We start from the raw sequence: 49711 nt of genomic DNA on the forward strand, positions 1-49711 counted from the left end.
GCGGGCAGACGCGCCGGACGCGCCGGACGCGGCCGGCACGGGCAGACGCGGCCGGCACGGGCAGACACGGCCGGCACGGGCAGACACGGCCGGCACGGGCGGACGCGGCCGGCACGGGCAGACGCGACCGGCACGGGCAGACGCGGCGGGCCAGGCGGGTGCGGCGGGCTAGGCGGGTGCCTGTTACCTGTGGGGGTAGCGCAAAAAGCGGGGCCCCGGTGGCTCACGCCACCGGGGCCCCGCTCCCTTGCTGCTGGTTATGCCACCTCGTCCGTGGCCGCTGCCGTGGTGCCGGCGGCGGTGCCACCGAGGTCGGCCGGAACGGCGTCCGGAACCTCGACCGGCTTCTCCGCTCCCCGGAAGACGAGCTTCGACTTGTCGATGTCGTTCGGGTCGCCCTCGCAGTCCACCACGACGATCTGACCCGGGGTCAGCTCGTTGAACAGGATCCGCTCGGAGAGGTTGTCCTCGATGTCGCGCTGGATCGTGCGACGAAGCGGACGTGCACCGAGCACCGGGTCGAAGCCCTTCGCCGCCAGGTACTTCTTGGCGTTGTCGGTCAGCTCCAGACCCATGTCCTTGTTGCGCAGCTGGCCCTCGATCCGCTGGATCATGATGTCCACGATCGAGAGGATCTCGGTCTGACGCAGCTGGTGGAAGACGATGGTGTCGTCGATCCGGTTGAGGAACTCAGGCCGGAAGTGCTGCTTGAGCTCGTCGTTGACCTTCTGCTTCATCCGGTCGTAGTTGGACTCGGAGTCCTCCGACGCCTGGAAGCCCAGCGACACCGCCTTGGCGACGTCACGGGTGCCCAGGTTGGTGGTCAGGATGATGACCGTGTTCTTGAAGTCCACGATCCGACCCTGACCGTCGGTGAGCCGACCGTCCTCCAGGATCTGGAGCAGCGTGTTGAACACGTCCGGGTGGGCCTTCTCGATCTCGTCGAAGAGGACCACCGAGAACGGCCGACGCCGCACCTTCTCGGTCAGCTGCCCGCCCTCGTCGTAGCCGACGTAGCCGGGAGGGGCACCCACGAGCCGGGAGACCGTGTAGCGGTCGTGGAACTCGGACATGTCCAGCTGGATGAGGGCATCCTCGCTGCCGAAGAGGAACTCGGCGAGCGCCTTGGACAGCTCGGTCTTACCGACACCGGACGGACCGGCGAAGATGAACGAGCCCGACGGGCGCTTCGGGTCCTTCAGGCCGGCCCGGGTACGCCGGATCGCCTTCGAGACCGCCTTGACCGCGTCCTCCTGGCCGATGACGCGCTTGTGCAGCTCGTCCTCCATGCGCAGCAGGCGTGAGGTCTCCTCCTCGGTCAGCTTGTAGACCGGGATGCCGGTCCAGTTGCCGAGCACCTCGGCGATCTGCTCGTCGTCAACCTCGCTGACGACGTCCAGGTCACCGGCCTTCCACTCCTTCTCCCGCTGAGCCTTCTGACCGAGGAGCTGCTTCTCCTTGTCACGCAGCTGAGCGGCGCGCTCGAAGTCCTGAGCGTCGATCGCGGACTCCTTGTCGCGACGCACCTGGGCGATGCGCTCGTCGAAGTCACGCAGGTCTGGCGGCGCGGTCATCCGACGGATCCGCATCCGGGCACCGGCCTCGTCGATCAGGTCGATCGCCTTGTCCGGCAGGAAGCGGTCGGAAATGTACCGGTCGGCCAGCGTCGCGGCAGCCACGAGAGCGGCGTCGGTGATGCTCACCCGGTGGTGCGCCTCGTAGCGGTCACGCAGGCCCTTGAGGATCTCGATGGTGTGCGCCAGCGACGGCTCACCCACCTGGATCGGCTGGAAGCGGCGCTCGAGAGCGGCGTCCTTCTCCAGGTGCTTGCGGTATTCGTCGAGGGTGGTGGCGCCGATGGTCTGCAGCTCGCCACGGGCCAGCATCGGCTTGAGGATGCTCGCGGCGTCGATCGCGCCCTCGGCGGCACCCGCACCCACCAGGGTGTGGATCTCGTCGATGAACAGGATGATGTCGCCGCGGGTGCGGATCTCCTTGAGCACCTTCTTGAGGCGCTCCTCGAAGTCACCGCGGTAGCGGGAACCGGCGACGAGCGCGCCCAGGTCGAGCGTGTAGAGCTGCTTGTCCTTGAGAGTCTCGGGCACCTCGCCCTTGATGATCTTCTGGGAAAGCCCCTCCACCACGGCGGTCTTACCGACGCCGGGCTCACCGATCAGGACCGGGTTGTTCTTGGTACGGCGGGAGAGCACCTGCATGACCCGCTCGATTTCCTTCTCGCGCCCGATGACCGGGTCGAGCTTGCCCTCGCGGGCGGCCTGAGTCAGGTTGCGGCCGAACTGGTCCAGCACGAGGCTGGTCGACGGCGCGGCCTCACCCGGCGTGGCGCCCGCCGCGGCAGGCTCCTTGCCCTGGTAGCCGGAAAGCAGCTGGATCACCTGCTGGCGGACCCGGTTGAGGTCGGCGCCGAGCTTGACCAGCACCTGGGCGGCAACGCCCTCGCCCTCACGGATCAGCCCGAGCAGGATGTGCTCCGTGCCGATGTAGTTGTGGCCGAGCTGCAGCGCCTCGCGCAGCGACAGCTCCAGCACCTTCTTGGCCCGCGGCGTGAACGGGATGTGCCCGCTCGGCGCCTGCTGGCCCTGGCCGATGATCTCCTCGACCTGCTGGCGGACGCCCTCCAGGGAGATGCCGAGGCTCTCCAGGGCCTTTGCCGCGACGCCTTCGCCTTCGTGGATCAGGCCCAGCAGGATGTGTTCCGTACCGATGTAGTTGTGGTTGAGCATCCGGGCCTCTTCTTGGGCCAGGACGACAACCCGTCGCGCTCGGTCGGTGAACCGCTCGAACATGCCCTCGTGCTCCTCACGTGCCGTGCGCCTTGATGGTCAAGATCTTGGCGGGGCCGGTGCACGAACGTCCGGGACGGGCGTCCGTGCCTCCTTACTCTATCGTCGTTGACCGACTCAGCTGAGGTCGTGTGTCTCTGCTCTGGGTCGGTTCCACGTCGTTTTGGACAACCGTCCGCGCTCAGGAGGTGTTCCGGTAGTCCTGTCGCTACGCGCAGAGCGAAATCCGACTGGCGTGACAGGAGCCCGATCCGGGCTCCGGAAGCGCCGTGGAGGCGCTCCGAGTGGCTCGGAGGGGGTCGACCGGAGGCCGCGACGAACGCCGCGCCCGGCCCTGGGGGAGGTTGTCCACAGGTTGTGGATAGCTGTTCCACTGGTTGTGGACAACGCCGCCCGGCGCCGAATGCTTCCCGGGCCCCAGCCGGACCTCAGCGGATACGGCGACGCCGGCCCGGAGAGGTGCTCCGGCCCGGCGTCGGTGTCGCCTGCGGTGGCACAAGAGCCACCCGGTCGCTGAGGCGATCAGCGCTTCGCGTGGTACTCGTCGACGATCTCCTGCGGGATACGACCCCGGTCCGAGATGTCCTTGCCGGACTTCTTGGCCCACTCGCGGATCGCCTTGTTCTGCTCACGATCGGCGGTCGCGCCACCGCGACCGCGGGCGGCACGCCCACCGATCACGACGCCGCCGCGACCGACCTTGGTGCCAGCGCCCACGTACGAGGCAAAAGCGTCGCGCAATTTAGCGGCGTTGGCCTTCGACAGGTCGATCTCGTACTGAACGCCGTCGAGCGCGAACTTGACGGTCTCGTCAGCGTCCCCGCCGTCCAGGTCATCGACCAGCTTGTGAATGATCTGCTTGGCCACGTCCCACATTCCTTTCGAGCAGGGCACTCCTGCTTAACGAGAGCACAATAACCCGCGCGCCGCTCGCCGCGTCAATAGGATGCCGTTACGGCCCGGCGTGAGCCGGGCCCGACTACTCGGGTCGGACCAACGGGAAGAGGATCGTTTCCCGAATTCCGAGCCCGGTCAGGGCCATCAACAGCCGGTCGATTCCCATTCCCATACCGCCGGCCGGCGGCATTCCATACTCCATCGCCCGGAGAAAGTCCTCGTCGAGACGCATCGCCTCGTCGTCGCCGCGGGCCGCCAGCTGCGCCTGGGCCACCAGCCGCTCGCGCTGCACCACCGGGTCGACCAGCTCCGAGTACCCGGTGCCCAGCTCGAAACCGAGCACGTAGAGGTCCCACTTCTCGGCCAGGCCCGGCTCGCTGCGGTGGGCCCGGGTGAGCGGGCTGGTCTCCTCCGGGTAGTCGCGCACGAAGGTGGGCGCCACAAGGCCGGGAACGACCAGCTCCTCGAACAGTTCCTCGGCCAGCTTGCCCGGCCCCCACTTGGGGTCGACGGCCAATCCCACCTTGTCGGCGTACTCGACCAGGCGGGAACGTTCGGTGCGGACCGTGACCTCCTCGCCCAGCGCTTCGGAAAGCACGCCGAAGAGCGTCACCGACTGCCACTCGCCGCCCAGGTCGAACTCCCGACCGTCGGCGTGGGTCACCACCGTCGAACCGCTGACCGCGATCGCGGCCTGTTGCACGAGATTGCGGGTCAGCTCGCCGATCGTGTCGTAGTCGCCGTAGGCCTGGTACGTCTCCAGCATCGCGAACTCGGGCGAGTGCGAAGAGTCGACACCCTCATTACGGAAGTTGCGGTTGATCTCGAAGACGCGGTCGACGCCACCGACCACAGCGCGCTTGAGAAACAGTTCCGGCGCGATTCGCAGATACAGATCGGTGTTCAACGCATTGCTGTGGGTCACGAACGGTCGGGCCGCCGCGCCACCATGCAGCAGTTGCAACATCGGCGTTTCCACCTCGATGAAGCCCTGCCCGTGCAGTGAATCGCGCAGACTGCGTACGGCGGCGGCCCGGGTGCGGACCATCTCCCGTGCCTGCGGCCGGACGATCAGGTCGACGTAGCGCTGCCGGACGCGCGCCTCCTCGGAGAGCGGCTTGTGCGCCACCGGCAGTGGACGCAGCGCCTTGGCGGTCATCTCCCATTCCTGGGCCAGCACCGACAGCTCACCCCGGCGGCTGGTGATCACCTCACCGGTGACGCCGACGTGGTCGCCGAGGTCGACCAGGCGCTTCCAGGCCTCCAGTCGCTCCGGGCCGACCCGGTCCAGCGAGAGCATCGCCTGCAACTCGGTGCCGTCGCCGTCCCGGAGGGTCGCGAAGCAGAGCTTCCCCGTGTTGCGTACGAAGATCACCCGACCGGTGACCGCGACCTGGTCACCGGTTGCGGTGTCGGTCGGCAGGTCGGCGTAGCGCTCCCGGACCTGGGCCAGGGTGGTCGTGCGGGAGAAACCGACCGGGTAGGGCTCGACGCCCTCGGCGAGCATCCGGTCCCGCTTCTCCCGGCGGACCTTCATCTGCTCGGGAAGGTCGTCGGCGGGGTCCACTGGCACGGGGTTCTGCTCGCTCACGGCACGCTTCCTCGTCACGGAGATACAGGGGGTCAGGCCCGAGCGTACTCAAGCGCTCAGGGGGCCGTTACCGGATAACCTGCCCGGCATGGCGGATCACACCCAGGCTCTCTCATTCGGTGCGGCGGCAGCAGACTACGACCGGTTTCGACCCCGTTATCCGGACGTGGCCGTGCGGTGGGCGCTGGACGGGCTGACGAGTCCCGCCCGCATCGTCGACCTGGGCGCGGGCACGGGCATCCTGACCCGCGGCGTGCTCGCCCTGGGCCACGAGGTGACCCCCGTGGAGCCCGACCCCGACATGCGCGCCCAACTGGCAGCCGCGACCCCGGGGCTCACGGCGCTGGCCGGCAACGCGGAGTCCGTGCCCCTGCCCGACGAGGTCGCGGACGCAGTGGTGGTGGGACAGGCGTACCACTGGTTCGACCGGGAGCCGGCGCACGTCGAGATCGCGCGCGTGCTGCGGCCCGGTGGGACGTTCGCCCCGATCTGGAACATGCGGGACGATCGGGTGGACTGGGTCGCCGAGCTGGGCCGGATCGCGCACCTGGGGGACAACGCCGGCAACGTGTTCGAGAGGTACACCGACTTCGGCCCCGCGTTCGAGCCGATCGAGCTGGGCGAGTTCAGCCACCACACCACGCTCACGCCGGAGGAGGTCGTCGCGATGCTGCACACCCGCTCGTACTGGCTCACCGCCCCGGCCGAACGGCGGGCAACGGTCGACCAGGAGCTGCGAAAGCTCCTGGCCACCCACCCCGACCTGGCCGGCCGCGAGACCGTCGAGCTGCCGTACCGCACGATCGTCCTGCGGGCCCGGCGGCGCTGACACCCCGCGCGGCCACCGCCGCCGGCGTGGCCGGTCAGAGGTTGCGCTCGTAGACCATCCGCAGGCCGATCAGCGTGATCATCGGCTCGTGGTGGGTGATGCTGCGGCACTCGTTGATCACCAGGGAGGCGAGGCCGCCGGTGGCGATCACCGCCCGCACCTCGCCCAGCTCCTCGGTCATCCGCTCGACGATCCGGTCCACCTGACCGGCGAAGCCGAAGTACAGGCCGGCCTGGAGGCATTCCACGGTGTTCTTGCCGATCACCGAGCGAGGCTTCGTGGCCTCGACCTTGCGCAGCTGGGCGGCCCGGGCGGCCAGCGCGTCGAACGAGATCTCGATGCCCGGGGCGAACGCGCCGCCGAGGAACTCGCCCCGACCGCTGATCACGTCGAAGTTGGTGGTGGTGCCGAAGTCCACCACGATCGACGGCCCGCCGTAGAGGGTGTACGCCGCCAGGGTATTCACCACCCGGTCGGCGCCCACCTCCTTCGGGTTGTCGATCGCCAACTGCACCCCGGTCCGCACCCCGGGCTCGACGACGACACTCGGCAGGTCGGCGTAGTAACGGCCGAGCATGGTGCGCAGCGACCGCAGCGCCGCCGGCACCGTGGAGCAGGCGGCCACGCCGGTGATCTCGACGTTGTCCCCGGCGAGCAGGCCCCGGAACATCAGGCCCAACTCGTCCGCCGTCGAGCGGGCATCGGTCTTGATCCGCCAGGAGTGCACCAGCTTGTCGCCGTCGAAGGTCGCCAGCACGGTGTTGGTGTTTCCGATGTCGATGCAGAGCAGCACGCACGCAGCCTAGACAACTACTGCGTGCGCAGGTCCAGCGCGATGTCCAGGATCGGCGAGGAGTGGGTCAACGCGCCCACCGAGAGGAAGTCGACGCCGGTCGCCGCGTAGCGGGCCGCGACCTCCAGGGTCAGGCCGCCGGTCGCCTCCAGCTCGGCCCGGTCACCCACCGCGGCCACCGCCTGGGCCAACAGCTCGGGGGACATGTTGTCGCAGAGCAGGAAGTCCGCCCCGGCCTCCACCGCCTCCACGGCCTCTTCGACTCCTGTCACCTCGACCTGCACCGGAACCTCCGGGAATGCCTCCCGAACCCGCCGGTACGCCGCCGTGATGCTTCCGGCCGCCAGCTTGTGGTTGTCCTTGATCATGGCCACGTCGTAGAGGCCCATCCGCTTGTTGGTGCCCCCGCCGGCGCGCACCGCGTACTTCTCCAGCGCCCGCAGGCCCGGCGTCGTCTTGCGGGTGTCCAGCACCATCGCCTTCGTGCCGGCCAGGGCGTCGGCCCAGGCACGGGTGTGGGTGGCCACCCCGGACATCCGGCAGAGCAGGTTGAGCGCCGTCCGCTCGGCCGTGAGCAGCAGCCGGGTCGGGCCGGTCACCGTGGCCAGCACGTCGCCGCGGGCCACCCGCTCGCCGTCGCGGGCCAGCACCGACACCTCGACGGTACGACCGAAGCCCGTCACCTCGCCCACCAGCTCGAACACGGCGGCGGCCACGGCCGTCCCGGCCAACACCCCGTCCGCGCGGGCCACCAGGTCGGCAGTGTTGGTCTGCTCCGCCGGAATGGTGGCCACGCTGGTGACGTCGAGGAAATCAGGGCCCAGGTCCTCGACCAGCGCGGTCTCGATCACCCGACGTACCTGCGCCGGATCCAGACCGGCCGCCCGCAGCGCCGCCTCCGTCGACTCCATCAGTGCCGTCTCCGTTCGCGACTGCGGGGCTCGCAACACCGGCTCACTCCTCGCGCTCACTGGGCCGTCTCCGTTCGCGACTGCGGGGCTCGCAACACCGGCTCACTCCTCGCGCTCACTGTGAATTCCCCTCCCACTGGTGCGTCACCCGGCCCTGCGCCCCGACCGACCCGACCAGGTGGCCGAGCCACCGCTCGTCGGCCGTCGGGAAGTCCTCCCGCCAGTGGCAACCCCGGGTCTCACCACGGGCGTACGCGGCAGCGACCAGCGTCGACGCCACGGTGAGCAGGTTCGTGGCCTCCCAGTCGGCGGTCCGCGGCCGGCCCCGGGCCGCGCCCAGCTCGGTCAGCGTCCCGGCCGTCTCCGCCAGCGTCGCCGCGGACCGGAGCACCCCGGCTCCCCGGGTCATCGCCCGTTGCAGGGTCGGCGTCACCTCTGCGGGCAGCACCCAGCCCGCACCACCACGCCAGGCGCCGGTGTCGGCCGGCTGAATTTGCTCGGGCAGGCCGGCCGCGATGTCCTCGGCGATCCGCCGGGAGAAGACCAGACCCTCCAGCAGCGAGTTGCTGGCCAGCCGGTTCGCGCCGTGCACGCCCGTGCAGGCCACCTCGCCGCACGCGTACAGGCCCGGGATGGAGGTCCGGCCACGCAGGTCGGTGCGGACACCGCCGGAGGCGTAGTGGGCGGCCGGCGCCACCGGGATCAGGTCGGTCGCCGGGTCCACGCCGATCGCCAGGCAGGACGCCACGATGGTGGGGAACCGGCCGGCGAGGAAGTCCCCGCCCAGGTGCCGAGCGTCGAGGAAGACGTGGTCCGCGCCGGAGGCCAGCAACACCCGGTGGATGCCCTTGGCCACCACGTCCCGGGGGGCCAGCTCGGCCAGCTCGTGTTGACCGACCATGAACCGCTTGCCGTCCGCGTCCACGAGGTACGCGCCCTCGCCGCGCAGCGCCTCGGAGACCAGCGGTTGCTGTGCGTGCCCGGCACCGGGCACCCCCGCGCCGGGCGGGGTGATCAGGGCGGTCGGGTGGAACTGGACGAACTCGACGTCGGTCACCGCCGCGCCGGCACGCATCGCCAGCGCCACCCCGTCCCCGGTGGAGACCGCCGGGTTGGTGGTGGCCGAGAAGATCTGGCCCATCCCGCCGGTGGCGAGCACCACCGCCCGGGCCAGCAGCGCGCCGACGCCGTCCTCGCTGCCCTCGCCGAGCACGTGCAGGGTGATCCCGCAGGCCGGGCCGAGCCCGTCCGGGCCGTCGCCCGGGGCGCGCAGCAGGTCCAGCACCAGGGCGTGCTCGACCATCCGGATCCACGGGTCGCGCTGCACGGCTGCGTGCAGGGCACGCTGAACCTCGGCGCCGGTCGCGTCCCCACCCGCGTGCACGATCCGGTCTGCCCGGTGCCCGCCCTCACGGGTCAGCATCAACGAACCGTCGGGGTGGCGGTCGAACTCGGCGCCGATCCGCATCAGTTCCCGCAGCCGGGTCGGGCCCTCGTCGACCAGCACCCGGACCGCCGCCGGGTCGCAGAGCCCGACTCCCGCGATCTCGGTGTCCCGGGCGTGCGCCGCCGGGGTGTCGGTCGGGTCGAGCACGGCGGCGATGCCACCCTGCGCCCATCGGGTCGAGCCGTCGTCGATGTTGACCTTGGTGACGACCGTGACGTGCAGGCCCGCCTCACGCAGGTGCAGCGCCGCGGTCAACCCGGCCACCCCGGAGCCCACCACGATCACGTCGGTGGTCTCGACCCAGCCGGGCGCGGGCGCGGCCAACAACGCGGGCAGGGCCGGCAGGTCGACGGTCGGAACGTCCATCCTCCCAGTCAACCCGAACCGTCCTCGCTCGGGGCGGCGGGGGCGGGACGAGTGTTTTCGGCTACCCCGTCCGGCGCCGCGCCGGCCGTCAGCCTGTGGTCACTTCGTCCGGACCGGAAGGCCGGCCGGACCCGCGCCCTTCAGCGAGGCGGTCACCGTACGGTCGCTGAGCCACAGGTAGCAGCGGACGCCCCGGTCACCGACCCGCCACCGCCCCGCGCCCGGTGGACGGACCACCACACCGCTGCGGAAGCTCAGATCGGCGTCGTCCGGCACGCCCACGTACCGGCCGAGGACGCTGCGACAGCCGTCGTACAGCGGGGACCAGTCGCTGTCCCGCGTCGGGTACGCCGTGTCCGGCGCGCGCCACACCCCGACGAACTCGGCGTCGTGCTGCTTGCCGCACTCCACCGGCGCCAGCGTCTGCACCCGGCTGGCGGTGCGGCCGGTCTGCTGGCAGCCCAACCGCAGCCCCGAGGGCCCCTTCAACGTGTCCCGCAGGCTGCCGGACCGGACGACCACGGTGGCCGCCGCCTCGACGGTGGTCAGCTCGGTCAGATCGCACCGGAACCAGCGGGAGCCAGCCGCCCAGCCCGGCCCGGAGGGCAACGCCACGGACAGCCGCAGCCGACCGACCTGCCATTCGTCGCCCACGTAGCCGGTCGCGCGGGTGTCGCACTCGGCGAAAGCGCCCCGCAGCTCCGCCGAGCCACCCGCCGGGGCGCTCGCCCGCTCGACGGGGAACGCCCCCACGTGCACGGTCTCCACCCGGTGCGGGCCCGCGCAGTCAACCGGCTCGTAGGTGGCCAGGGTGACCACCTCGGTGAAGTCGGCGGCCTGACACACGCCGGCTGCCGGGGTGAACGCCGACGGTGGCCGCAGGGCAGCCCAGTCGTCGGTCAGGTCACCATCCAGGCCACCCGAGCCGGCACAGCCGACCAGCAACGATGCCGTCACGGCAGCGGCGAACAGGGTCGTCATGGCACTGCGCATATAGCGGCCTCCCCCAGCCACCCGCCGGCTTACGCCAGCGCGCCAAGGGTAACCGGAAATGACCTTCCGGTGACAGACCGGAATCGGGTCGCTCGGGGTCAGACGGCGGACACGGCCAACGGACTGGGCACCGGGTCACCGGCCATGCCGGGTGCCACGCCGGCCGGGTCGGCGCCCAACTCGATCACCCGGTTGTCGGCGTCCACGTGCACCACCCGCGGCCGGTACGACCGGGCCTCGGCGTCGTCCATCTGCCCGTACGAGATCAGGATGACCAGGTCACCGGGGTGCACCAGGTGCGCGGCGGCACCGTTGATGCCGATCACGCCGCTGCCTCGCTCACCCGGGATCACGTACGTCTCCAGTCGGGCGCCGTTGGTGATGTCCACGATCGCCACCTGCTCGCCGGGGAGCAGGTCGGCGGCGTCGAGCAGATCCTCGTCCACTGTCACGGAACCGACGTAGTGCAGGTCGGCCTGGGTCACGGTGGCTCGGTGGATCTTCGACTTGAGCATGGTCCGGAACATCGGGGTGGCCTTTCGCGGATGGTGGAGGGTGGCGGCCGGGTCAGGGACGCGGGGCGAGATGGATGGCCGCGTTGTCGATCAACCGGGTGGCACCCACCCAGGCGGCGATCACCAGCCGGGCCGGCCCGGACACCGGCCCCGGCTCCAGCTCGGGGTCGGTGAGCACCAGGTAGTCGAGGCGGGCACCGGGCTCACCGGCACCGAAGGCGGCGTGCGCGGCGGTCAGCACCGCCCCCGCGTCGCGGCCGTCGTCGGCGGCCCGCGCACCGGCCCGCAGCGCGGCGGACAGGCTCAGCGCGGCGGCCCGCTCCGACTCGCTCAGGTAGCGGTTGCGGCTCGACAGCGCCAACCCGTCCGACTCCCGGACGGTCGGCACGCCGACCACCTCGACCGGCACGTCCAGGTCCCGCGTCATCCGCCGGACCAGGGTCAGTTGCTGGTAGTCCTTCTCACCGAAGAACGTCAGGTCCGGCCGGGTGAGCTGGAGCAGCTTCAACACCACGGTGAGCACGCCGTGGAAGAAGCCGGGACGGCTGGCACCCTCCAGCTCCGCGCCGAGCGGGCCCGGGTCGAGGCGTACGCGGGGCTGGCCGTCCGGGTACATGTCGGCGACCGACGGGGCGAAGACCAGGTCGGCGCCCGCCCGGCGGCACACCTCCAGGTCCGAGTCGAGGGTGCGCGGGTAGCGGTCGAAGTCCTCGTTCGGCCCGAACTGCAACGGGTTCACGAAGATCGTCACCAGCACGTGGTCGGCCTGTTCCCGGGCCGCGCGCAGCAACGTCTCGTGCCCGGAGTGCAGCGCGCCCATGGTCATCACCACCCCGACCGTGCCCTTCAGGGCGGCCCGGGCCTCGGCCAGCTCCGCGCGCGTGTGCACGAGCTGCGTCATGGCTGCACCTCGACTCGCGGCTGCGGGGCTCGCAGGATCGGCTCACTGCTCGCGCTCACGCGGCCACCTCCCGACCGTTGTCGGCGAGTACGCCCAGCAGCGACTGCGCGTCCACCGGCCGGAGCCGGCCGGCGGCAATCGCCCGGTCGGCGGTACGCCGGGCCAACGCCAGGTACGTGGGGACTGACTCCGGCGCGGTGGCGGCCAACCGGGCCAGGTGCCGCGCGACGGTGCCCGCGTCACCCCGGGAGACCGGGCCGGTCAGGGCGTCGTCGCCGAGCCGCAGCGCGTTCTCCAGGGCGGCGCGCAGCAGCGGGGCGAGCACCTTCTCCGGCCGGTCCACCCCGGCGTCGCGCAGCCGGTCGGCCGCCTCGTTGACCAGGGTCACCAGGTGGTTCGCGCCGTGGGCCAGCGCGGCGTGGTAGAGCGGGCGGTCCGACTCGGCCACCCACTCGGGCACACCGCCCAGGTCGGCGACCAGCCGGGCGGCCAGTGGACGCAGCCCGGCCGGGGCGGTCACCCCGTACGAGATGCCGGCCAGCCGGGTCAGGTCGTCCGGCGTACCGGTGAAGGTCATCGCGGGGTGCAGGGCGAGCGGCCGGGCACCGACCTCGGCCGCCGGCGCCAGGACGGAGAGGCCGTGCGCGCCGGAGGTGTGCGCGACCACCTGGCCGGGGCGCAGCGCACCCCGGTCGGCGAGGTCGGCCACCACACCGGCCAGGGCGTCGTCGGGCACCGCGATCAGCAGCAGGTCGGTGGCGGCGTGGGCCACGGCGGCGACCGGGCGGCGCGGCACCTCGGGCAGCAGCAGCGCCAACCGGGCGCGGCTGGCCCCGGAGCCACCGGCGACGGCGACCGCCCGATGCCCGGCGGCGGTGAGTGCGGCGCCCAGCACGGCTCCGACGCGGCCGGCACCGATGACACCGACGGTCAGCAGACGGGGGGCGGCGGAGGCGCCGAGTACGGCGCGGTCCCGCGATGCGGCGGGCCCGTGTGGGGCGGCCGGACGCGGGCGCAACGGTGCGCTCATGACGACGATCCAGTCCTCGAGGAGGGGTACCGGTCGATCGCAAGTATGCGCCCGCCCCGCCGAACCAGGACAAGCATGTGTGAAAACCTTCACCACCGAAACAAGGGTCCCCTGCCGGCGCGTCCGATTGCACGACAGACCCCTATCAAGGGGAGGAATATCCCCATTTGCGTCCTCCGGGGCGTTCCGGCTGCCCTCGTAACCGCTGACCGTAGGGTCGGCACCGTGATGCACGCTGAACCAGAGGTGATCTGATGCCGATCCGGTGGCGGGACGCGATGAGTCGAGCCCTCTACGGTCCGAACGGCTTCTTCGTCGCCGGCACCGGACCGGCCGACCACTTCCGGACCAGCGTGCACGCCTCCCCCGCCTTCGCCATGGCGCTGCTGCGGCTGATCTACGACGTCGACGCTGCTCTCGGCCACCCGTCCCGGCTCGACGTGGTCGACGTGGGGGCTGGGCGCGGGGAGCTGCTCCGCACTCTGCTGCTGACTGTGGGAGACGCCGCCGGGCTTGCGGTGGGGGTTTCCGGGGAGCCCACCCGCTCCGGGCGGTCAGGCTTGATCCCTGCGCGGGCGGGCTCCCCGGAAACCCTGACTCCCACGGCCTCCGCCCGTCCGCTGGGCGACGAGCCGTCGTCCGGCCCGGTCCGCCCGTCGCTCGCGCAACGCGTCCGCTTAACAGCAGTCGAGTACGCGAGCCGCCCCGAGAACCTGCCCGAAGAGATCACCTGGACGTCTGAGATCCCTGCTGAGATCAACGGGGTGTTGCTGGCAACCGAGTGGTTGGACAACGTCCCACTCGACGTGGCGGTGCACACCGCCGACGGCTGGCGATACGTGCTGGTCGACCCCGAAAGCGGCGCGGAGACGCTCGGGGAGCCGGTCAGCCCGGCCGATCTCGACTGGCTCACCACCTGGTGGCCGGGCTGCCCGGAAACCCCCCACAGCGACCACCTGCGAGCCGAGATCGGCCGAAGCAGGGACAAAGCCTGGGCGAGCGCCGTGCTGAAGGTCGAGCGGGGCTTGGCATTGGCCGTGGACTACGGGCATCTACGGGAGCGACGGCCCGTGGACGGGACGATGACCGGGTATCGGGGTGGGCGACAGGTGCCCCCGGTGCCGGACGGGTCGAGTGACGTGACGGCGCACGTCGCCATGGACTCGGTCGCCTCCGCCGGTGCGGCGGTCGCCCGGTGTGCGTACTCCCTGGTCTCTCAGCGGGAGGCGCTGCGGGCGCTCGGGGCCGACGGCGGCCGACCGCCGCTCAGCCTGGCCGGCACCGACCCGGCGGGGTACGTGCGGGCGTTGGCCGCGGCGTCGGCGGTGGCCGAGCTGACCGACCCGGCCGGGCTCGGCGGGCACTGGTGGCTGCGCCAACCGGTCGGCATCCCGCACGAGCCGGCCGTGGCACGATGACGGGCATGACCACCGACGCCGGGGACCTCCGTGAACTGACCGTCGGCACCGGGGCCGGGCTGGTCGCCGGCACCGGCGACCAGCAGCTCGGCACCGACATGGTGTTGAACATCGGCCCGCAGCACCCCTCCACGCACGGTGTGCTGCGGCTGAAGCTGGTGCTCGACGGCGAGCGGGTGGTCGCCTGCGAACCGATCATCGGTTACATGCACCGGGGCGCGGAGAAGCTGTTCGAGGTGCGTGACTACCGGCAGATCATCGTGCTGGCGAACCGGCACGACTGGCTGTCGGCGTTCTCCAACGAGCTGGGTGTGGTGCTCGCGGTGGAACGCCTGATGGGCATGGAGGTGCCGGAGCGGGCCACCTGGCTGCGGATGGCGCTCGCGGAGCTGAACCGGGTGCTCAACCACCTGATGTTCCTCGGCTCGTACCCGCTGGAGATCGGGGCGATCACGCCGATCTTCTACGCCTTCCGGGAGCGGGAGACGATCCAGGCCGTGATGGAGGAGGTCTCCGGCGGCCGGATCCACTACATGTTCAACCGGGTGGGCGGCCTCAAGGAAGAGGTGCCGTACGGCTGGACCGGTCGGGCCCGCGCGGCGATCGGTGAGGTACGCCGGCGGTTGCCCGACCTGGACCACCTGATCCGGCGCAACGAGATCTTCCTGGCCCGGACGGTGGGCGTGGGCGTGCTGTCCGCCGCGGACGCCGCCGCGTTCGGGGCGTCCGGGCCGGTCGCCCGCGCCTCCGGGCTCGACCTGGACCTGCGCCGCGACGACCCCTACCTGGCGTACGACGAGCTGGACGTGCCGGTGGTCACCCGCACCGCCGGCGACTGCCACGCGCGCTTCGAGGTGCTGCTGGACCAGGTGTACGCGTCGCTCGACCTCGCCGAGCAGTGCCTCAACCGGGTGGACCAGCTGACCGGGCCGATCAACACCCGGCTACCGAAGGTACTCAAGGCGCCGGAGGGGCACACGTACGCCTGGACGGAGAACCCGCTCGGCATCAACGGCTACTACCTGGTGTCCCGGGGTGAGAAGACGCCGTGGCGGTTGAAGTTGCGCACCGCCTCGTACGCGAACGTGCAGGCGCTGGCCACCCTGCTCCCCGGCTGCCTGGTGCCGGACCTGATCGCGATCCTCGGCTCGATGTTCTTCGTGGTCGGCGACATCGACAAGTGAGCCGGGCCGCCTGAGGTGTCAGCGCCAGCGGTCACCGGGTGGGGTGCCGCCGGCACGCGGTACGTCGTCCTGGGGCGGGTAGCCGTAGCGCTCGTCGACCCGGCGCCGACCGGCCCGTTCCGGGGCGGGTTCGGCCTGGTGGCCGCGCTGGCGTGGTGGACGCCACTCGTCCGGCACCGGGACGCCACCCACCGGCAGTGCCGGCCGGTCCGCCGGCTCGGCCCGGTGGTACGACTCGCGCTCCTCGTGCCGACGCGGCCCGTCATAGCCTCGTGGCTCCTCATGGCGGCGCGGCTCGTCGTGCGGACGCGGCCCGTCATAGCCTCGTGGCTCCTCATGGCGGCGCGGCTCGTCGTGCGGACGCGGCCCGTCATAGCCTCGTGGCTCCTCATAGCCTCGTGGCTCCTCATGGCGGCGCGGCTCCTCATGGCGCACCTCGGCCCAGCGGTCGGCCACCCGGTATTCGGTGCCGGTGGCGTCGGCGTGCACCTCGGCCCGGCGCTCGCCGACCCGCAGCTCACGGCCGTTCTCGTCGTCACGGACGGCGGCCCACCGGTCACCGGCCCGCAACTGCGACCAGTACTCGCCGGTGTCGTCGGCCCGCAGAGGCGGCCCGGGCTGCGGCGCGGCACCAGCCCGATCGCGCTGCTCGGACCAGCCACGATCGTCCGGGCGGTCCCAGGAGGGCGGGTCGGGCCTCTCCGGGGTGCGGTGCGACCGGGCCGGGCCGGGCTCGTCGGGCTGGGCGTACGCGTCGCGCGGATCGGTCCACTCCGACTCGTCGCGGGCCGCGGGCTGGGCACCCCAGGAGCGGTTGTCGGGACGGGGCCGGTCGTCGCCGGGGCGAAGCCGGTCGTCGCCGTAGCCGGTTCCGGGGCGCTCCTCCGGCTCGCCCCTCGACCGACCGGCCGCGCGGGGATGCTCGTCCGCGCCGGCACCTCGACTCCACTCCTGCGCCGGCGGGGTCCACTGGCCCGCGTACCCGCCGCCGTAGCGCCCAGCCGGCTCGCCCGGCCCGCCGTCCACCACCGTGTGCCTGGTGGTGACGTGCACGGTCTCGGTGTGGCGGACCACGCCGCCCGGCCGGTGCGCCGGTTCGGGGCGGTCGTGCTCCCGGGGGCGGGCTGAGCCGTACGCGGCGGCGGCCGGCCGTTCCCCGCCGTACGTCCCGGGGGCGGCTGGCGGCGCCACGGCCTCCCGTGGGTACGCCGGCTCGTCGTCGTCCCGGTGCTCGGAGCGACCCCGACGGGGTGCGTCGTCCGGGCCCGCGACCCGGGCGCGGCCCGCGGGCGCGTCGCCCGGCGCCTGGACCCGGCTACGGGCCACCGGCACGTCGTCGACAGGTGGCTCGACGGCTGGCACCCGCGCCCGCCCGGTACCTGCGGGCTCGGCAGCGGGGCCGGCACCGGCGAGGGCTGCACCGCTGGCGTCGAGACGTCGGCGGACCGCGACGATCCCCTCCTGAGCCCGCTGCGCCTGGTCGAGCGCCTGGTTGCCGCGCTGCGCGGCGGCCACGATCTCGGCGCGCAACTCCCGGCGGAGTTCCTCGATCTCATCCAGCAGCTCGTCGGCTCGTGCCGAGGCGCCCTCCGCGTCGGGACGCAACGCGATGGAGAGACCGATCAGCACCACCGCGAGGATCGCGAGCACCGCGGCGAAGCGCAGCGGGCCGTTGCCGTCGGCGACGAGCAGGATCAGCGCCGCCACCGGCGCCAGAGCGACGCCCGCCCAGAAGAGCATGGTCAACAGCGGTGGTTGACGTCGGGCGTCAGGGGTGGCCGGGGCTGGCATGGATGTGCAGCCTACCGAGGAGATTCGCCGGAGGGAACGGGGTCCCCGGACGCACGGACGCCCCCGCCCGGTCGGGGCGGGGGCGTCCTCAGCGCCTCGATTGAGGTCAGCTCGTGGCGAAGGCGCCGTCCGAGGAGAAGATCAGGCCCACGCTGATCGAACCGTCGCGCAGACCGCTCTTGGTCAGCGGGCCGCCCTGGTCCAGCGAGGAGAACTTGCCCACCGACAGCCCGTACGTCTTCTCCAGGCCCGGCTTGCAGAACGGGCGCTGCTCGCACTCCGGCGGGCCGCCCAGCACGGTCGCGCTGCCGGAGCACTTCGCGGCCAACTCGGACAGGGTCCGCACGCCGTACTTGTCGGCGAAGGCCTGGGTCACCGCGAAGGCGTTCTGGTCCTGCGCGGCGGCCGGGGTGCCGAAGGTGAGGCCGGCCTTGTCGCCCTCGGCCTTGAGCGCGGTCACCGTCGTGTTGATGTCGGGCGAGGAGATCGGCTGCGCGTTGGCGCCATTGGCCTTGGTGTTGAGGAACTCGGCCATGGTCGCCGCGTACTCCGGGACGACCTGGATCTCGCCCTTCTCCAGGGCCGGGGCGTACAGCTCGCGGTTGCCGATCTGCTGCACCTTGACCTGGTAGCCGGCGGCGCTGAGCGCGATTCGGTACAGCTCGCCCAGGATCTGACTCTCGGCGAAGTTGCCGGCGCCCACCGTGATGTCGCCGCCCGGGCCCTTGGCGATGCCCGCGGTGAGGTTGTTCGCGCCGGCGAACTCCTCCGCCGCCACCTTGGGGGTCTTGCGGTCCTCGTTGACGGCCTTGTTGAGCTGGATCAGCTTCGGGGTGTCGAGGGCGGCGGAGACCTTGTCCAGTGCGGCGATCAGCTGCGGGTTGGCCGCCTTGCTGTTGACCGCGGGAATGACGTTGTCGGAGTTCTGGAGCTTCTTGTCGTCCTGCAGAGCGATGAGCTGCTGACCGGCGACCGGGGCGCACCCGGCGCCGGAGGCGCTCGTCTGGGGTGCGTCGGTGCCGGACGAGCCGGCCCCACCGCATCCGGTGAGGAGTGCTGCCCCGGCGACGACGCCGACAGCGCCGATCGCCAGACGTGAACCTGCGCGCATGTGCCCGCCTTCCGTGTCCCGGCGCGGCCCGTCCCGGGCCGGCCGCGTGTCCGACGGGCGATCCTGACTGTCGGCCGCCCGCGAATGTCCACCCAACATGCTCCGGAACCGACCGACAACTTGGGATGGACTTCGTCACCCCATCGTCACCGATTTGACGGGCGTGGGTCGCCAGCTCGACGCGGGCTCACCCGGAAGGGTCAGGCCCTCCCGGTGGCGTCGGCGGCCCGGGGCCGACCGAGGCGCTGCCGCCCGCGCCGCAACGGCTTGGGGGTGACCAGCCGTTCGACGCCACCGAGGACCACCTCGGCCAGCAGCGCGAGCCCGGCCACCAGCACACCGCCGGCGACGATCTGCCCGCCGCCGGCCGCGATACCGATACCGAAGCCGGTCCGGATGATCTGGCCCAGGCCGCCGCCGTTGACGAAGGAGGCCAGCGCCGCGGTCGCGATCACCTGGACCGCCGCGGTGCGAAAGCCGGCCGCCAGGTAGGGCACCGCGAGAGGCAGCTCCACCCGGCGCAGCAGCTGCCCGCCGGACAGGCCCATCCCCCGGGCGGCGTCGCGGGCCTCCGGGTCCACCTGCCGCACCCCGGTGTACGCGTTGGCCAGCAGCGGCGGTACGGCGAAGACCGCCAGTGCCACCACGACCGGCGTACGCCCGAAGCCGCTGGCGAAGACCACCGGCAGGATGGTCAGCAGCGCCAGGGTGGGGATGGCCAGGGTGGCGTTGGAGATCAGCACCACGAGGCCGCCACCTCGACCGAGGTGCCCCAACCAGAGCCCGAGCGGCCAGGCCACCAGGCAGCCGAGCGCCACCGCCATCGCCGAGATCGTCAGGTGCTCACCGAGGCGGTCCAGCATGCCGCCGGGGTTGGTCCAGTTGAGTGGGTCGTTGATCCAGGTGATCGCCTGGCCGATCGGGTTCTCCGCGACGGTCACCGTGCCCTCCGTGCGGACCAGGGAGTCACCAGTCGGGCGACCAGGATGAGCAGCAGGTCGAGCACGACCGCGAGCGCCACGCAGAGCAGCGCGGCGGTCATGATCTCAGCCTTGTAGAGGTTGTTCTGAAAACCGGCGAAGATCAACTGCCCGAGACCGCCGTGCCCGACCAGCACCCCGACTGTGACCAACGCCACGGTCGAGACGGTCGCCAACCGTACGCCGGTGACGATGCCTGGCAGGGCCAGCGGCAGATCGATCCGGAACAGCCGCCCCCAGCGGCCGTATCCCATGCCCTCGGCGGCCTCGCCGACCTCCGGAGGCACCTGGTTGAGCCCGGCCACCACGTTGCGCACGATCAGCAGCAACGCGTAGAGGACCAGCCCGACCAGCACGGTGGTCGTCCCGGTGCCCAGGTAGGGCGCGATGAACGCGAAGAGCGCCAGTGACGGGATGGTGTAGACCACCCCGCTGACGGCGAGGATCGGGCCGGCGAGCGGACGGAACCAGTACGCCAGTACGGACAACGGCAGGGCGATCAGCACCGCGAACAGCACCGCTCGCCCGGTGAGGGAGGCGTGTTCACGCACCGCGGCGAGGATCGTGTCAGAGTTGTCCCGCACGTACTGCCAGGAGAACCAGGGGTTACCCGGGTCGGCCCGGTAGCTCAGGCGGAAGGACATACGTGGACGTTACCCCGGAGGTCGCCGACGTGGCCGAATCCCCTCGCGCGGCGCCGATCCGCCTACAGGGCATCCAGAAGCGCTACCCGAACGGCACCGAGGCCGTCCGGGACCTCAGCCTGGACGTCCGTGCCGGCGAGCTGGTGGTGCTGATCGGCCCGTCCGGCTGCGGCAAGTCGACAGTGCTGCGCATGATCAATCGCCTGATCGAGCCGACCACCGGCCGGATCCTGCTCGGCGACGAGGACGTCACCGACGTCGACCCGGTCCGACTGCGCCGCCGGATCGGCTACGTGATCCAGAACGTCGGCCTCTTTCCACACCAGACGGTGCGGGCCAACGTGGCCACCGTGCCGGGTCTGCTGCGATGGCCCAAGGGCCAGACCCGGGCACGGGTCGACGAGCTGCTCGACCTCGTCGGACTGGACCCGGCCGAGTTCGGCGGTCGCTACCCACACGAGCTGTCCGGCGGCCAGCGGCAGCGCGTCGGGGTGGCGCGCGCCCTCGCCGCCGACCCGGTGGTGCTGCTGATGGACGAGCCGTTCTCGGCCGTCGACCCGATCGTGCGGGCACGCCTCCAGGAGGAGTTCCTCCGCCTTCAGGCCGAGGTCCGCAAGACGATCGTGCTGGTCACCCACGACCTCGACGAGGCCGTCCGGCTCGGCGACCGGATCGCGGTCCTCTCCGCGGGCGGGCACCTGGAGCAGTACGACACGCCGGCCGCGTTGCTCGGCGCACCCGCCACCCCGTTCGTACGCGAGTTCGTCGGCGCCGACCGGGGCATCCGCCGGCTGGCGGTCACCCCACTCGACCGGGAGTCGCTGGAACCCGTACCGGGGGACGTCGCGGCGGACCTGCCGAGCGTCACGCTGGACGGCTCCGCGTACGACGCGCTGGCGGTGCTGCTCACCTCGGGACAGGACCAGCTCGTGGTGACCGACGGCGGCCGACCGGTGGGCACGCTCAGCCGGCAGCGACTGCTCGACCTCGGCCGCCCGGCCAACTGACCCGATGGCGACCGGGCTGCCGCAGCCGGCGGCCCGGTCCCGCTGCCGGTTCGCGGGGAGTCGGCTCAGGTCCAGGTGACCGCCGGTCCTCCGGACGACCGCGCCGACCAGCTCAGGCGCGACCGCCGAGGCTGGCGGTGCCGATGATCCACCCGGTGAGGAAGCCGTAGCCGGCACCGGTGCTGGCATCCTGCAGGGCGCCCAGCATCGACGGGGTCGGCCCGAGCAGCGCCGCGAGCACGGCGGCGAGCCCGCCGGCCAGCACGTACGCGGCCCAGCCGGAGAAGAACTGGCTGACCGAGCCGGGCACCCGGGCCACCTGGGCGGCGGGCAGCAGGTAGAGCAGGCCCACCGCGAGGACCACCAGGAGCACAGCCCGCACGTCGGCGGCGAACAACCCACCGGCCTGCCCGTCCGCGTCCAGCCGCCAGGCCGGCCACGCGAGCAGGCGCACGTAGAAGGCGGCGGCCGAGTCCGGGTCGGTCTGCGTACCGGCCCAGCCGGTGAACGCCGGGCTGCCACAGATGCCGACCAGCAGCAGCACGGCGAGCGCACCGGTGCCGGCCGCCGTGCCGTAACGGCCGACCGGGCCGGAGCGGTGCATGAGCGACGTGATCCGCCCAGGCCCCGAGCCGGTCGCCCGCGCCGGCCTGGGCTGCCCCGAGCGGCTCAGTGCTTCATCAGGTAGTCGATGAAGGCGGCCCGCAGCAGAGGCGCGGACTCCTCGTAACCGTGACCGGTCAGCTCCCGCCACAGGGCGTTGGCCTCGTCGATCGTCGGGCCGATCGAGTTCGGTGCGCCGTCCAGCACCGTGGCCTCGTCCGCGTTCGGCAGACGCCGCAGCACCGACCAGTAGAACTTGACGTCGCGACGCTCCCGGGCCAGGGCGAACGCCCGCTCCCGCAGCTCCTCGGTGGACAACGCGTCGAGTTCCTCGAACGAGGTTCCGCCGGGGGCGGCGGCAGGTGTGTCGGTCATGTCGCCGAGCCTAACGGTCGAGATCAGCCCCGGCTCGGCGGACGCGACGCGGCTCACCGCTCGTCGGTGTCCCACCGACGTGGGCTGTCCTCCCAGCGCGGATCCCGCCACGGGTCGACCGGTTGGGGCGCGGCGGGAGTCGGCAGCGTCGGGGGCCAGTTGTCGACCGGCTGTGACTGCGGCATGGTCCAGCCCGTGCTGATCGTGCCGTCGCCGACCGGCTCGGGCCGGTCGGTGCTGCCCGGTCGTGGCCGCCCGAACGTCTCGACCAGCCGGGTGACCAGCAGACCCACGCCGAGCGCCACCCCGCCGACCGCCCAGTTGCTCAGCGTCCAGCCACGCTCCGGCGCATAGGTCTGGAAGAGGACGACCACTCCGACCGCCAGCACCGTGCCGAACACCCCGCCCCGACGGCCGTACGCGCTGGTGCCGGCGAGCAGGGTCACGCCCACCGCCAGCACCGTCCAGTCCAGGCCCGAGGTGGGCGCGACCGCGTCGAGGCCGTTGGCGGCGAACAGCACGCCGGCGAGGGCGGCCAGCACGCTGGAACCGACCAACGCGACAGCGGTGACCACGGCGGCCAACGTGCCCCGCCGACGGGCCGGATCGGCGATCGGTCGGTACCGGCCCGCCAGTCGGCGAACAGCCCGGGTGGCACCCAGCAGCCCGCCGAGGATGGCCACCGCGGCGAAGCCGGCGATGAGGTACCCGGCGTTGCGACCGGGGTCGTAGTCGCCCTGCACCAGCACGGGCGCCGACCGGCGTTCGATGAACACCACCACACCGGCCGCGCCGGCCAGGCTGGCAGCCCAACCGGGCACGTGCAGCACCACCACGGCCAGCGCCAACGCGAGCCCGCCCAGCGCGGCCACGCCCACGGCCGGGCCGACCGACGCCGGCAGGCCCCGATCGCCCTGCTCGGCGTAGTGCAGGGCGGCGGCGAGCGCGATCGGCCCGACAGCCAGGTTCGGTGCCGCCGTCCGCAGGCTCAGCCCGGCAGCGAGGGCGAGCAACCCCAGCCCGACCGCGGCGACCAGCAACGTCCGCAGGTTGTCGCCGCGCAGAGCGGCCGAGTCTTCCTGCCAGAGCAGCCAGCCCAGGGCCGCCAGCCCGGCCAGCAGCAGGAACTCCCATCCCAGGTGCACGCCGATCCGATCCCGGCCGGGCTCTCCATGGGTGGGGTCGTCGAAGACGTTCTCCAGAACGGCGGCGGGCACCCCGGACGAGGGTTCCGCCGACCGGTCCCGGCCCGCTTCTTCGTACCCCATGACGCCGCCTCCCCAGTGGCCGGCCGTCCCCGGTCCGGCGCGCGGACGAACCGTGGGCGGCCCTTGCTCCCCGATCGCAGGCACCGTACCCGCGCCCGCAGCCGGGCGTAACCCCCTGCTCAGCGCTGGCCGGGGCGGCTCTCCCATGGGTCCTGCTCGTTCTCGTCGTCCGGGCGTTCGGGCACCCGGCAGGAGCGCTCCAGCCACAGCGCGGCACCGACCAGAGCCAGCGAGGCGAGCAGCCCCCCGCCCGCCGCCGGCCGGTCGTCGAGGGCGGCGCGGGTGGTCTCCACGAAGAGCCAACCCGTGAGCCCCGCGTAGAAGCCCGCGAAGATGGAGGCCGCCAGTGCCGACGCCTTGGCCAGCACCACGAAGCGGGCGACCAGCAGCGGGTTGACCGGCTCCCGGCCGGGCTTGCGCTCGATCCGGCCCCGGGTGTTGATCGCGGCGTACGCCTCGAGCACGGCAAGCCCGGCCAGCGTCACCACCGGCAGCCAGGGCAGCTGGGGAATGCCGCTGTAGTAGAGAGTGCTGATCAACAGCCAGGCCACCGCCGCCGCGGCCAGGCCGGCCACGAGCAGGGTCGAGATCCGGGTGGGGCCCATCCGGGACCGGTCCGGGCCCGACCCGCCCGGTGGTGGGGACTTCGCCTGCGTCATGCCGGCCGGCTCCGCTCGGTCATGCCGTCGACTCTAACGCCAACTCCGGCCGAGGACGCAGTTCCAGCGCCTCGTCCGCAGCGGGGCCGGTGGTCAGGAGGTCGGTCAACCAACCGTGACCGGGCAGCCGGCCGTACGGCTGGATGTCGATCCATGGTCGCAGCACGAAGGCGCGCAGGTGCGCGCGTGGGTGCGGCAGGGTCAGCTCCGGGTCGTCGCTGAGCACCGGTTCGTCGTCGTCGCCCCAGACGGCGATCACGTCCACGTCCAGGGTGCGTGGCCCGAACCGCCGCTGCGGGTCACGCACGCGACCGGCCGCGCGCTCCGCGTCGCGGGCCCGTTCCAGCCAGTCGCGCGGGGTCGCGCTCTCGTCCTGGGCCAGCAGCACCGCATTGAGGTACGCGGGCTGGTCGGCATCGCCCCACGGTGGAGTCTCGTACACCCCGGACAGCACGAGTACGGCGTCGCCGAGCGTGGCGACAGCCGTGCGCAGGTGCTCCAGGCGGTCGCCCAGGTTGCTGCCGAGCGACAGCACGGCCCGGGTCACCGGGCACGCGCCCGGGTCATGGTGACGGCCACGTCGGTGAAGGTGTGCGGCACCGGGGCCTCTGGTTTGTGCACGGTGATCGTGGCGGTGTCGACCCGCTCGTCGGCCAGACAGACCGTGAGGAGCCGATCCGCGAGGGTCTCGATCAGGTTGACCGGCTCGCCGGTCACCACGGCGACCAGGCGTTCGGCCAACTCGCCGTAGTGGACGGTGTCGGTGACGTCGTCGCTGGCAGCGGCCGGGGCGAGGTCCAGTTCGAGGACGGCGTCGACCACGAAGTCCTGCCCCTGTGCCCGCTCGAAGTCGTACACCCCGTGTCGGCCGCGGGCCCGCAGGCCGGTCAGCTGGATCCGGTCCGTCGTCACCGTTGCACCTCCTGCCTGTCGTCGTGGTGCGCGCCGGCCAGGCGCGGGCTGCCGGTCGCGGCCCAGACGGCGAGCGCGTCGGCGGTGGCCCGCACGTCGTGCACGCGTACGCCCCAGGCGCCCGCGGCGACCGCCAGCACGCTGGTGGCCACGGTGGCCGCCTCCCGCTCGGCGGTCGGCCGCGGGGTGCCGTCGGGGGCGGCCAGCAGCCCACCGAGGTACGACTTGCGGCTGGCCCCGAAGAGCAGCGGGTAGCCGAGGTCCAGCAGCTCCGGCAGTCGGGCGCTGAGCTCCCAGTTGTGTGCGGCCGTCTTGGCGAAGCCGAGGCCGGGGTCGACGACGAGACGGTCGGCGGCCACCCCGGCGGCCAGCGCCGCGTCGACGCGCTGGGCCAGCTCGGCTCGGACGTCGGCCACCACGTCGGTGTAGCTGGCCAGCTCGCGCATCGTGCGGGAGTGCCCCCGCCAGTGCATCAACACCCAGGGGCAGTGCGCGTCGCGGACCACCCGGGCCATGTCCGGGTCGGCGAGCCCGCCGGAGACGTCGTTGACCACCGCCGCACCGGCGGCCAGGGCGGCTTCCGCCACCCGCGCCCGGCTGGTGTCGATGCTGACCACGACGCCGGCTGCGGTCAGCTCACGGATGACCGGCAGGACCCGGGCGACCTCGGTCGCGGCGTCGATCCGCTCCGCGCCCGGACGGGTCGACTCGCCGCCGATGTCGACCAGGTGCGCGCCAGCGTCGCGCAGACGGACGCCGTGTCCGACGGCCGCGTCGAGGTCGGCGTACCGTCCGCCGTCGGAGAAGGAGTCCGGTGTGACGTTGAGGACGCCCATCACCACCGGGCCCGGAGCCCGCACCAGATCGGTCACGACTGCACGGTACCGGTCGGGGCAGCGGCGTTCGCCAGCCCGGGTCGGGCTCCCACCACCACCCCTGACGTGCTCGTTAGAACAGGTGTACGATCGGTCATTCGGGCAGCATCGGGCAGGCCCTTCGCGGCTTGTCGCAATCCGGGGCGGCCCGTACGCTTTGGAATTGGCCAGCATCGAGATGGCGAAGCTTGGAGGGAGGGCCGAAGCGGGGGAAAACCGCCCAAACCTCGCCACCCTCCGTGGTGAGTAACGAACGCAGGGTCAAGAACGCTGCGCCCTGTGGAGCAGTTTCCCGCCAGGCTCGTCCATTGCACCGCTGCGGCACCGCCGGCCGCGCTATGGGGAGGTTCCAGTGATCGCCTTCGAGCTCATGGAGACGGCGTCTTCGGGCGTCGCCCACGCGCTCTCCACTCTGGCGTCAGCTCCGCTCGCGGAGCCGGCACCGAAGGGGATCGACACCAACAGTGTCGTCACCTTCTTCGCCAGCAAGATCGCGCCGATCCTGCTCGCCGTCCTGGGCGTCATCTTCATCGGTCGCGCCAGCCGGGGTGAGATCTCCAAGGTGCTGACCAGCTCCGCGATCGCCATCGTCGGGCTCGCGTTCATCGCTGGCGCGGCAACACTCTTCTTCGTCGGCGATTACCTGATCGACCTCATCTTCGAATAGGCGCGTTCACCAGATGCGGCTGCGCACCGACGACGACATCTACCGGGCCCGCCTGGTCTACCTCGGGCCGCCCGGTTACACCCTTCCGGTCCACCTGCCCTACGCCCAGTACGGGCTCTTCATGCTGCTGGTCCCCCTCTACATGTTCATCCACTGGCTGTTCACGTTGACGGTCGAGCTCTTCCCGGCCTGGGAGATCGCGCTCGCCATCGTGACCACGTCGTTCATCTTCCGGCACGTCGACCCCGATCGGCCGGCGCGGGTGGTCATCCGCACCGCGCTGACCGACTGGCGACGCACCCGGGAGCCGGCGATCGAGCAGCGCGATCCGCGCCTGGTCGGCAGCCGGATCAGGATTCGGGAGGAGCTGGCATGACCGGGCGTACGCCGATCGGTCCGTCGCACGACGCGGGTAACAGTCTGCCGACAGTCGCTGAGGCGGTCGCATGAGCCGCTCTTCCACGCCGGGTTCCCCGGCCGGCCGCCCGGCCGGACCGGCAGGTCACCGTGCGCACTCATTCGACTACACCGAGGATGAGGACGAGGTGGCCCTCGACCCCGCGCTGGTGACGTCGCCCGGCCATGGCGCGGTCGGCGTGTTCCAGGCACCCCGGCCGATTCCGCGCCGGACGCCCCCCGCCGAGCCGAGCGCGGTCTCGGCCGGCGAGAACGCCGACATCGACTCCCCCTTCCTGGACCTCTTCGGCGGGGCCCGGCCCGGCGGGGCGCGAGCCGTCACGGCCGGCCCGAGCACCCGGGAGCAGCCGGCGATCCCACAGCAGCAGCAGTTCCCCTCCGGCCCGGCACCAGCTCGACCCACTCCCGAGCTGGAGCCACCGTGGACGCCCGACGACCAGCCCGGCGGCGGCCGGGGCGTCGAGCCCCGGCACGGCGGCGAGTCACGGGTGCCGCATCAGGCCGGCGACCGGTTGCCGATGGTCCGTCCGCCGCGCGAGCCCGAAGTCACCGCCGACGGCACCTCCGGGTCGCGGCCCAACGGCACGGCGACCCGGCCACCTGACATTTCCCCCGCCGCACGGCCGACGGCGACGCCGTCGGGTCGACCACCGGCGCCGGTGGAACGACCGACCGCCCCCGCGGACCAGCCAGCGTCACCGGTTGGCGGACCAACCGCCCCGGCGGACCATCCGGCCGGCGCCGCGAGAGTGGACCGGCCCGCCCTGGAGGGGACCCAGCGCCGCGCCGCCGGCTCGGAGCGACCCAAGGGCGCCGGAAAAGAGGTCGCCCCACCCCGCGAGCGTGGCGCGAGCCGTCAGGACCGACCGACCAAGCCGACCCGGATCCGCGCCCCGAAGATCAAGTTCGGTGATCGGGACCCGTCGGTCGAGCTGGCCATCACCGAGATCGCCGGCCACCTGACCTTCACCCCCAACACGGTCACCGCCTGGTACTGGCTGCCCGAGGTCCGCTGGGCGTTCCGACCGGACGCCGAACGCGAAGCACTGTTGTCGGCGATCTCCGAGCAGTACGCCGGCCTGGCCGGTTTCCGGCTGCACCTGCGCCGCACCACCCGGCCGTTCCCCGCCGACGAGTGGGCGCGCACCATCGACGCCCACACCGCCGCACCGCTCGCCGACGTTCCCGGCACCACCGGCTGGGCCGACCACCTGGTCGCCGCCCAACGGCACCTGATGTCCGTCAACCACGCCGAAGGCCAGACCTACCTGGGTGTCACCTTCGCCCGCCGATCCCTCGGCGACTCGCTCACCGAACGACTGCTGCGCACCTTCGGTCGGGGCACCGCAGACGGCGAACGCCGCAAGCTGGGCCGCACCGTCGAGCAGTTCGACGAGGTGCTCGGCGCGTTCGGCATGCGCGGTCGACGGGTCACCGCACAGGAGCTCGAATGGCTGCTCTACCGCTCGGTGGCGCTGTGCATGGCACCCCCGGGGCGGCTCTCCCCGGTGACCAACGGGCAATGGGAACGCGGTGACCTGCTCGCCCTGACCGAGCAGGTCGAGCGCTACCGCACCCCGTACGGCTCCACCGTCAAGTTGGTCAACCGGATGACCGGCGAGGAACGGCACGTTGCCGTGCTCGCGGTCGGCCGGATGGAGCCGCTGGAGATCCCGGAACGGCACGAGCCCTGGCTGCACTTCCACGAGCGGCTGCCCTGGCCGATGGAGATCTCCACCCGCGTCGACATCCTCGGCTCCGGCGACTCCTTCCGTAACCTCGAACACCGGCTACGGATGATCCGCTCCCAGCAGCTCGACTACGCCGAGCACGGCATCGACGCACCGCCGGAGCTGGAGCGACTGGCCAAGCGGGCGCTGGTGATCGGCGACGAGATGACAACCGGCCTGCCGGTCGACTCGGCCCGCGCGCACGGCTGGCACCGGATCGCCGTCGGCGGCCGCACCAGGGAGGAGTGCATGGAACGGGCCCGCCGGCTCATCCAGCTCTACTCCCGGGAGCTGCGTATCTCGCTGCAACACCCGAAGAACCAGGACTGGCTGGCCCGCGAGTTCATCCCCGGCGAGCCGATCGCCAACACCGGCTACGTCCGCCGTATGCCGGTGCCGCTGCTGGCCGCCGCGCTCCCACAGGCCGCATCGAACGTGGGCGACCGGCGAGGCGACCTGATCGGCCGGACCGCCGGCACCTGCCGCCGCCCGGTCTTCCTCGACCTGCACTTCCCCATGGAGGTTCGGGAACGCTCCGGGCTCGCGGTCTTCGTCGCCGAGCCGGGCGGTGGCAAGTCCACCCTGCTCGGCGCGCTGGGCTACCTGGCCGCCCGCAGAGGTGTCCAGGTGACCCTCCTCGACCCGTCCGGGCCGCTGGCCCGACTCTGCGCGATGCCCGAGCTGCGGCCGTACTCCCGGGTGTTGAACCTGACCGGCTCGGAGCACGGCACCCTGGCGCCCTACTCGCTCATCCCGACGCCGCTGCGCACCGAGTTCGGTGCCGGGGCCGCCGGTGACCGGGAGTTCGAGATCGCCGTCTCCAACGCTCGGGCCGAGCGGCGAATGCTCGTCCAGGACATCTGCATGATGCTCGTTCCGCCGCAGGTGGCCCGGGAGGCATCCACCGCCACCCTCTTCCGGCACGCGGTCCGCCAAGTCCCCGCCGAGGAGACGTCCACCCTGGACGACGTCGTGAGCTGCCTCGGGCGCCTCGACGACGACGCCGGCAAGGAGCTGGCCAACCTCCTGCTGGACACCGCCGAGATGCCCCTGGCCATGCTCTTCTTCGGCCGGCCACCGGAGGGGCTGCTCGGCGCCGACGCCGCACTCACCGTGATCACCATGGCCGGGCTGCGGTTGCCCGACCTCAAGATCGAACGCGAGTACTGGTCAGCCGAGGAGGCGCTGGCGCTGCCGATGCTGCACACCGCGCACCGGCTCGCCGTGCGCCGCTGCTACGGCGGCTCGATGTCGTCCCGCAAACTGGTCGGCCTGGACGAGGCGCACTTCATGGAGGGCTGGCGTTCCGGGCGCTCGTTCCTGGTCCGGCTCGCCCGCGACTCCCGCAAGTGGAACCTCGCCGCGCTGGTCGCCTCGCAGAACCCCCGCGACATCCTCGGCCTCGACGTGCAGAACCTCGTCTCCACCGTCTTCGTCGGCCGGATCGCCGAGGACGCCGAGATCGCCTCCGAAGCACTACGGCTGCTGCGGGTGCCGGTCAACGACGGGTACGAGGCCACCCTCGCCTCACTCTCCGCCGCAGACACCAGCTCGTCCAACCGCCTCGGTTTCCGCGAGTTCGTGATGCGCGACGTCGACGGGCGGGTGCAGAAGGTCCGCGTCGACGTCTCGTACGTCGAAGGGCTGCTGGACCACCTCGACACGACGCCCGCCGCGATCGCCGCTGCGGCCGGAGTGCTGCCGAGCATCCCCCTGCCGGATCTGGAGGCGTGACATGGCGAGGGCCCGAGCGAGGATCGTGTCGTTCCTGCTCGCCCTCGGCGTACTGGCCGGGGCCTCTCTCACCTGGCCGCTGATCGGAGCGGAGGCAGCAGCAGCCGCACCGCCCGTGGCCCAGGCCCGCGCCGACCTCTGCACCACCGCCGAGTGGCAGGCCGACTTCCGGGCCTGCGTGGGGAAGCTCCAAGCGGTCAGTGAGGACGAGGTCAAGTGTCGTAACGCGCCAACCCCGGGCACTCCGGACTCTGGCCTCGCCGGCTGGTTCGCCGCCGCGCCGCCGGCGGAGGGAACGAATGGCGTAGCTGGCCGATACAGCCTGTACGGCTACGGGGGCTACAGCTATTCCACGTACGACATCGAAGGCGGCTGCGCATCGAGCGTGCTGCATCCGGACTACAAGTTCACCACCACGATCGCCAACGGCGAATTCATGGCCGCCACGGCCATCATCGGTGCGTCGAACGCGCTCAGAGAACGCGCCTGGGACCCGGGCTCCATGTGGGGCTGGGCTGACCCGCTGGTCGAGCAGGCAACCAAGGCCGTCTACCAGAAGGTCTTCAGCGTCTTCGGCATCGTCACTCTCTGCGTGGTGGGACTCTATCTGCTCTGGCGATCCCGCCAATCGGACATGAGCAACGCGATGACCACCGCCGGCTGGGCGCTGCTGGTGATGGTCGCGGTCACGGCGCTGGCCGCCTGGCCGGTCAAGTCGGCGAACATCGCCGACGGTGCGCTGGTCACCAGTCTCGGCGTGGTCCACGACGCCGTTGGCCCGCAGGCGAAGGAGCCGGACCCAGGGCGGTGTATCGATCCCGACCCGAACCGCTGCAAGGATCTCCGCACCCCTGCCGTACGAGCAAGCGACACCGCTACCGAGACCATGCTCTACCGGAACTGGCTCCGCGGGGTGCTGGGTTCAGCGGATAGCGAGACCGCACTCAAGTACGGGCCTGCCTTGTACGACGCACGGTCTCTGACGTGGGGCGAGGCTCAATCCATGCGCGCCAACCCGGCTACCCGGGAGGCGACGATCAAGGCGAAGCAGCAGCAGTGGGCTCGCGTGGCCCAGCAGATCCAGACCGAGGACCCGGAGGCCTACGAATACCTCCAGGGTGTGCGGGACATGGACCGGGTGGGCGCGGGATTCATCGCGGTGCTGGCCGCGTTCCTGTTTGCGATGTTCGACCTGACGGCGTCGTTGCTGGTGCTGCTGGGCTTCCTCATCTTCCGGTGGGCGGTGATCGCGGCACCCATCCTCGGTACGGTCGGCCTGCTCCGGCCGGCCAGCGCCGGGCTACGTCGGCTGGCCAACGCGGTCGTCGCCGCCGTCTTCAACATCGCCATCTTCGGCACCGGGGCGGCCATCTATCTGTTCGCTGTCGACCTGATCATGAGTACCCCCACCCTGCCGGGCTGGCTCCAGGTGGTGCTGGTCTGGCTCTGCGGCGTGGTCGGCTGGCTGCTGCTGCGGCCGTACCGACGAATCACCCAACTCGGTGGCAAGGACAGCAGCGAAGCGGTCAGCTCGGCCGGGTCCTGGCACCGCCGGTTCTTCCGAGACATGCGGACCGCCGCGCGACTGGACGTGGCAGAGCCGGGTGGCACGGCCGAGCCGGTGGGTGGGCGTCGACGGTCTCCGAACGCGGAGCAGACCCGGCTGCGCCCGGAGGCCCGCCGGGAGGACCCGGTCTCTACGCCGACGGTTGTTGCCGAGGGCCAGCGAGCTGGCGCCGGACGACCCGACGGTCGGGAACGGCCCGACGAGGCCCCGGCGGAGGAGACCAGAGGCCGGGGCCGCCCGGTCGCCCCCCAACCTCGCCGCCGACAGCCGGCGACGTGGACCGAGCCGGACGTGCCGGCCGAAAACCCGTCGTTCGTGGTCTACCGTCCGGGCTCCTCTGAGCGCACGCCGGACCGGACCGGACCGCGGGTGCGTTCAGAGGCACGGTGACGGCGATGCGACGGGCCCTGGAGTTTCTCTTCACCCGAGCGCTGCGGTCCCGGCTGGGCGTGGCGCTGGTCATCGCGGTGATCGTCCTCGGTGTGCTCGGGGCGGCCCGGCTGATCTCCGACCCGGCCGGTCCGGCGGACGGGTTGAGTAACCGGCCGAACCAGCCGATCACCACCGTGGACCCGACGGCTGGCGACGACGGCGTACTCACCAGCGCGGCGCCACCGTCACCGGTGACGTCGCCCGGCGCCCGCACGCCGGAGCAGACCTCCGACCGTTTCGCCGCAGCCTGGCTCGGCCGACCTGGAATCACCGCTGAGCAGTGGCAGAACGACCTGAGGCCGTTGTCCACGCCGGCGCTGACCGAGAAACTCGCCGGTGTTGATCCGGGGGGCGTGCCGGCCGAGGAGGTCACCGGCCCACCGTCGGTGCGGGCGCGCACCGACACGTTCGTCGAGGTACTGCTGCCGCTCGACAACGGTCAGCTGCGACTGGAGCTGGTGGCTGCGGATGGCGGCTGGTTGGTCGACGTGCTGGACTGGGAACGGCCATGACCGGCGCCATCCGACGGCCGGTGCGGGTTGCTGTGATCGCAACGATGCTCACCGGGGTGCTGCTCCTGTTGTGTTGCACCGGCGGTACGGCAGCGTTCTTCCTCACCGGCCTCGGCGGCGGTGACGGTGAGGACGGAGACTCTTTGGCAGGCTTTGGCTGCGGCCCGATCCGCCCGGTCGACATCGTGGGCGAGCTGCCAAAGTTCACCGAGTACGGCGACGCGCAGGTCCGCAACGCCGCGATCATCATCAAGGTCGGCCAGGACCTGGGGGTGCCCTCCCGGGGCTGGGTGATCGCCCTGGCGACCGCGATGCAGGAGTCCGCGCTGCGCAACCTGGCAAACAGTGACGTGCCCGAGTCTCTGGCCCTGCCACACGAGGGCGTCGGAGCGGACCACGACTCGCTCGGTCTGTTCCAACAGCGGCCGGGGTGGGGCTCGGTCGCCGAGCGGATGACCCCCTCGTACACCGCTCGCAAGTTCTACGAGAAGCTCGTCAAGGTCCGGAGCTGGCAGCGCCGACCGCTCACGGTGGTGGCGCAGCAGGTTCAGATCAGCGCCTATCCGGACGCGTATGCCAAACACGAGGAGTTGGCCAGCAAGATCGTGGATGCGCTGGCCGGAGGTGCGGCCCGTACCGTCGAGATCAACGGCAAGGCGGTGTGCGATGCGGCCGAGCGCGGCGAGATAGCTGCCTCCGGCTGGACCGCGCCGATCCCCGGCGACGTGGGTTCCGGCTTTCGCACCGCGAGCCGACCGAGCCACAACGGGGTGGACATCGGCGCGGCAAAGGGCACCGAGATCCGCGCCGCCGCCGCCGGTCGTGTGTTGGTCGCCCGTTGCGACCCCGACAACAGAGGCCGGCGGGACTGCGACGTGGACGGGTACCCCGACAAGGGCGGCTGCGGCTGGTACGTCGACCTGCTGCACGCTGGTGGCTACATCACCCGGTACTGCCACATGGTGGTTCAGCCCCGCGTCAAACTGCATCAGATCGTCCCGGCTGGCGAGGTCATCGGACAGGTCGGCAGCAGTGGCAACTCGTCCGGGCCGCACCTGCACTTCGAGGTGCACCTGCGCAACGACCGGTCCAGTCGGGGCGCGGTCGATCCGGTTCCGTTCATGCGCGCGCGGGGTGCCCCGCTGCGCGCCGCCGAGTGAGACCGCCACGGGGATGACCGGACCGCTGCCGGACCCGTTCGCCGACCAGCCCGACTGGGCACCCCGGCCGCCCCGTCCGCTGACCATCGTCCCTGCCACCGAGCGGGTGGAGCTCCGCGGCCGGCGGGTTCTGGTCGGGCTGCCAGGGCTGGGCTGGCGCGGCGATCTACGCGCGGACGACCGGGTGGTGCAGAGCGCCCGGACCTACGTACCGGTGATCCCCGAGCACGAGTGGTACCGCGCCGAGGCCGACCAGGTCGAGGTGTTCGCGCCGTTGGTGCCGGTGGAGCGGGTCTGGGTGGAGACGGTCGGCGGCCGGGTTGATTCGGAAGGTGGCCGGGACACCGGGATCCGGCTGGTCTCGCTGGACGGTCCGGCACACCGGACCCCCACACCGGTCTTCGAGGCGGACGCCGTCACCGGGCGCCGGGTGGTGCACGTCGAGGGCGGTCTGGAGCACCGCGACCTGCGAGCGGTCACCGAAACCTACTCCGGCGCCGAAGGGGACATCTGCGTCCGGATCACGCCCGAGGTGGAGTGGTACCGCTGGGCCTGGCGCGGCCAGTCACCCACCACGCTGGAGGTCCCGGTTCATCTGTTGTGGATCGAGTGACAGTCAGCTAATTCTTGTGCCAGCGCAGACGCGCCACCCATCCCTGTCTCTCACGTCGAATCGCCACGTATCCGCCAAGCTCTGATGAACGCCGTCTACTGAGGCGCTCCGCCGGATGACAGCGATCACGGATGCGTCCGCAGCAGCGGTGTTTGAAACAGCTACGTTCTCAATGTTAATTGAGAATGAGACGCCTAAGTCTCGCTCTCGTCCGGCTATCTGAGCGGCGAGTTCGTCTACCGCCGGGACCGTACCGTCGCAAGTAAACAGTTTCGCTCGGTTTGGGTCGCGAGAGACGAGCGCGGCCTGAAGATAGTTGACCACCGCTACGTCCGGAGTGCTGCGATCCGGGGCTGCCGCACGGTTGTACAGCACGTATCCGGCAGCAACTCCGCCCAAACAGAGCAGGGCGAGCACCCCGGCCACGACCGTGAGCACCGTCCGCATTCGGCGGCGTGGCGGCTGCGGCGCCGGCGTCGCTGGGGCCGGCGGCAGCTGCTCGGACGGTGTCCGCTGGGCCGGTACGCGGGAGACCTGGGAACCGGCGGGGGGCTGCACTGATTCCACCCCCTGAAGTTAACGGCTGGAGGCTCCGGAGCCAATGCCTCAGATCCAGCGGATCGTGACGGACCCCTCCCCACTGGTGAGATCCACGACATCCCCGGCGCATCGCCGAGGCACCTCCCGGAGGAGCGGACCCGGCTGGGATACCGTCTCTGCTCGGGGAGGGGTTGCCAACCTCGGGCAGAGGGGGTGGACGCGGTGGCCGGTCCGAAGGCACGGACGAACCGCGCCGCAGCTCTGCACCGCCGGGCGGCGGCCGTTGCGACCGCTGCCGCCGGGATCCTGGACGAGACCCGACCCGCTCCGGCCGATCAGCGCCGCCAGTACGAGGTAGCCGACCGCCTGCGGGAGGTTGCGGCACGACTGGCGCCGGGTTGGTCGGGCGCGGCACTGGATTCGCTCACCGTGGACACTCCGGCTGGTGACTGTCCGCCGCCGTTCGTCCGGGTCGGCACGGCGGCGCCGTTGGACGATGCTCGCTTCCCCGCGTTGGTGCCACTGGTGGGCACCGGTCATCTGAGCGTGGATGCTGACGCCCGGGAGCCGCGGGTGGCGGGGTTGCTCCGGGCCGTACTCCTGCGGTTGTTGGCGGCGACACCGGCGGGTGCCCTGTTGATTCGCGCGGTGGATGCGACGGGTGTCGTGCTGACGCCGTTCGGGGCGCTCGCGGACGCTGGCCTGCTGCCGCCGCCGGCGGTGGACGTGGCGAGCCTGCGCGCGGTGTTGACCGAGGCGGAGCAGTGGGTCACGCCGGGTGCGAGCGGGCGACGCCGCCACGATCGGACGCTGTTGCTGGTGGTCGCGGCGCTGCCGGAATCGACCGGTCCGAGTGATCTGGCGCGGATCGAGGCGCTGGCCGAGCAGGGGCCGGCGGCGGGGCTGCACCTGGTGGTGGCGGGTTGGCCGCCGGCCGGCCCGTATTCGGCCCGGGCGCCGCTGCCGCACACCACCTCGTTGGCGCTGCGCAACGCGTACGCGCTGCTCGGTGACCCCCCGGGGGCGTCCTTCGCCGGGCCGGGCGCCGATCCGCCGGGTGGGTTGAACTCACCGGTCTTCGTCGAGTCGGATCCGCCGGCTGAGCTGGTCGACGCGGTCTGTCGGCGGCTCGCCGAGCAGGTGGAGGCGGGTTCCCGGTTGGCGTTGGCGACCCTGCTGCCGCCCACGGGTGACCGACTGTGGGAGTCGAGTTCCGCGGACGGGTTGACGACCACGGTCGGTGACGCCGGGGGTCGGTCGGTGCCGCTGGGCTTCACCGAGCTGACTCCGCACTGGCTGGTGAGCGGCCGGTCCGCCGGGGGCCGCGCGGCGTTCCTGACCACGGCACTGCTCGGTCTGGCCGCCCGGTACGGGCCGGACGACCTGGCGCTCTACCTGGTGGATCTCGGCGACGGTGAGTCCTTCGTGGAGTTCCTGCAGACCGAGCGCGACCGGTCGTGGATTCCGCAGGTGCGCGCTGCGGCGATGGCCGCCGACCGGGAGTACGTCCGGGATCTGCTCGACGAGCTGACGGCCGAGGTGCAGCGGCGGACGGACGCCGGGGCACGGGCTGGCGGGCAGCGCTTCGCGGAGCTGCGTCAGCATCGGCCGCTGCCGAGAATCGTCTGTGTGTTGGACAATGTGCCTCTGCTCTTCGCCGAACGGGACCGGTTGGCGGCCGAGGTGGCGGCCCAGTTGGACGGGCTGGCGCGTGCCGGTCGGGCGTACGGCGTGCATCTGGTGCTGGCCGGTGCGGGTGAGCTGGGGTTGAGTGCCCGGGCGGACGCCGGTCACCGGGATTCGGTGCTCGGGCAGTTCCCGGTGCGGGTGGCGTTGCCGGGCGGCAGCCCGGTGTTGGAGCCGACGAATGATTCGGCGGCCGGTCTGCCGGTGGGCAGCGCGGTGGTCAACACCGCGGGTGGGCTCGGTGGTCCCCGGGGCGCGATCCGAGGTCACGAACGGTTGATCCGTCACCCCGACCCGCAGGACCACCCGGACGTGGTGGAGGCGCTACGGCATGAGCTGTGGGCGGCCCGGCCGTCCGGTTCGGTGCCGCCGGTGGTCTTCGCCGGTTACGCCCGACCTCTGCTGAGCAACGATCCGCGACACCGGGCGGCCCTGGCGGGGCAGGCCCACGGTCCGGCGGCTCTGCTGGGCCGTGCGGTGGACCCGGCCCGTTCGACGGTCTCCGTGCCGTTGGGGCCGGCGGCCGGGCGCAACCTGGCGGTGCTGGGGTCGGGTGCCGCGGCGGGCGGGCTGCTGGCCACGGCGGCCCGGAGCACCGCGGACCATCACCCGCCGGGCACCGCCCGTTTCCTGGTGGCGACACCGGACCCGGGGTCCCGGGCGCTGGCGGAGGCGTTGACGGCCGAGTTGGCGACCCGGCATTCGGCCGAGTTGGTGGATCTGCCGACGCTGCTCGCGGACCCGGCCGACGACCTGCCGACGTACCTGGTGGTCTTCGGTCTGGACCGGCCCGGCCCTCGGGAGCTGCCGGTGGATCGGCTGCGTGCGCTTCTGCGCGACGGGCCGCCGGCCGGGAGACACCTGCTGGGCTGGTGGAGGGCGGTGCCGCCGTTCGCCGCGCTGTTCGAGCCGGCGGGCGAGGTCGACAAGCTGGCCGCCGTTGTCGTGTTGGACGTGCCGGTCGCGCAGCTCACCGCGGTCTTCGGACGGCCGGTGGAGTGGCGGGCCCGCCCCGACCGGGCGGTGCTCTGGGACGGTCCGGACGAGCGGGGCCGGGTCCTGGTGCCGTTCGCCGACGAGGCTGGCTGACCGGTGACGCGAGCGGGGGGTGTCGGGATGGGTCCGAACGCGACGGTGACGGGGCCGGGGCGGCAGCGGGCCGCTGCGGCGGGCGGAGACGCCACGCCGACGACGGTCGAGCCCGGCGCGGCCTGGGGTGAGTATCTGGCCGCGGCGCGCCAGCTGGATGGGGTACGCCGCGGCGCGGCCGCCGCAGCTGGTGAGCAGGCCCGGTCGGCGGAGGCCGCCCGGGAGGAGCTGACGGTGGTCCGTAACGGGCTCGCGAGTCAGCAGGAACTTCTGCGGGAGCTGGGCGTACCGGCGATCTCCCTGGTGCCGTCGCCACCCGAGCTGACGGAGGCGGCCCGGTCGATGGCGGGCGGCCCGGCTGCGGTGTTGGCGGCGCTGCGGGCCGCGCGGGGTCGGGCCGAGGCGGCCGACGCGGCTCTGGCCGCGCGCGGCCGGTTCCGGCCGGGGTCCTGGCCGGCGCGGGCCCGCAACCTCCTGGTGTACGGGCCGTTCGCCCTGGTGGTGCCGCTGATCCAGGTCGCGGTGTACGCGGCCACGGGCATCGGGCCGGCCAGTGTGGCGGCGTTGATCTGTGGGCTGCCGATGCCGGCGGTCGCGTTCGTCGCCGGCTGGGTGGGCATCGGGCGGTTGTTCCGCGTCGGTCCCGCCGAGCGGTTGGACCGTACGGTGCGCTTCGGTGCGCTGGTGTGCCTGGTGCCGGCGGTGCTGGCCACAGCCGGTCTGTTGCTGGCCCTGCTGGCCGGCTGACCCGCCGGGGTCTGCGGCCGCAGGTCTGCGGCCGCCAGGGTCACGGGGAAGACGGGCAGCAACGGAACCGGCCGGCCGTCCCGGGAGGGGGTCGGCCGGCCGTGGTGTGTTCAGGGGTGTCAGCGGGGGATGATCAGCGCCATCGCCTCGGCCCGCGACTTGGAGTCCGACTGGAGGATGCCGCGCACGGCTGAGGTGATGGTCTTGGCACCGGATTTCTGGATGCCGCGCATCGCCATGCACATGTGCTCGCACTCGAGCACGACGACGACACCGCGTGGGGCGAGCTTGCTCATCAGCAGGTCGGCGACCTGCGAGGTGAGCCGCTCCTGCACCTGGGGCCGACGGGCGAAGACCTCGACGAGTCGGGCCAGCTTGGACAGACCGGTGATCCGCCCGTCCGGGCCGGGGATGTAGCCGATGTGCGCGCTGCCCCGGAACGGCAGCAGGTGATGCTCACAGAGGCTCATCACGTCGATGTCCCGAACGATCACCAGCTCTTCGTGGTTGGCCTCGAAGGTGGTGCTGAGCACCTGAGCCGGGTCGACCCGCAGGCCGGCGAAGAGTTCGGCGTACGCGCGGGCGACCCGGGCCGGGGTCTGCTGGAGCCCGTCGCGGTCCGGGTCCTCACCGACGGCGATCAGGATCTCGCGGACGGCCTTCTCGATCCGGGCCAGATCGACGGCGTCCTCGACCGGGCGACCGGTCAGCTTGCCGCTGATCAGCCGCGCGGCCACGTAGTCGAGCTCGTCGTCGCCGTCGGGTCGTTGCTCAGTGCGTGCCGTCCGAGTTGTTGGACGACGCGCCGCCACCGACGGACGCCTGCGCGCCGTCAGCCTCGGCCTGCGCCTTGAGCTTGTCCTTCTCCGCGGGGGTGAGCACGGGCGGCTCGGTCGACGGCTGGCGCTTGCCGAAGCCGTTGTACGGCGCCAGCGGCGGGCGCTTGACCACCCGGGAGCAGATCCGCGCCATGTCGGCCGTGGAGAGGGTTTCCTTCTCCATCAGCTCGAGCACGATGTTGTCCAGGACATCCCGGTATTCCACCAGGATCTCCCAGGCCTCGTCGTGCGCCAGCTCGACCAGTGCCCGCATCTCGCCGTCGATCTCGGCGGCCACCGAGTCGGAGTAGTCCCGCTCGTGGCCCATGTTTCGGCCGAGGAACGGCTCGTCTCCGCTGGTGCCGTACTTGATCGCGCCGAGCTTGGAGCTCATGCCGTACTGGGTGATCATCGCGCGGGCCAGTTGGGTGGCCTTCTCGATGTCGTTGCCGGCACCGGTGGTGGGCTCGTGGAAGACCAGCTCCTCGGCGGCCCGGCCGCCCAGCGCGTACGCCAGGGTGTCGATCATTTCGGCACGGGTCTGGGTGTACTTGTCTTCGGTGGGGAGCACCAGGGTGTGGCCCAGCGAGCGACCACGCGACAGGATCGTCACCTTGTGCACCGGCGCGGCGTGCGGCAGCGCCCAGGCGACCAGCGCGTGCCCACCCTCGTGGTACGCGGTGATCTTCTTTTCCTGGTCGCTCATCACCCGGGTCCGTCGCTGCGGACCCGCGATCACCCGGTCGATCGACTCTTCCAGCGAGTCGTTGCTGATCGCCCGCTGGTCCTTACGAGCGGTGAGCAGGGCCGACTCGTTGATCACGTTAGCCAGGTCGGCGCCGCTGAAGCCCGGGGTGCGTCGTGCCACCGCGTCGAGGTCGACGTCGGGGCTGAACGGCTTGCCCTTGGCGTGCACCCGCAGGATGGCCTTGCGGCCCTCCATGTCGGGGGCGTCCACCGGGATCTGCCGGTCGAACCGGCCCGGGCGCAGCAGCGCCGGGTCGAGGATGTCCGGCCGGTTGGTGGCCGCGATCAGGATGACCCCGCCCTTGGTGTCGAAGCCGTCCATCTCGACGAGCAGCTGGTTGAGCGTCTGCTCGCGCTCGTCGTGACCGCCGCCCATGCCGGCGCCACGGTGCCGGCCGACGGCGTCGATCTCGTCGACGAAGACGATCGCCGGGGCGTTCGTCTTGGCCTGCTCGAAGAGGTCGCGGACCCGGCTGGCGCCGACACCGACGAACATCTCCACGAAGTCCGAGCCGGAGATGGAGTAGAAGGGCACCCCGGCCTCGCCGGCGACCGCGCGGGCCAGCAGCGTCTTGCCGGTGCCGGGCGGGCCGAACAGCAGCACGCCCTTCGGGATCTTGGCACCCAGGGCCTGGTACTTCGCCGGGTTCTGCAGGAAGTCCTTGATCTCGTACAGCTCTTCGACGGCCTCCTCGGCACCCGCGACGTCCGCGAAGGTCGTCTTCGGAGTGTCCTTGGTGATCATCTTCGCCTTGGACTTGCCGAAGTTGAGCACCCGGGAGCCGCCACCCTGCATCTGCGACATGAAGAACAGCAGCAGCAGGACGAGCAGCGCGATCGGCAGCAGGTTGACCAGCAGGCTCACCCAGATGCTGTCCGACGAGACCTTGGCGTCGGCCGGGCCGGTGACCCGGTTGGCCGCCTTGGCGTCCAGCACCTCGTTCCAGATCTGGTCGCCGACCTGGTACGGGAACTGGGCCTCGATCTTGTTGGTCTCGGTCTTGCCGAACTTCGTCTTCTGGGCCAGGTCGAGCTGGAGCGTCTGCTCCTTGTCCTGGAAGACGACTTTGTTGATCTTGGCGGTGTGCAGCTGATCGAGCGCAACGGAAGTGTCCACGCGGTGGTAGCTGGGACCACTGGTGAACAGCTGACTGAGCACAACGGCGCCGAGGATGACCAGGATGATCCAGACCACCGGTCGGCGGAAGAAACGCGTACGTTCCATACTGTTGTCGAGCGCCGGGGCGCCCGCATCCTCCTGATCGACGTCCTGACCGTCTGATGGTGTCGCCGCGGTGAGCGGCAGCCGAAGCCGCCGTGCGGGCCGGCCTCGACCCCGAGGCGCGAAACTGCCGCGCCGCGGTCATTCGACGGTACACCGTGTACGCGAGGAGTGAGCTTGCGAGCCCCGCAGTCGTGCACCATCAAAAGCCGCGCGTACGCGAGGAGCGAGCTTGCGGGCCCCGCACTCGGCGCACCTTCTGGATCGACGGCACGCACCGTGGGCAGGCCCACCAGCCCGGCACCGAACGTACGGCGGGTCCGGGTAGGAACCGGCGTGGCGGGGAGTCCTGCCCGGCCACCTGAACGCCCGGTCACGCGGTCGAGGGGGTCGGACGCGGAGTAACCTCCGGGCCACCGTGCTCCACGGTAACCGCAAGAGCTGAGAGCGCGCTGAACGTCGGCTTGATGAATACCGATGCGAGTTGGCCTCACGGTGCCGCCGGGTCGCCCCGACAGCTCGCGTCCCGCGTCAGGAGCGGGCGTAGACCTCGGGCTTGAGCACGCCGACGTACGGCAGCTCCCGGTAGCGCTCACCGAAGTCCAGGCCGTAGCCGACCACGAACTCGGTGGGGATGTCGAAGCCCACGTACTTCACCGGCACCGGCACCTTGACCGCGTCCGGCTTGCGGAACAGCGCGACCACCTCGACGCTGGCCGCCGAACGCGACTCCAGGTAGCGCAGCAGCCAGGAGAGGGTGAGCCCGGAGTCGACGATGTCCTCGACGACCACCACGTGCCGGCCGGCGATGTCCCGGTCCAGGTCCTTGAGGATGCGGACCACTCCGGAGGACGTGGTGCCCTGGCCGTAGGAGGAGATGGCCATGAAGTCCAACTCCGCCGGCGGGCCGTTGCGGCCCAGCGCCCGGGCGAAGTCCGCCATGAACATCACCGCACCCTTGAGTACGCACACCAGCAGCAGGCCGTCAGTCACGTGGGAGTAGTCGGCGGAGACCTGCTTGGCCAGCTCCGCCGTCTTCTCGCGGATCTGCGCCTCCGAGATGATCACGTGGTCGATGTCGGCGTCGTACCAGGAGCCGTCAGCCATGACTCCTAGCCTGCCGTACGTCGGATGGCCTCCGTCGGCGGGGCCGCACCTTTTGGCGCGGTCCCGCCCGGGATTTTCTCGACAAATTACGCTAATCACATCAGTTGGTGCGTGACCGCCATCGGCGGCCGTCGTCACTGGGCTTCCAGTCGGCCGAGTCGTGGCTGTCGACGGTGAGGCCGGCCGCCGAGGCGGCGGCCAGCAGGACGAGGAACAGGAGGAAGACCAAGAACTCCATGGCGGCGCTCGCTTTCGCATAATTGCTGTCGGTTTCGCCGCCGGTGCGCACCGGACTGAGACCAGTCTGCGACCAGTCGAGCCGGTCGGACAGTGGCAGCAATGCCATTGGTCATCGATTTACTGCCACCTGCCGGGTTACCCTCGTCACATGCTCCGGACCATCGCCGTTCTCGCTCTCGACCAGGTCGCCCCCTTCGAGCTCGGCGTGCTCGCCGAGGTCTTCGGCACCGACCGCACCGCCGACGGTTTCCCCGGCTACCGCTTCCAGGTGTGCAGCCCCGACGGCGCTCCGGTGCGTACCTCGTCCGGCTTCCACCTCACTCCGCACGCCGACCTCGGCCCGGTCGACGAGGCCGACCTGGTGGCCATCCCCGCGCACAGCCAGGGCACCACCGTTCCCGGCCCGGTGCTGGACGCGCTACGCCGGGCCGACGACCGCGGCGCGCACCTGTTCAGCGTCTGCTCGGGCGCCTTCCTGCTCGGCGAGGCCGGCCTGCTCGACGACCGGGAGTGCACCACCCACTGGCGGTACGTGGACGAGCTGCAACGCCGCCACCCGCGCGCCCGCGTGCGCTGCAACTCGCTCTACGTCCAGGACGGTCGGCTGCTCACCAGCGCCGGCACCGCGGCCGGCATCGACGCCTGCCTGCACCTGATCCGCCAGGAACACGGCTCGGCCACCGCGACCCGGCTGGCCCGGCGCATGGTGGTCCCGCCGCACCGCGACGGCGGCCAGTCCCAGTACGTCGAGGCGCCCATCCCGAAGGCGCCCGAGGCACCCACCCTGGAGCCGGTGCTGGAGTGGCTGATGGGTCACCTGGACCGGGCGATCACCGTGGAGGAGCTGGCCGCCCGCGCCGGCATGGCGCCTCGCACGTTCGCCCGCCGTTTCCGCGCCGAGACCGGCACCACCCCGCACGACTGGCTGACCAACCAGCGGGTGCTCCTCGCCCGGCGGCTGCTCGAAGAGACCCCACTGAGCGTGGAGGCGGTCGCCGACCAGGCCGGCTTCGGCGACGCGGCCGCGCTGAGGCACCACTTCAGCCGCCGGGTCGGCGCGACCCCGCACAGCTACCGGACCACCTTCCGGGACCGGGCGCACACCGCCTGATCCAGGCCTCAGCCCGGAGTGACGGGTGACAGTCGATCGGCGCGGCGCAGCACCCGGAGACCCCCGGGCAGATCGGTCGGGCCCTGGCCGTGCCAGTCGGTGACCAGCGCGTCCAGCGCGGCGACGTGCCGGTGCGACAGCGCGCCCGGCAGGGCACCCAGCTCACGTGCCCAGGCGTGCAGCACCCGGCCACGCACCGCGGGAACCAGACCGGCCAGCTCCGGCGCCGAGAGGCCGCCCGCGGGGTGCCGGGCCGCCGCCAGCGCCGCTTCCGCCAGCTCGTCCAGCGCGGCGTTGTCGGCCGCCACCAGCCTGGCGGTACGCGCGAGGTTGTCCACCACGCCGGGCCCGAGCGCGCGTACCAGCGCCGGCAGCAGGTCGGCCCGCACCCTTGACCTGGCGTACGACGGGTCGACGTTGTGCGGGTCCTGCCACGGGATCAGCCCCAGCACGGCACACGCGGCCCGCGTCTGGTCCCGGCCGATCTCCAGCAGCGGACGCAGCAGCGGCACACCGTCCAGGTCCCGCCGCGCGGGCATCCCGGCCAGCCCACGGGGGCCGGCACCCCGGGCGAGCGCGAGCAGCACCGTCTCCGCCTGGTCGTCGCGGGTGTGCCCGGTCAGCACCGCCACGGCGTTCTGCTGCCGGGCCGCCTCGGCCAACGCCTCGTATCGGGCCTCCCGGGCGGCCGCCTCCGGCCCACCGGGGCGCCCGGCCACCTCCACCCGCACCACGGTCGCCGACGAGAACCCGACCTCGCGGCCCCAGGCGGCCACCGCCTCGGCGCGTTCCGTGGAGCCCTCCTGCAAGCCGTGGTCGACGGTGACGAGCACAGCGCCGCGGCCCAACCGAGGCGCCACGAACACGGTGGCCGCCGCGAGGGCGAGCGAGTCGGCGCCACCGGAGCAGGCGACCAGCACCGGCCCGCCGGACGACAGCCCGGTCAGAGCGCGGCGAACCGCCACCCTGATCGCGGCCACCGGCGGGGCTAGCGCGGCCACCGGCGGGTGGTCAGCCAGCGGCCGGGAAGGTGCCGGCCGGGCCGTGCACCCGGGCGACCCAGGCGTCCGGGTCGCCCAGCTCCGACAGCCGGGGCAGGGTGAGCGGGCTGTTGAAGATCGAGTTGAACTTCTCCATGCCGACCCGTTCCACCACACCGTGCACGAACTTGCGGCCCTCGGCGTACTGGCGCATCTTGACGTCCACCCCGAGCAGCCGGCGGATCGCCTTCTCCACCGGGTTGCCCGCCTCCCGGCGTCGGTTGAACGACGCCCGGATCCGCTCCACGCTCGGGATCACCTGGGGGCCGACGCCGTCCATGACGAACTCGGCGTGCCCCTCCAGCAGGGTCATCAGCGCGGTGAGCCGGTCCAGGACGGCCCGCTGCGCCGGGGTCTGCACGATGTCCAGCACGCTCGTGCGGCTGTCCGGGTCACGAACCACCTCGGACAGGGTGGACACCCCCCGCCGCAGGCGCTCGACCATGTGCTCGCCGCCGCTGGAGGAGGCGTCCACGAAGGCCTGCACCTCGCCCAGGAAGTACGCCCGCATCCACGGGACCGCCGTGAACTGGGTGCGGTGGGTCACCTCGTGCAGGCAGACCCAGAGCCGGAAGTCCCGGGGGTCGGCACCGAGCTTGCGCTCCACCTCGACGATGTTCGGCGCGACCAGCAGCAGTTGACCCGGGTCGGCCGAGAAGACCTCGTACTGGCCGAGCACCCGGCCGGAGAGGTAGGCCAGCACGGTGCCGGCCTGGACCCCGGTCAACCGGGACCCGATGGCCTCGGTCAACGCGCCCGGCTGCTTGTCGCCGGAGAGCCGGCTCACCAGCGGAGTGATCACCTCGCGGAGACCGGCGATGTTGGTCGCGGCCCAGTCGCGACGGTCGACCACCCGCACCGGCGGGTGCGACACCTGCGCCTTCAGCCCCGTGTAGTCGGCCACGTGCCCGGCCGCCTCGTCGGTCAGCCGACGCAGGTCGCCGACCACGTCGGTGGCCTCGGCGTACGACACCCGGGGGCCCGACTTGCTCAACGCCCCCGCGGTGGCGGCGGCCAGATCCCAGTCCACGAACTGCGCCATGGACCCACCGTACCCGCGCCGCGACACCCCGGCCCGGCCTCGCGCCCTCGATCGACGGCGATGGCGGTCGCCGGCAGACGCGGAGACCCGCGACCGCTGACGGTCAGCGGCAGCCGCAGCCGGCCAACGCGGCGGCGATCCGGTCCAGCGCCGGTTGAGCGGTTTCCTTGCCGCCCGGCACCTGGTCGGTGAGCACCGCGAAGGTCAGCAGCCGACCGTCGGCGGTCGTGACCAGGCCCGCGATGGAGTGCACCGCGGTCAACGTGCCGGTCTTGGCCCGGACGCTGCCCGCACCGGGAGCGGTGCCGGGTGCGGCGCGGTAGCGCTCGTTCAGGGTCCCGGACCAGCCTCCCACCGGCAGCCCACCGAACACGCCGGCCAGTTCGGGATGATCCGGGCTGGCCGCCAGCCGGACCAGGTCGGTCAGCAACGACGGGCTGATCCGGTTGCGGCGGGACAACCCGCTGCCGTCGGAGAGGGTGATCTCTTCCGCGGGGAGGCCCAGGTCGGCCACCTCCGCGTCCATCGCGGCGGCACCCCCGTCGAACGAGGCGGGCTGGCTGCGGGCCAGCGCGACCTGGCGGGCCAGGGCCTCGGCCACCAGATTGTCGCTCTCGCTGATCATGATGTCGACCAGGCGGATCAGCGGTGGGGACTGCACCACGCCCAGCTCGGTGCCCGGCGCCGGGGTGCCACCGGCGGCGGCCGGGGCCGGAGCCGCCCCACGCTTCACGGCGTCGGCGGGCACGCCGAGCAGCCGGGCGAACGCCTTGCCGGCGGCCAGGTCCGGCTCGGTGAACCGCGCGGCGGCCCCGGGATCGACGCCCGGGTCCCTGCGCCCGCCGTCGGTCATCAACGCGGTCACCGCGCCCCCGGACCCGCCGGTGGGGATGTCGTCGTCCCAGCCCGGGCCGTAGACCGGACCGGAATAGACCGAGCCGTCCACCGTCACACTGGTCGGGGTGGTGCCACCGAGCGCGGTGCGCACCTGGGCGGCCAGGTCGTCGAGGCGCGCAGCGCCCGGGTAGTAGCCCTTCTTGTCGATCGCCAGGGTCGGGTCGCCGCCTCCGATGATCACCACTTCGCCGGCCTTCGCGCCGGCCACCGCGCGGGTGGGTATCCGGTAACCGGGTTCTCGGGCCGCCAGGACGGTCACCGCGGTCGCCAGCTTGGTCACCGAGGCGGGCACGGTGCCGTCGTCCGCCCCCTTGGCGAACAGCGTCTGGCCGGAGATGACGTCGGCCACCGAGACGTTCACCCGGCCGCCCAGGACGGCGGCACCGACCAGCGGGTCGAGCGCGGCACGCACCCCGTCGGGGGTGGGCACCGGGGCGTTCGGGTCCGGGCCGGCCAGCACGTCCGACGGGTTGGGCTCCGGGGTCGCCCCGGCGGCGTTCGGCGCGGACCCGGCGTCGTCGCCCAACCACCCGGCGACCGGGCCGGGCCGAATGACGACGACGCCGACGCCGGCGAGCACCAGCAGCAGCACGACGGCCAACACCACCGGAAGCCGCCGACGGCGCGACGCCACGGGCGCGGGTGCCGGCCCGGCGTCGCCGGGCGCGGGCAGTGCGGAGATCGGCGGACCCAGCGGTGGGACGCGGCCCGGGTCGCCCGGGCCGGGGCCCGACGGCGGGCCGGTCGGCGCCGGACTGACCGGAACCGAGGCGCTGCCGCGTGACGGGCCACCCGACGGGCCGTTCGGTGCGGGACTGACCGGCACCGAGGCGCTGCCGCGTGACGGGCCGTTCGGCGCCGGACTGACCGGCACCGAGGCGCTCCCACGCGACGGGCCGCCCGGTGCGGGGCTGACCGGAACCGAAGCGCTGCCGCGCGAAGGACCACTCACCGGCCGATCGCCGCCGACCGCTGGAAAGCGACCCGGGTTCGGGCTGGGCGGGGGCGACCCGGTCGGCGGGCGCCAGGGAAGCGGCGGGGGCCTCTCGGGCATCCTCTCCGAGCCCGAGCCCGAGCCTGGGGCTGGGCCGGAGCCTGGGCCGGGGCCGGGGCCTGAACTCGCTGGCCCTGGGGCCCGTGGGAGGTGGGCGTCGGGCACCGGGACCCGCCCCGTCGCACCGCCGGATCCGGATCGTCCGGTACCGTGCGCGGAGCCCCCGTCCGGGCGGTAGTGTGAATCTTCCCTCCCCACGACCCCCTCCTCCCCCAGCGAAAATCGGCTTGGGTGACACTACTTCGGTCCGAAGACTATGCGGCGGCCGGAGTCGGCGGGTGGGCATTCACCTGTCCGGAGGGCCGCCAGTGGTTCCGTTAGCCAGCGTGGGCAGACGAGGGAGCGTGCAGATGGATTTCGACGTGACGGTTGAGATCCCCAAAGGTCACCGGAACAAGTACGAGGTGGACCACAAGACCGGCCGGATCCGGCTGGATCGCACCCTCTTCACCTCCACTCAGTACCCGGCCGACTACGGGTTCATCGAGGGCACTCTGGGCGAGGACGGCGACCCACTGGACGCGCTGGTGCTCGTCCCCGAGCCGACCTTCCCGGGTTGCCTGATCCGCTGCCGCACCATCGGCATGTTCCGGATGACCGACGAGAAGGGCGGGGACGACAAGGTCCTCTGCGTGCCCTACGAGGATCCTCGCCAGGAGCACCTGCGCGACATCCACCACCTCGGCGAGTTCGACCGGCTGGAGATCCAGCACTTCTTCGAGGTGTACAAGGACCTGGAGCCCGGCAAGTCGGTGGAGGGCGCGACCTGGGTCGGCCGCACCGAGGCCGAGGCCGAGATCCACGCCTCCTACAAGCGGGCCAGGGACGCCGAGGCGCGCGGCGAGTCCATGCACTGACGTAGCACTGACACACCGGGCCCGGGGGCCGCTCAACCGAGCAGCCCCCGGGCTCGGTCGTACAGGTCGAGCACCGCGCAGGCGATCGGCACCACGGCGACCACCAGGGCCGTGTCGGTGAGGTCCGCGACCCTTCCGACGTACGGCGAGACTGGCCGACGGGCGTACGAGGTGCCGGCCGCGACGGCCACCAGGGCCAGCGCCGCACCTCCCAGGACCAGTGCCAGCCGCCCGGTGTCGTCAGCCCGGCCGACCAGTGCCACGCCCAGCACCGCGTAGCCGGCCAGCCCGGCGAGCACCGTCGGGACCCGGTGTCGCAGTGCCACGAACAGCCGCGACCGCAGCAGCAGCACGCCCGAGGTGACCGCCACGAGCACCCGGCCGGCCGTCCCGCCGACCGCCCCGAGGACGACCGCCGCGGCCACCGCCAGCAGGGCGTGCCCGATCAGCATCCCGGTGAGCATCTCCTCGGTGCGGGTCACCGCGGCGTGTACCCGACTCCGGTCCGGCAGGTCACGGGCCCGCTCCGGCTCTTCCGCGGGGGCCGAGGTCGGCAGGGTGATGGGCGGCAGGGGCAACTTGCCCAGCCGGATGGCCAGCAGCGGGATCACGCCAATGGCGAAGACCAGGGTGCTGAGCAGCACCGCCGCCGTGCCGGCCGGGGTCAGCAGCAGCCCGCCGAGCGCGGCCCCGGCGCCGGTCAGGCCGACCGTGACACCGGCCACGAAGACCCGCAGCCGGCTGGCCACCCCGAGCAGGCCGATCAGCGCCACCAGCA

At 72.1% G+C, this 49711-nt stretch carries 44 protein-coding genes and 1 pseudogene; 15 read left to right on the top strand and 30 right to left on the bottom strand.

What is annotated here, in order from left to right; genetic code table 11:
* Positions 1-257: 257 nt before the first annotated feature.
* The 3 genes from LADH09A_RS24720 to lysS form a co-directional block, all read right to left on the bottom strand.
* Positions 258-2807, bottom strand: a complete 2550-nt coding sequence (locus tag LADH09A_RS24720; protein ID WP_238647879.1) for an ATP-dependent Clp protease ATP-binding subunit — start codon at positions 2805-2807, stop codon at positions 258-260.
* A 519-nt stretch (positions 2808-3326) separates the two neighbouring features.
* Entirely contained in the window at positions 3327-3671 is a 345-nt protein-coding gene (locus tag LADH09A_RS24725; protein WP_145778616.1) for a histone-like nucleoid-structuring protein Lsr2, read from the bottom strand.
* Positions 3672-3783: 112 nt separating this feature from the next.
* Entirely contained in the window at positions 3784-5292 is a 1509-nt protein-coding gene (gene lysS / locus LADH09A_RS24730) for a lysine--tRNA ligase (RefSeq protein ID WP_238647880.1), read from the bottom strand.
* An 88-nt stretch (positions 5293-5380) separates the two neighbouring features.
* Here lysS and LADH09A_RS24735 point away from each other — a divergent pair, with 88 nt between their 5' ends.
* Positions 5381-6121 carry a class I SAM-dependent methyltransferase gene (locus LADH09A_RS24735; protein WP_238647881.1) on the top strand — a complete coding sequence of 247 codons (741 nt, stop codon included), beginning with the start codon at positions 5381-5383 and terminating at the stop codon, positions 6119-6121.
* Positions 6122-6155: 34 nt separating this feature from the next.
* On the opposite strand, the gene LADH09A_RS24740 is transcribed toward LADH09A_RS24735, so the two are convergent.
* The 7 genes from LADH09A_RS24740 to LADH09A_RS24770 all read right to left on the bottom strand — a co-directional run bounded on the left by LADH09A_RS24740 (position 6156) and on the right by LADH09A_RS24770 (position 13077).
* Positions 6156-6914: a type III pantothenate kinase gene (locus tag LADH09A_RS24740; RefSeq protein ID WP_238647882.1), complete on the bottom strand. Its 759-nt coding sequence runs from the start codon at positions 6912-6914 to the stop codon at positions 6156-6158.
* A 17-nt stretch (positions 6915-6931) separates the two neighbouring features.
* Entirely contained in the window at positions 6932-7825 is an 894-nt protein-coding gene (gene nadC / locus LADH09A_RS24745; protein ID WP_372492345.1) for a carboxylating nicotinate-nucleotide diphosphorylase, read from the bottom strand.
* A gap of 115 nt (positions 7826-7940) precedes the next feature.
* Positions 7941-9638, bottom strand: coding sequence for an L-aspartate oxidase (locus LADH09A_RS24750; RefSeq protein WP_238647884.1), 1698 nt, complete (start codon positions 9636-9638; stop codon positions 7941-7943).
* A gap of 99 nt (positions 9639-9737) precedes the next feature.
* Positions 9738-10631 (bottom strand): septum formation family protein, encoded by an 894-nt coding sequence (locus LADH09A_RS24755; protein ID WP_238647885.1) that lies wholly within the window; start codon positions 10629-10631, stop codon positions 9738-9740.
* 98 nt (positions 10632-10729) lie between these two features.
* Positions 10730-11158: an aspartate 1-decarboxylase gene (panD, locus tag LADH09A_RS24760; protein WP_088950520.1), complete on the bottom strand. Its 429-nt coding sequence runs from the start codon at positions 11156-11158 to the stop codon at positions 10730-10732.
* A gap of 40 nt (positions 11159-11198) precedes the next feature.
* Positions 11199-12047, bottom strand: a complete 849-nt coding sequence (gene panC / locus LADH09A_RS24765) for a pantoate--beta-alanine ligase (protein ID WP_238647886.1) — start codon at positions 12045-12047, stop codon at positions 11199-11201.
* Positions 12048-12102: 55 nt separating this feature from the next.
* Positions 12103-13077 carry a Rossmann-like and DUF2520 domain-containing protein gene (locus LADH09A_RS24770; RefSeq protein WP_238647887.1) on the bottom strand — a complete coding sequence of 325 codons (975 nt, stop codon included), beginning with the start codon at positions 13075-13077 and terminating at the stop codon, positions 12103-12105.
* Between the two features lie 254 nt (positions 13078-13331).
* On the opposite strand from LADH09A_RS24770, the gene LADH09A_RS24775 reads away from it, so the two are divergent.
* Together LADH09A_RS24775 and LADH09A_RS24780 are read left to right on the top strand one after the other, a co-directional pair.
* Positions 13332-14495 carry an SAM-dependent methyltransferase gene (locus LADH09A_RS24775; protein ID WP_238647888.1) on the top strand — a complete coding sequence of 388 codons (1164 nt, stop codon included), beginning with the start codon at positions 13332-13334 and terminating at the stop codon, positions 14493-14495.
* Positions 14492-15679, top strand: coding sequence for an NADH-quinone oxidoreductase subunit D (locus tag LADH09A_RS24780; protein ID WP_172862124.1), 1188 nt, complete (start codon positions 14492-14494; stop codon positions 15677-15679). Before LADH09A_RS24775 ends, LADH09A_RS24780 begins: the two co-directional genes overlap by 4 nt.
* 18 nt (positions 15680-15697) lie before the next feature.
* Here the strand turns inward: LADH09A_RS24780 and LADH09A_RS24785 are convergent, their stop codons facing one another.
* The 4 genes from LADH09A_RS24785 to LADH09A_RS24800 form a co-directional block, all read right to left on the bottom strand.
* Positions 15698-17470, bottom strand: coding sequence for a hypothetical protein (locus tag LADH09A_RS24785; RefSeq protein WP_238647889.1), 1773 nt, complete (start codon positions 17468-17470; stop codon positions 15698-15700).
* A 106-nt stretch (positions 17471-17576) separates the two neighbouring features.
* Positions 17577-18581 carry a glycine betaine ABC transporter substrate-binding protein gene (locus tag LADH09A_RS24790; protein ID WP_238647890.1) on the bottom strand — a complete coding sequence of 335 codons (1005 nt, stop codon included), beginning with the start codon at positions 18579-18581 and terminating at the stop codon, positions 17577-17579.
* Positions 18582-18781: 200 nt separating this feature from the next.
* On the bottom strand, positions 18782-19522 hold the full coding sequence (locus LADH09A_RS24795; protein ID WP_238647892.1) for an ABC transporter permease: 741 nt from the start codon (positions 19520-19522) through the stop codon (positions 18782-18784).
* Entirely contained in the window at positions 19519-20205 is a 687-nt protein-coding gene (locus LADH09A_RS24800) for an ABC transporter permease (protein WP_238647894.1), read from the bottom strand. Before LADH09A_RS24800 ends, LADH09A_RS24795 begins: the two co-directional genes overlap by 4 nt.
* A gap of 2 nt (positions 20206-20207) precedes the next feature.
* Here LADH09A_RS24800 and LADH09A_RS24805 point away from each other — a divergent pair, with 2 nt between their 5' ends.
* A complete protein-coding gene (locus tag LADH09A_RS24805) occupies positions 20208-21212 on the top strand; it encodes an ABC transporter ATP-binding protein (RefSeq protein ID WP_372492346.1) in 1005 nt (334 codons plus the stop codon).
* A gap of 112 nt (positions 21213-21324) precedes the next feature.
* Here the strand turns inward: LADH09A_RS24805 and LADH09A_RS24810 are convergent, their stop codons facing one another.
* The 7 genes from LADH09A_RS24810 to folP form a co-directional block, all read right to left on the bottom strand.
* The gene (locus LADH09A_RS24810; protein WP_238647895.1) at positions 21325-21816 is read right to left on the bottom strand and encodes a hypothetical protein; all 492 of its coding nucleotides are present in this window, start codon (positions 21814-21816) and stop codon (positions 21325-21327) included.
* A 65-nt stretch (positions 21817-21881) separates the two neighbouring features.
* Positions 21882-22190 carry a hypothetical protein gene (locus LADH09A_RS24815; RefSeq protein WP_238647896.1) on the bottom strand — a complete coding sequence of 103 codons (309 nt, stop codon included), beginning with the start codon at positions 22188-22190 and terminating at the stop codon, positions 21882-21884.
* Between the two features lie 53 nt (positions 22191-22243).
* Positions 22244-23458: an ABC transporter permease gene (locus LADH09A_RS24820; protein ID WP_238647897.1), complete on the bottom strand. Its 1215-nt coding sequence runs from the start codon at positions 23456-23458 to the stop codon at positions 22244-22246.
* 119 nt (positions 23459-23577) lie between these two features.
* The gene (locus LADH09A_RS24825; RefSeq protein WP_238647898.1) at positions 23578-24117 is read right to left on the bottom strand and encodes a DUF3180 domain-containing protein; all 540 of its coding nucleotides are present in this window, start codon (positions 24115-24117) and stop codon (positions 23578-23580) included.
* Positions 24118-24136: 19 nt separating this feature from the next.
* The gene (folK, locus tag LADH09A_RS24830) at positions 24137-24664 is read right to left on the bottom strand and encodes a 2-amino-4-hydroxy-6-hydroxymethyldihydropteridine diphosphokinase (protein WP_238647899.1); all 528 of its coding nucleotides are present in this window, start codon (positions 24662-24664) and stop codon (positions 24137-24139) included.
* Positions 24661-25029 (bottom strand): dihydroneopterin aldolase, encoded by a 369-nt coding sequence (folB, locus tag LADH09A_RS24835; protein WP_238647900.1) that lies wholly within the window; start codon positions 25027-25029, stop codon positions 24661-24663. The genes folK and folB overlap by 4 nt, the downstream gene beginning before the upstream one ends.
* Positions 25026-25901: a dihydropteroate synthase gene (gene folP / locus LADH09A_RS24840; protein ID WP_238647901.1), complete on the bottom strand. Its 876-nt coding sequence runs from the start codon at positions 25899-25901 to the stop codon at positions 25026-25028. The genes folB and folP overlap by 4 nt, the downstream gene beginning before the upstream one ends.
* Positions 25902-26256: 355 nt before the next feature.
* Between folP and LADH09A_RS24845 the strand changes: the two genes are divergently transcribed.
* The 7 genes from LADH09A_RS24845 to LADH09A_RS24875 all read left to right on the top strand — a co-directional run bounded on the left by LADH09A_RS24845 (position 26257) and on the right by LADH09A_RS24875 (position 34736).
* Positions 26257-26571, top strand: coding sequence for a hypothetical protein (locus LADH09A_RS24845; RefSeq protein WP_030327982.1), 315 nt, complete (start codon positions 26257-26259; stop codon positions 26569-26571).
* A gap of 13 nt (positions 26572-26584) precedes the next feature.
* A complete protein-coding gene (locus LADH09A_RS24850; RefSeq protein WP_007466101.1) occupies positions 26585-26947 on the top strand; it encodes a hypothetical protein in 363 nt (120 codons plus the stop codon).
* A 70-nt stretch (positions 26948-27017) separates the two neighbouring features.
* Entirely contained in the window at positions 27018-30452 is a 3435-nt protein-coding gene (locus LADH09A_RS24855) for an ATP-binding protein (RefSeq protein ID WP_238647902.1), read from the top strand.
* Between the two features lies 1 nt (position 30453).
* On the top strand, positions 30454-32409 hold the full coding sequence (locus LADH09A_RS24860) for an MFS transporter (RefSeq protein ID WP_238647904.1): 1956 nt from the start codon (positions 30454-30456) through the stop codon (positions 32407-32409).
* Positions 32406-32963, top strand: a complete 558-nt coding sequence (locus LADH09A_RS24865; RefSeq protein WP_238647905.1) for a hypothetical protein — start codon at positions 32406-32408, stop codon at positions 32961-32963. Before LADH09A_RS24860 ends, LADH09A_RS24865 begins: the two co-directional genes overlap by 4 nt.
* The gene (locus LADH09A_RS24870; protein WP_238647906.1) at positions 32960-34123 is read left to right on the top strand and encodes a M23 family metallopeptidase; all 1164 of its coding nucleotides are present in this window, start codon (positions 32960-32962) and stop codon (positions 34121-34123) included. Before LADH09A_RS24865 ends, LADH09A_RS24870 begins: the two co-directional genes overlap by 4 nt.
* 13 nt (positions 34124-34136) lie before the next feature.
* Positions 34137-34736 carry a hypothetical protein gene (locus LADH09A_RS24875; RefSeq protein ID WP_238647907.1) on the top strand — a complete coding sequence of 200 codons (600 nt, stop codon included), beginning with the start codon at positions 34137-34139 and terminating at the stop codon, positions 34734-34736.
* Positions 34737-34739: 3 nt separating this feature from the next.
* Here the strand turns inward: LADH09A_RS24875 and LADH09A_RS24880 are convergent, their stop codons facing one another.
* A complete protein-coding gene (locus LADH09A_RS24880; RefSeq protein WP_238647919.1) occupies positions 34740-35294 on the bottom strand; it encodes a hypothetical protein in 555 nt (184 codons plus the stop codon).
* A gap of 195 nt (positions 35295-35489) precedes the next feature.
* On the opposite strand from LADH09A_RS24880, the gene LADH09A_RS24885 reads away from it, so the two are divergent.
* Positions 35490-38051, top strand: a complete 2562-nt coding sequence (locus LADH09A_RS24885) for an FtsK/SpoIIIE domain-containing protein (protein WP_238647908.1) — start codon at positions 35490-35492, stop codon at positions 38049-38051.
* Positions 38052-38078: 27 nt separating this feature from the next.
* The gene (locus LADH09A_RS24890) at positions 38079-38798 is read left to right on the top strand and encodes a hypothetical protein (RefSeq protein ID WP_238647909.1); all 720 of its coding nucleotides are present in this window, start codon (positions 38079-38081) and stop codon (positions 38796-38798) included.
* 119 nt (positions 38799-38917) lie between these two features.
* On the opposite strand, the gene folE is transcribed toward LADH09A_RS24890, so the two are convergent.
* The 4 genes from folE to LADH09A_RS24910 form a co-directional block, all read right to left on the bottom strand.
* The gene (folE, locus tag LADH09A_RS24895) at positions 38918-39535 is read right to left on the bottom strand and encodes a GTP cyclohydrolase I FolE (RefSeq protein ID WP_238647910.1); all 618 of its coding nucleotides are present in this window, start codon (positions 39533-39535) and stop codon (positions 38918-38920) included.
* Between the two features lie 34 nt (positions 39536-39569).
* On the bottom strand, positions 39570-41588 hold the full coding sequence (ftsH, locus tag LADH09A_RS24900) for an ATP-dependent zinc metalloprotease FtsH (protein ID WP_238647912.1): 2019 nt from the start codon (positions 41586-41588) through the stop codon (positions 39570-39572).
* A 528-nt stretch (positions 41589-42116) separates the two neighbouring features.
* Positions 42117-42692, bottom strand: coding sequence for a hypoxanthine phosphoribosyltransferase (gene hpt, locus LADH09A_RS24905; RefSeq protein WP_179781302.1), 576 nt, complete (start codon positions 42690-42692; stop codon positions 42117-42119).
* Between the two features lie 100 nt (positions 42693-42792).
* Positions 42793-43038, bottom strand: a complete 246-nt coding sequence (locus tag LADH09A_RS24910; protein WP_238647913.1) for a hypothetical protein — start codon at positions 43036-43038, stop codon at positions 42793-42795.
* Positions 43039-43080: 42 nt separating this feature from the next.
* Between LADH09A_RS24910 and LADH09A_RS24915 the strand changes: the two genes are divergently transcribed.
* Positions 43081-44043, top strand: coding sequence for a GlxA family transcriptional regulator (locus LADH09A_RS24915; protein ID WP_238647914.1), 963 nt, complete (start codon positions 43081-43083; stop codon positions 44041-44043).
* 8 nt (positions 44044-44051) lie between these two features.
* On the opposite strand, the gene tilS is transcribed toward LADH09A_RS24915, so the two are convergent.
* From tilS to dacB, 3 genes are all read right to left on the bottom strand, one after another.
* Positions 44052-45044, bottom strand: a complete 993-nt coding sequence (gene tilS, locus LADH09A_RS24920) for a tRNA lysidine(34) synthetase TilS (RefSeq protein ID WP_238647915.1) — start codon at positions 45042-45044, stop codon at positions 44052-44054.
* A 10-nt stretch (positions 45045-45054) separates the two neighbouring features.
* Positions 45055-46125: an Rv3626c family coenzyme F420 biosynthesis-associated protein gene (locus LADH09A_RS24925; protein WP_238647916.1), complete on the bottom strand. Its 1071-nt coding sequence runs from the start codon at positions 46123-46125 to the stop codon at positions 45055-45057.
* Positions 46126-46228: 103 nt separating this feature from the next.
* A complete protein-coding gene (gene dacB / locus LADH09A_RS24930; RefSeq protein WP_372492347.1) occupies positions 46229-47704 on the bottom strand; it encodes a D-alanyl-D-alanine carboxypeptidase/D-alanyl-D-alanine endopeptidase in 1476 nt (491 codons plus the stop codon).
* Between the two features lie 722 nt (positions 47705-48426).
* On the opposite strand from dacB, the gene LADH09A_RS24935 reads away from it, so the two are divergent.
* Entirely contained in the window at positions 48427-48933 is a 507-nt protein-coding gene (locus LADH09A_RS24935; RefSeq protein WP_099849144.1) for an inorganic diphosphatase, read from the top strand.
* Between the two features lie 32 nt (positions 48934-48965).
* Here LADH09A_RS24935 and LADH09A_RS24940 read toward each other — a convergent pair.
* A pseudogene (locus tag LADH09A_RS24940) lies at positions 48966-49711 on the bottom strand (type VII secretion integral membrane protein EccD); the annotation flags it as partial.

It is taken from the genome of Micromonospora cabrerizensis, from assembly GCF_022230955.1.
In the GTDB taxonomy this organism is placed as follows: Bacteria; Actinomycetota; Actinomycetes; order Mycobacteriales; family Micromonosporaceae; genus Micromonospora; species Micromonospora cabrerizensis.

What these genes read in the sequence shown, in the direction of transcription:
- LADH09A_RS24785 (WP_238647889.1), bottom strand. Translation starts at nt 17,470, where the DNA reads ATGCCAGCCCCGGCCACCCCTGACGCCCGACGTCAACCACCGCTGTTG.
- LADH09A_RS24860 (WP_238647904.1), top strand. Translation starts at nt 30,454, where the DNA reads ATGGCGAGGGCCCGAGCGAGGATCGTGTCGTTCCTGCTCGCCCTCGGC.
- LADH09A_RS24720 (WP_238647879.1), bottom strand. Translation starts at nt 2,807, where the DNA reads ATGTTCGAGCGGTTCACCGACCGAGCGCGACGGGTTGTCGTCCTGGCC.
- LADH09A_RS24790 (WP_238647890.1), bottom strand. Translation starts at nt 18,581, where the DNA reads ATGCGCGCAGGTTCACGTCTGGCGATCGGCGCTGTCGGCGTCGTCGCC.
- LADH09A_RS24735 (WP_238647881.1), top strand. Translation starts at nt 5,381, where the DNA reads ATGGCGGATCACACCCAGGCTCTCTCATTCGGTGCGGCGGCAGCAGAC.
- LADH09A_RS24775 (WP_238647888.1), top strand. Translation starts at nt 13,332, where the DNA reads ATGCCGATCCGGTGGCGGGACGCGATGAGTCGAGCCCTCTACGGTCCG.
- nadC (WP_372492345.1), bottom strand. Translation starts at nt 7,825, where the DNA reads ATGGAGTCGACGGAGGCGGCGCTGCGGGCGGCCGGTCTGGATCCGGCG.
- LADH09A_RS24800 (WP_238647894.1), bottom strand. Translation starts at nt 20,205, where the DNA reads ATGTCCTTCCGCCTGAGCTACCGGGCCGACCCGGGTAACCCCTGGTTC.
- LADH09A_RS24850 (WP_007466101.1), top strand. Translation starts at nt 26,585, where the DNA reads ATGCGGCTGCGCACCGACGACGACATCTACCGGGCCCGCCTGGTCTAC.
- LADH09A_RS24825 (WP_238647898.1), bottom strand. Translation starts at nt 24,117, where the DNA reads ATGACGCAGGCGAAGTCCCCACCACCGGGCGGGTCGGGCCCGGACCGG.
- LADH09A_RS24820 (WP_238647897.1), bottom strand. Translation starts at nt 23,458, where the DNA reads ATGGGGTACGAAGAAGCGGGCCGGGACCGGTCGGCGGAACCCTCGTCC.
- LADH09A_RS24755 (WP_238647885.1), bottom strand. Translation starts at nt 10,631, where the DNA reads ATGCGCAGTGCCATGACGACCCTGTTCGCCGCTGCCGTGACGGCATCG.
- LADH09A_RS24770 (WP_238647887.1), bottom strand. Translation starts at nt 13,077, where the DNA reads ATGAGCGCACCGTTGCGCCCGCGTCCGGCCGCCCCACACGGGCCCGCC.
- hpt (WP_179781302.1), bottom strand. Translation starts at nt 42,692, where the DNA reads ATGGCTGACGGCTCCTGGTACGACGCCGACATCGACCACGTGATCATC.
- LADH09A_RS24875 (WP_238647907.1), top strand. Translation starts at nt 34,137, where the DNA reads ATGACCGGACCGCTGCCGGACCCGTTCGCCGACCAGCCCGACTGGGCA.
- LADH09A_RS24815 (WP_238647896.1), bottom strand. Translation starts at nt 22,190, where the DNA reads ATGACCGACACACCTGCCGCCGCCCCCGGCGGAACCTCGTTCGAGGAA.
- panC (WP_238647886.1), bottom strand. Translation starts at nt 12,047, where the DNA reads ATGACGCAGCTCGTGCACACGCGCGCGGAGCTGGCCGAGGCCCGGGCC.
- ftsH (WP_238647912.1), bottom strand. Translation starts at nt 41,588, where the DNA reads ATGGAACGTACGCGTTTCTTCCGCCGACCGGTGGTCTGGATCATCCTG.
- LADH09A_RS24915 (WP_238647914.1), top strand. Translation starts at nt 43,081, where the DNA reads ATGCTCCGGACCATCGCCGTTCTCGCTCTCGACCAGGTCGCCCCCTTC.
- LADH09A_RS24925 (WP_238647916.1), bottom strand. Translation starts at nt 46,125, where the DNA reads ATGGCGCAGTTCGTGGACTGGGATCTGGCCGCCGCCACCGCGGGGGCG.
- LADH09A_RS24870 (WP_238647906.1), top strand. Translation starts at nt 32,960, where the DNA reads ATGACCGGCGCCATCCGACGGCCGGTGCGGGTTGCTGTGATCGCAACG.
- LADH09A_RS24780 (WP_172862124.1), top strand. Translation starts at nt 14,492, where the DNA reads ATGACGGGCATGACCACCGACGCCGGGGACCTCCGTGAACTGACCGTC.
- LADH09A_RS24810 (WP_238647895.1), bottom strand. Translation starts at nt 21,816, where the DNA reads ATGCACCGCTCCGGCCCGGTCGGCCGTTACGGCACGGCGGCCGGCACC.
- LADH09A_RS24855 (WP_238647902.1), top strand. Translation starts at nt 27,018, where the DNA reads ATGAGCCGCTCTTCCACGCCGGGTTCCCCGGCCGGCCGCCCGGCCGGA.
- LADH09A_RS24910 (WP_238647913.1), bottom strand. Translation starts at nt 43,038, where the DNA reads ATGGCATTGCTGCCACTGTCCGACCGGCTCGACTGGTCGCAGACTGGT.
- LADH09A_RS24890 (WP_238647909.1), top strand. Translation starts at nt 38,079, where the DNA reads ATGGGTCCGAACGCGACGGTGACGGGGCCGGGGCGGCAGCGGGCCGCT.
- LADH09A_RS24750 (WP_238647884.1), bottom strand. Translation starts at nt 9,638, where the DNA reads ATGGACGTTCCGACCGTCGACCTGCCGGCCCTGCCCGCGTTGTTGGCC.
- panD (WP_088950520.1), bottom strand. Translation starts at nt 11,158, where the DNA reads ATGTTCCGGACCATGCTCAAGTCGAAGATCCACCGAGCCACCGTGACC.
- LADH09A_RS24935 (WP_099849144.1), top strand. Translation starts at nt 48,427, where the DNA reads ATGGATTTCGACGTGACGGTTGAGATCCCCAAAGGTCACCGGAACAAG.